Origin of the sequence: Gemella haemolysans (assembly GCF_028308085.1) — a bacterium.
Lineage (GTDB): Bacteria > Bacillota > Bacilli > Staphylococcales > Gemellaceae > Gemella > Gemella haemolysans_D.
This window is the reverse complement of record NZ_JAQMFS010000057.1, coordinates 1-57,671: the sequence shown is the minus strand read 5'-3', so window position 1 is coordinate 57,671 and position 57,671 is coordinate 1. Positions and strand designations below refer to the sequence as shown.

Here is a 57,671-nt window from a genome sequence, read left to right as displayed (position 1 = left end):
ATACACCAGCTACTAGTGCATCATATGCTCAAAAAGATTTAGTTTCTAAAGTAGAGAAGAATAAATATGCTGATGAATTAAACATTACTTTAGCTGATGGATTTAAAGCAGAAGATGTTCTTAAAAATACTAAAGAAGTTGTTATCAATGGAAAAACTTTCAACAAATCACTGTTTAGTAAAAACTATAATGATCAAATCGTTACTTTCGATGATGGTGGAGAAAGTCTTAAAGCATTTAAAGCTTGGAACTTCGATGGAGATAATACAATTGTATTTAAAGCAAATGACGGTAGCGAAAGTAAAGCTTATACAACTGGAAACAAGGTAGTTGAAGAAAAACCAACACCAGAAAAAACTCCTGAAAAACAAGAAGAAAAAACTTATTCTCTTACTGATAAATTAGAAGATGGTGAATATACTTTAGGATTTAACGCTTTATACGCTGATGGAAGACAAGGTACTTCTATGCTAGAAGGATTCTTTGACAAAAATGTAAAATTAGTAGTTAAAGATGGGAAAATGAGTATAACAATGTTAAATACTTTATTTGCTCACGGATTATATGATTTTGCTATTCAAAATAAAGGTAAATGGGAATCAGGTGTAAAAGAAAACTTTGGTGAGAAGAACTCTGCGGGACAATATGACAGAGCGTTATTTACACTTCCGGTTGAAGATCTAGACCAAGTACACTTAGGTGGTGTTATAGTTTCTTATATGGGATCTCTAGAGAGTGATAAAGGAAACTTCGACAAATATACTACTGTTAAACTAAAATTCAAACCTGAGATCAAAAAAGGATGGAATGGATTTGAGTTAGTAGAAAAAAATAGTGAAGAACGTAAAAAAAGCGATGATCTTCTTCAGAAAAAATTAATTGCCAATGGGATAGATACTAACAAAGACGGCAAAGTAACAGAAGATGAATTAAAAAACTTCACTGGTGATATCAACATTGGATCATTAGAGATCGATGGAAAAGTTGATAAAGGTGCTATTTACAACTTAGATTTACTAAAACACATGGGTCCTGGAGTTAAATCATTCTCTTCAGATAGTAATAACTTCGGTGAATTACCAGAAGACTTATTCAAAAATGCAGTTAATATTGAGCGTATTAACTTAGGAGGAAACGGGGTTACTAAACTTCCTGAAAATCTATTTGCTAATAACAAAAAATTAAAAACTGTGAACTTATCTTCTAATAACTTAGGTAATATCCCAGAAAACTTGTTTGCAAATAATCCTGAATTAGATTCAGTTGAATTCAGTCAATCATGGTTATCAACATTACCAGCAAATGTTTTTGCTAATAATAAGAAGCTAAAAACTGTAAGTTTATCTAACAATAAAATAGTATCACTTCCAAATGATTTATTTAAAAACAATACAGGATTAACATTCTTATCTGTAACTGATAATGAACTTACTAAACTTCCAGATAGTATAGCTAATTTATCTTCTTTAACACAGTTATATGCAGCTAACAACAAATTAACATCACTTCCAGAAAATGGAGTTAATTTAACAAAATTAAATACTCTAGCTTTAAATAATAACCATATCTCTAGCTTATCTGATGAATTATGGAAAACACTTGCTAAAAATAAAGCAACTGTAAGACTGGTTAACAACCAAATAAGTAATATACCGTTAGACTTAATTAAAGCAAATGGTAGTCTACACATTCTTGATATTGCTAATAACAATTTACCAGCAACATTACCGTATAATGATTCTGATACAAAACTATTAGGAATTTCTCCTGAAGTTACACAAGGTTATTATCCACAAAAACAAGCTATTGAATTAAATGTTGTAGCAAAAGATAATAAGATTACAATTCAACCTAAAGATGAAAAATTAACAATTCTTAATCTTCTACACTGGTATAGAGGTCGTTCTGAATTTTATGGCGGAGAAGGTATCTTACAAGGTTTAGAAAAATATAAAGAATTCCTAAGTAAACAAACAAAACCTATGGCAGAACTACTTAAGAGTGACGATTATGGACGTAACTGGTATATTGTTACTAAGGTAGAACGTATCCGCGGTAATGAAGTTAAAGAACTTAGTTCAACAAGTGTTTCTAACGAAGATGATAAAAAAATAGAAATTACTGATAATGATATGAAAGCAGGAGATAAATATAGAATTACTAAAACTCTATTCGAGAAAAATGCTACTAATATCGATGATAAATTAGTTGAACTTATAACAACAGTTGATGCTGATGTTAAAAAAGAAGAACCGAAAGTAGAAGATAAAAAAGAGGAAAAACCTGCCGAGCAACCTAAGGTTGAAGAAAAACCTCAAGTAACTCCAGCACAACCTAAACCAGAAGAAAAACCTCAGGTAACACCTGAACAGCCTAAATCAGAGGAAAATACTCAAACACCAGCAATTCAACAACCAAGTAATCCTACAAATGATGATAATCATGATGCTAAACTTAGCAATCTAAAAGATACACTTGTTGCTAAATTACCTGGAGATGAAGAAGTAACTGTAAAATTCAAGGCTAAAGATGTTACTGGTATTCACTTTGTTGCTCAAAATTCTAATGAACAAAAAGTAAACGAAGTAAAAGAATTAGTTAAGGATCTTGATGAGAATTTAAATGTTGTGAAAACTTTAGATTTATTCTTCACAGATGATAATGGTAATGTAATAAATAAAGACGGAGAAACTAGAGCAGTTACAGTAGCTGTTCTTGCTAAAGACAATGAAACATTAGAAGTTTATTATGTAAATGGTAATAAATTAGAAAAAGTCCCAAGTACATATTCAGATGGAAAATTAACATTCTATACAGATCACTTCAGTACATATACTATTGTTTCAAGAACAAATAACAATGGATCACATAACCGAGATTCTAATACAAATGCTACATTATCTACTCAAAATAACAATACTAATGTTGGAAACAATACAATTTCACAAAGATTCAATAACATATTACCTAAAACAGGATTAACTGAAAATAGTGTTGGAGCATTATTAGTAGGTATATTAGGTATTGGATTAGCTGCATTAGGCTTCAGAAGAAAAAGATAATTTAAAAATTTAATAATAATAATTACATAAGATATAAATAACGGATGTACTTAACAATCGTAAAGTACATCCGTTATTATTTGTTATTTAAGATATTACATTAATTATTTCATAAATAATATATCCTGAAAGAAGTATTAAAATGAAATTCATATACAATCTAAGTTTTTCTTTTAAAATTATAGAAATAATATTGATAATTATTACTCCTATGCAGGCTCCTAAAGTATTATCTATCAAGTCTGTTATATCAGGGAACCCAATAGTCAAGATATATTGAGTAGATTCATATATTAAGCTTAATATAAACCCTAAAATTATAGCTCTTAAACCAGATGATTTAGGATATAGCATTTTGATATAAAAGCTAAAAGGTATAAAGAAAATTATATTAAGTAAAACTTCAACAATGTCAAAATTTCCAAATCTGTATGGTACTAGATTGATTGTTCTCCAAGATACGCCAGGATAGAGTAATACACGAGGATTATGTATCCAAGAAAAATTACTACTGAGTAGTAAGTTCCAATCCATTTTAGCTACTATTACCCATGTAAGTATAAATAAATATACAAAAAATAGAAATACTGTTAATTTTCTACTGTTTAGAAAAGATTTCAAAACATTCTCCTTTCTTTAATTACACTTATGATAATGTTAGCAAAACTTATTAAAATTTACTTAAATTTATTTTTTAATTATTAATTGAACTTGTTCTGTAATAATTCCCGCTTCGCTTTTTAAATATAAAGTAAAATTAGTTTCACTAAAATCAAATTTATTGTCTTTATCAAACATAACTTCATAGTAAGAAGGATAATGAACAGTACCTATGTTTGTAGAAAGTTCTTTATCATATTTATCCCATTTAATATTTTTGTCTTCCTTAGAAACAATTAAAATTCTATATTTATCATATACTTGACAATGACACCCATTAACGTTATCTGAATATGGACTATTTCCATCTAAATAGTCAATAATAATATCATATGCACTAGTGTCCTTACTTTCAAATTTTTTATAAATATAATTCACAGCTGAATCAGTAAATGTAATTTTCATACTAGAATCTCCTTATATCGTATTTATAATATATTTTAACACATAACATTGAATACAAATAATAATTGATTTTATTAACTGATGATTTTAAATTGCTAAAAATATACAGGGTTCTAGATTATATAATACTATAAGTATATTTTTCATATTATAAGTAGCACGTAATCTAATAAATTACTGTTTCTTAGTGTATTAATAGTGTTTAAAATTGCTTATTTTGGGATTTTATAGTATAATAATTGAGTTAAGAAAACATTTAGGAGAAAATAAAAATAAATGAATTTAGAAAAATACATTTCAATCGTAGAAAATTGGCCAAAAGAAGGAATTAGTTTTAAAGATATTACTACATTAATGGCAGATGGTGAGGCATATAAATATGCTACTGATCAAATCGTTAACTATGCAAAAGAAAAACAAGTTGATGTTGTAGTTGGACCAGAAGCACGTGGTTTTATTATTGGATGTCCTGTATCTTATTCATTAGGTATTGGATTCGTTCCTGTTAGAAAACCTAATAAATTACCTCGTGAAGTTATTTCTTACCAATATGATTTAGAATATGGTAGTAACACTTTAACAATGCACAAAGATGCTATTAAACCTGGTCAACGTGTTCTTATCACTGACGATTTACTAGCTACTGGTGGAACAATTGAAGCAACTATTAAATTAGTAGAAGAATTAGGAGGAATCGTAGTAGGTATTGCATTCTTAATCGAACTAGATGGTCTAAATGGAATGGACAAACTACAAGGTTATGATGTTCTTACATTACTAAAAATGTAATCTACTATGAAATAATTAAATAATATGACATTTGAACTTATAGAAAAGAAATATCTAAAAAATATTAATACAAATGCTTATCTTTATGAGCATACTAAAACTCGTGCTAGATTAGTTTTCTTTGAAAATGACGACATAAATAAAAGTTTTAGCATAAGTTTTAAAACTATCCCTTATAATGATAATGGTATTTTTCATATTTTAGAACATTCTGTTTTATGTGGTTCAGCGAAATATCCAGTAAAAGAACCTTTTGTAGAACTACTTAAAGGTTCTTTTAATACATTTTTAAATGCAATGACATTTCCTGATAAAACTATGTATCCAGTATCATCTAAAAATGAAAAAGATTTAGAAATATTAATGGACATCTATTTAGATGCTGTATTTAATCCAAATTTAAAAGATAATGAGAATATATTAGCACAAGAAGGTTGGCATTACCATTTAGAAAATAAAGAGGATGAACTTATATACAAAGGTGTAGTTTATAATGAAATGAAAGGTGCATACTCATCAGTAGATGAAGTCCTTGATCAATATGTTAGTGAACACTTATTCAGTGATACACCATATAAATATTCTTCAGGAGGGAAACCGGAGGCTATTCCTTCAATAACACAAGAAGAATTTTTAGAAACGTATAATTATAATTATCACCCAAGTAACAGTTATATCTTCTTATATGGTAATCTAAATGTAGACCAATATTTGAAACATATCGATAGTTATTTAAATAACTATGATTATAAAGATTATAGTGACTATAACTTATCACGTCAAAATCATTTTTCAAAAGAAATTGTTAAGCGAACTTATTTTAACGAAGAGCTTAGTAACAAGGCATATGTTGCATATAATTACATTCTTGGTGATAGTAATGAATTCAGTAGAATCGAAAATATTGATATTATAGATGATATACTTCTAGGAAGTAGTAATACTGAATTTAGAAAATATTTCATAGAAAATGATTTTTGTGAAGATGTTTATAGTTATGTTCAAAAAGATAGAAAAGAAACTGTCTATTCAGTCATCTTCAAATATGTAAAAGATGATAAATTAGATAAACTTGATACTGAATACAAAAAACTTCTTAAATCAATCATTGAAAAAGGTTTTGATTATGAGCAAGTACAAGCTTCAATCAATAAGAAAAATTTCTCAATTAAAGAAGAAATTAACAAAACTTCTGCACCAAAAGGTGTTTCTTACGCAATAAGATTATTAAGAACTTGGCTTTACAGTGAAGAAGACATACTGTCTTCATTTGATTTAGATAAAGTTATAGCTGATTTACAAGAAAATTGTAAAGATAAAAAATATGAAAGTCTTGCAAAAGAGTTCCTAATTAATAATGAGAAACAAGCTGTTTTACAGTTAATTCCAACTTTAGAAAAAGAGCAAAAAGAGAAAAATCTAGTTGAATACAAAGCTTCATTATCCGAAAATGAACTACAAGATATAGTTGAAAATAATATCTCTTTACAAAACTGGCAAAATAGTATAGATAAGAAAGAAGATCTTGAAAAAATTAAATGTGTTGATGCTAAAGAAGTTGAATTAAAAAATCCTTTTGAAGAAACATTATTTGAAACATATAAAGATTTAAAATTCTCTCATTATAATGCAGTAACAAATGGAATTTCTTATACTAAATTACTTTTTGATATTAGCGATTTTGAGCTAGAACAGCTTCAATACGCTTCAATTTTATCATATTTATTATTTAACTTTAACACAAAAAATAAAACCGAGGCAGAAGTTATTAAAGAAATAGGAGCAAATCTTGGTGGAGTTAGTTCTTATATAGATGTCTTTAGAAAACATAAGAGTGATGAATGTGAAGTTAAATTTATAATTAGCGCGAAAAATCTTGTTGAAAAATCAAAAGAATTAGCTAATATAATAGAGGAAACAACACTTAATGTTGATTTTGAAGATAAAGAAGCATTATACAACGTCCTTTTAGAAGTTAAATTAATGCTAGAAAACAAATTCAAGAATTCAGGACATGCGTTTGTAGCACGTAGAATTAGTGGATTCTATAATCCACAAAGTAAGTTAGCATCATACCATGGTGAATATGACTTCTACTTATTCATCAATAAATTACTAGATAATTATAAATCTGACAACGAAAGTATAAAAGAAAATCTTTATAATGTTGCTAAATTAATTTTCAATAAATCTAGATTATTAACAAACTTTGTTGGAAATAAAGAAGAATATAATGATTTTAAAGAAGTTTTTACTAGCTTCTTAGAAAAATATCCAAAAGATACAAATAGACAAAAAGGATTTGAAATAAAATTAGAAGAAAACGGTTATTCTGAAGGATTTTACTTTGATTCTCTTGTGCAGTATGTGGGTGTTGGATACAATATTAAAGATTATACCGGAACTCATCTAGTACTAAGACATATCCTAAGTTTAGATTATTTGTGGAATAATGTTCGTGTGAAAAATGGTGCTTACGGTTCTGGAGCAATATTTAATAACTTTGGTGATTTTAACTTATGGTCTTATCGTGATCCTAATTTAGTTGAAACTCTAGATATATATTACAATATTGATAACTATGTCCGAAACTTTGTCGCTGATGAGAATGATTTAAATAAATACATTATCGGTACACTGAATACATTAGATGTATTGATGTCACCAAGTGCGTTAGCAACATATTCACTTAATAAATATTTAACAAATTCACCATTTAATATTTATGATGAACTTGTAAATGAAATTAAAAATACCACAGTTGAAGATATACAAAAATTAGCAACTGTATTTGAAAATATGAAGTCTAGAGCCTATACTTGTGTACTAGGTTCAAAAGAAAAAGTATTAGAAAATAAAGATTTATTCAATGAAACAATTGAATTAAAATAGAAAGGTGCATGAATGAGAGTTCGAAATAGAGCAGACGCAAGAGAGCGTTTAGAAAATAGTCCCGTTGTATTTTTACAACCTAAGGATAATAAAGGGAAATGGAAAGAAATATTTGGAAATAAAAATCCAATTCATCTTGAAATAGGGAGTGGAAAAGGTAAGTTTATTCATACATTAGCAGAAAAACATCCAAATATAAACTTTATCGCAATGGAGGCTCAACCTACTGTATTAACGTTTCTATTAGATAAAGTAGAAGAAACTCACAGAGAAAATCTAAAACTTATTTCTGGAAATGCTGAAGATTTACTTGAGTATTTTTCTGAAGGTGAGGTTGATCAACTTTATCTAAACTTCTCTGATCCATGGCCAAAAACAAGACATGAGAAAAGACGACTTACATTCCACACATTTTTATCTCGTTATGAGAATATTCTTAGTGGTGATAAGACTATCATTCAAAAAACAGATAATCAAGGTTTGTTTGAGTATAGTTTAATGAGTTATGCAAAGTATGGATTTACATTCAATAGATTATCATTAGACCTAACAAACAGCGTCTATGAAGAAGATAATGTTCATACGGAATATGAAGATAAGTTCATTAAAAAAGGTAATAGAATATACATGGTAGAAGCTGTAATAGTAAAATAACTACGTTTAGTTTACATAATATATTTTATGTAAACTAAACGCTTGAAATATACAATGTTTATAGTATTTTACATTAAAATTAATCGTTTTTACCTTGATTTTAAAAAAATTTTTATTTATAATAATATTAGTACAATTTAAAGGAGAAATACAATAATGATATCAGTTAATGATTTTAAAACTGGAGTTACTATCGAAGTTGATGGAAACATTTGGAAAGTAATGGAATTCCAACACGTTAAACCTGGTAAAGGAGCTGCTTTCGTACGTTCTAAATTAAGAAATATGCGTACAGGTGCAGTTAATGATAAAACATTCAGAGCTGGTGAGAAAGTAGCAAAAGCTCAAATCAATAACCAAAAAATGTCATATCTTTACTCAACAGGTGAAGCTTATGTATTTATGGATAACGCTACTTACGAGCAAATCGAAGTACCTGAAGCACAATTAGAATACGAATTAAACTTCTTAAAAGAAAACATGGAAGTTTCAATCTTAATGTTTGGTGATGAAATCTTAGGTATTGACTTACCAACAACAGTAGAACTTACTGTAACTGAAACTGAACCTGGTGTTAAAGGTGATACTGCACAAGGAGCTACTAAAGCTGCTACAGTAGAAACTGGATACACATTACAAGTACCTCTATTCGTTAAAGAAGGAGATGTATTAGTAATCAATACAGCAGAAGGTTCTTACGTATCAAGAGCATAATTTAAGTATAATTATAAAACTCTCTATTATTTCGATGATAGAGAGCTTTTTTATAAAAGGAGAAAATAATGAAATATGTACTTTTACTTCGTGGAATCAATGTTGGTGGCAGAAATAAGGTTTCTATGGCTGATTTGAAAGATGCGATTACTGGTTTAGGATATGAAAATATTATTACATATATTAACAGCGGCAATATTATATTCTATACCACTGACAACATAGATATCGTTAATGAAAAGATATCACAGATATTGAATTCATATCCTTTCAAAATTAATAAAGTAATACTGACAAAACAAGAATACATAGAAGAACTTAAAAATTTGCCTAGTTGGTGGAATGATGATTTTTATAGAAAAGATGTACTATTTTATAGTGAGGATACAGATTTCTCTAGTATAAAAGAACGAATAAATAGTATGCCTTTAAACGAAGAAAATGTTTATTTTGGAAAAAGAGCTGTTTTTTGGGGGAAATTTAATGAAAAGAACTATTTAAAAACGGCATATCATAAATATTTAATTAAAGAATCTTTCTATAAAGCTGTTACTATTAGAAACGGAAGAACTTTTATGAAAATCGCTGAGTTACTAGATAAAGAACACTAATTCTATAGTAAGCGTATATCTTTACTTGATATAGCTAGTAATGATATAATTACCTAATGAAAAATTAAGGAGAATATAATGAAATTAGATAAAATATTAATCGGCTTAGGATTAATTATATATTCAATCCTAGCTTATTTTTTAGGAATTCACTCTTATAAATTGTTATTAGTTTTCTTAGGGATTAGCGTACTAATATTTTTAATAACAAAATTACATTTCGAACCCTTTTTATCAATACTTATAGTAGCAATTATTCTAGGTTTATTTTTAGGTTTATCCCCTAGTTCAATAATTGATTCAGTAGAGAAGGGGACAGGATCTCTTCTAGGTCATTTATCTTTAATCTTAGGATTAGGAGCTATGTTTGGAAGAATATTAGAAGAATTAGGAGCAGTAGAAATTACTGCAAAAAAAATGATTAGTTTATTTGGAATTAAGAGGATTCAATTAGGTCTTCTTATTGCTGGAATGTGTATCAGTTTTTCTTTATTCTTTGATGTAGCTTTTATTTTAGTAATACCAATTATATTGGCAGTAGCAAAAGAACTAAAATTAGATAAAATTTACTTAGCTTTACCAGCAAGTATAGGAGTACTAACCATCCATGCACTGTTTCCACCACACCCTAGTCCAAGTATTATTACTAAGACTTTTCATCTTAATATGGCAGAAGTTTTCTTCTATGGTTTAATAGTAGCAATACCAACAGCAATAATAGGTGGTTTATTATTAACCAATTCAAAGATGGTACAAACTAAACCTATCGTACAAACAGAACAAAAAAATATTAGTGTTTTAAAAATAGAAAAACAGCTGATAAGTTCTAGTTTTGCTATTATATTAATGTTATTACCTGTAATTTTAATTACAATTCCTACTATAGCATTAGGTATAAAAAATTTACCATCTAGTTTAAAAGATATATTAACAATTATAAGTAATCCAGTTACAGCATTAATTATAAGCTTATTAATAGCCATCTGGAAATTAATGACTGTAAAACATTTACGAATTAGTGGTATTGCACCATTATTAAGTCAATCTATTAAAACAATAGCAGTCGTATTACTTATTAATGGTGCTGCTGGAGGTTTGAAACAAGTATTGGTAGATTCAAAGGTAACAGATGAGATAGTTCAAATAACTAGTGGTATGAACATATCACCAATACTTATTAGTTTCTTTGTTGCTGCTATCCTAAGAATATCATTAGGTAGTGCAACTATTGCAGCAATTACAACGTTAGCAATAGTAGAACCTTTAGTTCCAACTATCAGTTATTCACCGGTATTTATAATGTTAAGTATTACTGCAGGAAGTATGTTTTGTTCACATGTAAATGATCCTGGTTTCTGGTTATTTAAACAATATTTAAACTTAGATTTTAAAACAACATTTAAAACTTGGACATTAGGTACAACTATAGCTTCTATAGTAGCATTTATTATAATACTGATAATGACTTCGATTACATAAAATATTTTTAAAATAAGTAATGTTTTTACTTGATATTTATGTTAAGGTATGTTATATTATTATTGTGTATGTAGTAAATGTTATGAATAAACTATTTCCAAAAGGAGGATTAATTCATGGCAAAAGTTTGTTACGTTACTGGACGTAAAGCTCGTTCAGGAAATACTCGTTCACACGCAATGAACGCAAATAAAAGAAAATTCAAAGCTAATCTACAAAAAGTAACAATTTTAGTAGACGGACAACCTAAAAAAGTTTGGGTTTCTGCTAGAGCTTTAAAATCTGGAAAAGTTGAGCGTGTATAATTAAGCGATAAACTTTAAGCTATCTAAGGAAACTTAGATAGCTTTTTACATTATATTAATAAATATATATAGAAATCAGATAAAATATGTACTAAATTAGGTGAGAATGTCAAATTAGGCATTTAAATCAATTTTAAGAGGTTATATGTCATTTTGGAGTAATTGTATTAAAAATTTTTTTTCGACGCTTATATGGCGTTTAAATAGGTCATTTTTTCAAAGATTTTAAAATACAGATTACATTACAAATATAGTCAATAATTCTTTATAATATTCGGTAGAAATGATATATAAAGATAATTTAAAAATAGAAAAAATCAATTTTCAATAATATATCGAAATAAGGGGATTGAACTGTATTGAAAGAAACTTATAAATATGATATAATATATTTGTTCGTATAATACATATTATATGTATAATTAATAAACTTAAGGAGAATCTAGTAATACCAATGAATCAACGTGATTATTATAAACAAAAAATAAATAAAATACTTCCTGAATTCCCAGATTATATAGAAGACTTCATCGACACGTATTATGATAATTTATCACCACTTACTTTACATAGATATTTAGAAACCTATAAGAACTTTCTAAATTGGACTATTAGAGAAACAATTTCAGATGCAGAAAATATAAAAGAAGTTGAACTATCTACTTTAGAAAATATATCTAAAAAAGAAATGGAAAGTTATTTTAAATCTCTTTCTCGTGAACAAGTTAATGGAAAATATCGAAGTCAAACGACTGTTAACAATTATAAGGCTGCTATGAGGTCTTTATATAAGTTCCTTACTGTTACAAGTGAAAATGAACAAGGACGAGCTTATTTTGAGCGAAATGTAATGCTTAAGATACCTATTAATCGTGTGAAAGAGACTTTATCATCAAGATCAAAGAAAATTTCTGAAAAGATTTTTTTAGACTCTCAGGACGAAGAATTCTTGCAGTATGTTGAATTTGAGTATGAGAAAACTTTATCAAATCATGGAAAAACGTTCTTTTTACGTGATAAAGCACGAGATCTTGCGATATTAACGCTATTTTTAAAAAGTGGTATTCGTGTCAATGAACTTGCTAATTTAAAGGTTAAAGATATAGATTTTCTAAATAGTGAGATAAACGTTATTAGAAAAGGTAATAAAGTAGACACAGTTATAATAACTAAATCCGCCTTAGACAGGATTAATGAGTATATTACTTCCCTACCTTTTAAACTTAATAGAGAAGACTTTGTTTTCATCAGTAGAAACAGAACTGGATTATCAATAAGAGCCATTCAAAAACTGGTTATGAAATACACCGATGCATTTAACGTTCCAATGTCACCACATAAACTAAGACATAGTTACGGTACTAAATTAGCATTAAAAACAAACGGTAATATACCAATCATTATGACTCAAATGGGACACTCTAACAGTGATACTTCAATGCTATACATTAACGAATCTAAAAAAATAATTAAACAATCTATTGATAAATTAGATGATTAGTATTGCAATATATCTCCAATTAAGTTAAAATATAAAAGTTATTATATATTATGGAGGTAAAAAATGGGGATTATTGTACAAGTTTTAGGATCACTCTTGATTCTTATAGGCTTTGTATTTAGTCAATTAGGAAAACTTAAAACTACATCACTTAGTTATTTATTACTAAATGCTATCGGAGCATTAATTCTTGGTATTGATGCCTTTATAGGTAAACAATGGGGATTTGTTTTACTAGAAGGTGTTTGGTCAATAGTTGCTATTCACGGATTATATAATTATTTCAATAAAAAAGAAGTAAAATAGAGAATACAGTTTACATAAAATTATTTATGTAAACTGTATTCTCTTATAATATTATCTATAAATTCTGTTTTACCTTCAGTATATCTTTCTCTATCAAATTTATATTCTTTTTCTAGTTTTAACTTTAAAGCCTCATATTTCTTTGCAACTTCTGGATATTCTAATAATATATTTTTGAATTCTACTTCAGTAATATCGCCTTTTTTTCTTATATGAAGATGAAATACTCTATCTAGAAAACCTTTCTCACCATATCCTTTAACTAAAAAAGCTCTATCGTCTTCATTCCAACGTAATTCCCATTCTTTAGAAAGAATTTTAACTATATTACCAAAATTTCTATCATCAATAGTTTCTATAAGTATATCAATTATATTTTTTGATTTTATATTTGGTATTGCAGAACTTCCAATATGATAAATATTTACTGGTATATCTTTAAGTAATTTTGATAATTTTACTTCCATTCCTTTATACCATTCTATCCATTTATTATTATGACATACTAAAATAATAGGATATCTTTTCTTAAAACACTCATCTTTCAGAATATTATCCAATATAATCACACCTTTCTAATTTTACCATAAAAAAATGTTAGGACAGGAAATCCTATCACTAACATTATTTAAATACATGTAAAGAATTTTTGAAATATTCCAATCCTGATAAAATAGTCAATATTACAGAAATCCATAATAGAATATAATCTAGTTCAAAGCCAATACTGTTAAATATCGGATTGCCTAATAAAATTAGAATAATAGCTAATAATTGGCTAATAGTTTTTAGTTTACCTAGAATTCCTGCGGGTATTACTTCCCCTTTTTCTACAGCCAGAAGTCTAAGTCCCGTAACTGCAAATTCTCTAGCAATTACAACCACTACCATCCAACTGTGCATTAATCCTAATTCAACCATTACAATAAAGGCACTTCCAACTAGAAGTTTATCTGCTAATGGATCTAAGAATTTACCCATATTAGTCACTAAATTATATTTTCTAGCAAGATATCCATCAATAAAATCTGTGAATGATGCAAACATAAAAATTAATGCTGCTATGAAAATATTAAGGGTTATATTTCGACCACCTAGGATAGAAATACTACCTCCCATATTATATAATAAAAATACTATAAATATAGGTATTAATATTGTTCTAAATAATGTTATTTTATTTGGTAGATTCATTATTATTACTTACCCTTCTTGCATAAATTTAAATTCATTATAATTATAACATATTCTGTAATATGCTACAATAACAAAAACAGGATAATGTTGTATATTATCCTGTTTTTAAAAATTTATTCACTTGTTCCTGTTGTTTCACTAACTGCTGGTGTAGTTGGTGTTACTGGTGCAGGTGGTGTAACAGTAGCACTTGAATCAGAGTTTCTAGAAGGGGCTGTTGGACTATTTTGCACTCTTGGAGGAGTATAAGTAGTCGTTCCTCGTGATCTTTGAGGAGTTGGTACTTCAACTACCTGAGTATGTTGAGCCTGTTCAGTAGTTGTATTACTATTATTTGTTGTTGTAGCTGTTTGTGTTACTTCAGTAGTTGCAAGATTTGTTTTAATTAGTTGAGAAATATCATTGTAGTCCTCATCTTTTTCAAAAATTGATTCTTTTTCTTTATCTACTAAAGTTTGTAGTTCAGTAAGCTCTTTTTTAACATTAGTAATTTTTTCAGTATTAGTTTTATCTTCATTAGTAACTGTTAGAGAACTAATTTTATCTTTTAAACTATTTTTAATTTTTTCTCTCATCTCTTTGACTTGAGAATTAAATTGTTCGTTAAGTTTATCTTTATTCTCTTTACTTATTTCATCTTTATAAGTTAATAGATTTTTTAGTATATCAATTTTCTTACTTAATTCATTTTCTTTATTAAAGTTACTAGAACTTTCTTTTATTATTTTTTCAAATTTAGAATCTTCTTTCTTAGTTTCTGTAACTTTTGGTTTAACATTATTTAAAGCTTTTTGTTTTTGATAAGCATAAGCAGATAGTCCGATAACCGCTAAAAGTACGATTATCAATAATCCAACTAGTACTTTATTATTTTTTCTCAATTTAATTTACCTCTCTTAATATTATCATTCGTAGTTTACATAATATTATTTATGTAAACTTTTTTATTCGTAATCTTCTGCAAACTCCTTCTCTAAAAATACTTTTCTAGGCTTACTCCCATCAACTGGACCAATATAACCGTCTTCTTCAAGCATATCTATTATTCTAGCTGCTCTATTGTATCCAATTTTAAATCTACGTTGTAAAAGTGAAGCTGAAGCTTTTTGTGTTTTTGCTATAAATAGTAATACTTCTTTATACAGTGGATCTATGTCATCTGCTGATGAACTACCACTACCTTGTGAAGTTACTTCACTTGGTGTCATATTTGGATCATATTGGGCCTCTGACTGGCTCTTAACATAATCTACTACTTTTTCTACTTCCTCATCTGAAAGAAAGGCTCCTTGGATACGTACAGGTTTACTTGAATCAGCTGATAAGTAAAGCATATCACCTTTACCAAGTAAGGTTTCAGCTCCTGACTTATCTAGAATTGTTCTTGAATCAATACTTGAACTTACTGCAAATGCTATTCTTGAAGGTATATTTGTTTTAATTACTCCTGTTATAACATCTACAGACGGTCTTTGAGTAGCTATAATCATATGAATTCCTGCAGCACGTGCTTTCTGGGCTATTCGTGCAATCGATTCTTCTACTTCTTTAGATGACACCATCATCAAGTCAGCCAATTCATCAATAATAACTACTATATACGGTAGTTCTTTATAATCTGGATCTTTTGCTGCTATTTTATTATAGCCTTCCATATTTCTAACTCGTGCTCTAGCAAACTCTCGATATCTATTTTCCATTTCTAAAACTACTTTATGAAGTACATCAGCAGCTTTTATTGGATCAGTTACAACTGATGTTAATAGATGCGGAATTCCATCATATATTGATAATTCTACCATTTTTGGGTCTATCATTATTAATTTTACTTTATCTGGTTTATTTTTTAGTAATATACTTGTAATTATCGTGTTAACACATACTGATTTACCACTACCTGTTGAACCTGCAATTAATAAGTGCGGTGTTTTATCGATTCTTGTAAAAATTGATTCACCAGATACATCTTTCCCCAAGGCAACTGATAGAGGAGAGTTATCCTCATCATTTACAAATACTTCCTTCATTGTTACTAATTCATTTACTGTATTTGGAATTTCAATACCAATTAATGACTTACCAGGAATTGGTGCTTCAATACGTACATCTTTAGCTGCAAGATTCAGCGCAATATCATTGCTTAAATTTACAATTTTACTAACCTTTGTTCCCGGAGTTGGTAAAATTTGAAATTGTGTAATAGAAGGACCTACTATTGCTTTAACTATTTTCACCTCAATACCAAAGTTATTAAATGTACTTTGTAATATTTTAGATTTTTCAACTACATCACCCTTAGTTATTGTTTGTTTTTTAACTGGACTATTAAGTAATGTAATTGGAGGTAGTTGATAATTATCATATGATTCTTCAGATACTCCTTCATTTAAAGATTCCTCGACAACATCAACACTTTTAACTTCTTTTGACTTAGCTTGTTTTCTTGTAACTCTTTGTACAAGTTCTTCCCCAGGTTCTTCTTTAAACTCTCTAATATCTACTACTAAATCTTTGTCTTTGATATTATTATATCTTTGTTCATTAGAATTTTCTTTTTTTGTATCTACATAATTATAATCGTCTATTATTTCTTCATCAAATTCAAGACACTCGTCATGTTCTTCATCTACATACTCATTTTTGTCAAAAGCATCCACAATTTGATGCTTTAATCTTAAAACAAGAGTTCTATGATTTATATTAAAATATAAGAATATAGATGTAATAATTGCTGATATAACTACTAATAAAGATCCATAGTATGATAATAAGTATATTAAAAATTTAACTGGATAGTAAGATATTAGTCCACCGCCATAAGTTAATACTTTACCATTATATATCTCCGTAAAACTAATATAAGTACTTTCTGCATTGCCTACTAGTATTAACTGGAATAAGAAATCTATCAACACTAAAAGCGTTACTACAATAGCGGGTGTTTTGATTTTCTTATTCATTATATAATAAATTGGTGTAGCTACTATAATTATATATAATATGTAGCTAAAGCTACCAAATAGATATTTAAATAATGAATCGAAAAATCTACCTACAAATCCCATCTGAAGAACAGATAAAATTATAATAAGAACAGAAATTACAAAATACAATCCTCTGTATGTTTCTTTAGTTAAAACTGGAATTATATTTTTCTTAGGATTTTTCTTTGTAGCACCTTTTTTACCTTTGGAGTTAGTGGATTTTTTTGTTCCATTTGTTTTTTTGGATTTTTTTGTTTTTTTATTGCTCAATCTTCTCTCCTTTCTAGTCCTCTTCTACATAAACTGCCTCAGTAGGACAATTTACTTGTGCATCAAGAACCAAACTTCTATATTTTTCTGGAACTACTTCCGTCATATTATTTTCATCTATAATACAATACGCAATTCCATCTTCGTCATAATCATATATATCAGGACAGATAGCATTACAATTTCCACAAGCAATACAATCTTCACGAATAATTCTAGTTTTCATCACTTTCTTCTTTCAAATATTGAGAAAATTTTTCTAATGATTGTTTTCTATGACTAATACTATTTTTTTGTTCAGCACTTAACTCTGCAAAAGTTTTATCTAAAGATGGAACATAGAAGATTGGATCATATCCAAAACCATTTGTACCACGTTTTTCAAAAATAATTTCGCCATGGCACTCACCTCTAAAAGTTAATTCTGTTCCATCAGGTTTTACAAGAGCTATAACTGAAACAAATTTAGCTTTTGATTTTTGTCCATTTAACTCTAAAAGAACTTTTTCTATATTTTTTTCATCAGTTTGTTCTTTAGAATATCTTGCAGAATATACACCGGGTCTCCCATCAAGTAGGTCAACACTTAATCCACTGTCATCAGAAATAGCAGTTTTACCAGAGTATTTACATATTGTTCGAGCTTTAATTAATGCATTCTCTTCAAATGTAGAACCATCTTCTACTATTTCTTTTGTGTAGTTAATATCCTTAAGAGTTAAGATACTATAATCTTCTAATATACTTTTAATTTCTTCTACTTTGTGAGCATTATTAGATGCTAAAATTAATTCTTTCATTACTTTCTCCTATAAATCTACTACTTCTGCAATGATTTCTTTATTCAACCATTTCGAAGCTATATTATTAAAGTTATCACTATCTTCTGATATGAAAAATCTATGCTCTTTCTTATTAGATTTCTTCTGATGTAACTTTGTATACCCTAATACAGAGCTAACTTCTCGAGCAGCTTCTCTCCCTGAAGAAATAACCTTAATATTATTACCATAATATTCTTCAATATCTTTTTTTAAAATTGGATAATGCGTGCAACCTAAAACAACTGTATCTACTCCTAAATTACGTGTGTTCTCCAAAGTTTCATGTATAATCGTCTTTGTTGCATCTTTATCAACGTTACCTTCTGATTCAATAAAAGGTACAAAAGCAGGACAAGCTTTATCAACGACTTGAATATCAGAATTAATATTCTCAATTTCAATATCATAAACTTTTGATTTTGCAGTGAATTTAGTACCTAAAACAAGAACCTTATTATTCTCAGTAGCCTGGATTGCACGTCTTGCCCCAGGCTGTACTACTCCTATTATCGGTATGTCATATTTATCTTGAAGATAATTAAGTGCTGCTGCCGTTGCTGTATTACATGCTAATACAACCAATTTTACACCTTTATCAATTAAATATTTCACAGCTCTATCCGTATATTTAATTATCTCTTCCCTAGTTTTATCTCCGTACGGGCAATTTTTCACATCACCGAAATAATAAATAGTTTCATTAGGAAGTTGTCTCATTATTTCTCGAGCAACCGTTAATCCACCTACTCCACTATCGAATACTCCTATTGCATTATTCATACATAGCCTCTTTCTATTTAGAACCTAATACTTCTTCAAGTTCTAGTATTTTTTTATATGATTTCGTTTCAACTCCAATAAATTCTTTAAACAACATATTAAAAAATGAAAAGAGTCTAATTAAATCTTTATTTTCAATTTCTAAACTTTCCAAAAAATCGATATTTTTAATTGATAGATAGTATGTAAGTTTTACAAGGTGATCATTCAATCCATAGACACTGTAGTCCGTATTAAACTTATCAACAAAACTATTCTTCTGAAAACTATATCCTACATAATTATAATCAGTTTTTTGATATTTAAACATAAAACCTTGCTCTTTTAATATTTTCGCTAGAAAATAGCTCACAACTAGCTTTTCAGAAACATTACTTTCAATAGTATTTAAACAAAGTTTTAAAAGTTTATAAATATTAAAGGAGTTATCATTAACCAAATATGTATATTCCAACATATTTGAAACATAACTATTTTTAATAACATCATAAACAATATTGGTATATGTATTTTCAATTTCCAAATTTGTAATTTTATTCATACCATTTGTAGGGAAAAAGTTAATACTCACTTCGTATGGTGTACTAACCTTAATTTTCTTTTTACTTTTATGAACATTTTCATAAAAAAAACTCTCTATATGTCCTTGTTCAGTTAATACCTGTAAAATTTCATGATAATCTTTATAACGGATTTTTTTAATTATAATCCCCGTTATGAAATTTCTATTAGTCAAAGATATCATCCCTATAGCCTAAATCTCTAATTTGATTTGGTTTTGATCTCCAATTATCAATAACTTTTACCCATAATTCTAGGAATATTTTTTCGCCAAGAAGAACTTCAATATCTTTTCTTGCTCTAGAACCAATTTCTTTTATCATTTTACCTTGTTTACCGATAATCATACCCTTTTGAGATTTTCTCTCAACAACGATAGTTGCAATGATATTTTTCTTTTTACCAGGTTGTTTTTCAATTCGATCAATAACAACAGCAATAGAATGTGGAATTTCTTGTTCTGTTAATTGTAAAACTTTTTCTCTAATAAATTCAGAAATCACAAAATACTCAGGTGAGTCTGTAATTACATCATCGGGATACATTTTAAAACTAGGTTGCAAGTATTTTTTTGTTGTATTTAGTAGATTATCTACATTTATTGACTTAAGAGCAGAAATTGGAACTATTTCCACAAAATCATATAAATCTTTATAAAATTCTATGATTTGAATTAATTGCTCCGGTGAAATTAAATCTATTTTGTTAATTAATAAAAATGTTGGTACTTTTAATTCTTTAACTATATTTATTAAGTGTTGATCTCCAGGCCCAAATTTTTCACTTGCATTTATAATTAAATAAACTATCTCTGACTCTTGAATCGCACTACTTGCAAGTTTCATCATATAATCTCCAAGTCTATGCTTTGGCTTGTGGATTCCAGGAGTATCAATGAAAACGATTTGTGAATCATTGTCAGTATATACACCATTAATAATATTTCTCGTTGTTTGTGGTTTATCTGACATGATTGCAATTTTTTGTTGTAATATATTATTTAATAACGTAGATTTACCAGCATTAGGACGACCGATAATAGTGACAAATCCAGTTTTAATTTGTTCCTCAAACATGCTTATCTCCTTAAACCAAATTTTTCTAAAATTTCATCTTGTTTTCCAAACATTTCTTTTTCATCTTCTTCAGTCATGTGATCATAACCAAGTAGATGTAAGAATCCATGTACTGCCAAGAAACCAATCTCTCTATCGAAACTGTGTTCATATTCTTTTGCTTGTTCATGGGCAATATCTACACAGATAATAACATCACCAATAGAATTAATTTCATCTTCAAGTCCAATAATATCAATCTCGTCCTCTACTTCATCATTTAATGCAAAAGAAATAACATCAGTAGGAACATCTTTTCCTCTATAATCACGATTAATTTCTTGAATTTCTTCTTTACCTACAAAAGATAATGACATCTCAGTAATCTCAGTATCAACATTTTCATACTCTGCAGCACATTCTAACAATTTTAATAACATATCTTTGGTGCTATCTTCTACTAAGTTATTATCATCTATAATATCAACAAATGTCATGTTGTTCTCCTTTTATATTATTAATACGGAGGGAGTAAATTAAAATCAAGATTTTGAAGAATTCGATTTTGTCGATTACTCCCATAATATTTATTAGTTATCTAAAAAACTTTTATAAAAAATTTAGATATAAATAAACCTCTGTTCTTATTAGTTCTCTTTAATTTAGGACTTTTATGTTACAATCATATTACTGTAATTTATTAAAATTCTGTTGTCTCAGAGCTTCATAAATAATTAATGCAGCAGTATTTGATAAATTCAATGAACGAACATTTTCACTCATAGGTATACGTAATGCTTGCTCACTATATTTTTCTCGGAATTCTTTAGGCAATCCTTTAGTTTCTCTTCCAAAGATAAAATATATATCTTCATTTTCTTCATTAGAGAAATCAAAATCACAATAATTCTTTGAACCAAATTTAGTAATAAGATAATAATGTTTATCATTAGTCGCTTCAAGAAATTCATCAAAACTATCCCAAACAACTAAATCTAAATGTTCCCAATAATCTAAACCAGCACGTTTAACATGTTTATCATCAATAGAAAAACCTAAAGGTCTAATTAAATGCAATCTTGTATTGGTACCAACACATGTACGTGCGATATTACCTGTATTAGCTGGTATCTCTGGTTGAAATAAAACTATATTATTCATAATTTATTAAAATGGAAGTTTGCCACCAAACATTCTTCCTAGACCCTTTCTCTTAGATTTGTCATTCATAAGTCCACCAAACTGTTTCATCATTTTTCTCATTTCTTCGAATTGCTTAATTAACTTATGCACCTCATTAATTGGTCTACCGCTACCTTGTGCAATTCGTTTTCTTCGTGGTACATTAATTATATCTGGATTTTGTCTTTCTTCAATAGTCATAGATTTGATGATAGCTTCAATATAAACAAATTGCTTTTCATCAACAGCATCTAAATTCATATTTTTAAGTTTACCCATTCCAGGAATCATACCTAGTATATCTTTTAAACTACCAAGTTTTTTCACTTGTTCAAGTTGTGTCAAAAAGTCCTCGAAGGTAAAACTTTGATTAAGGATTTTTTCCTGCATTTTTTTAGCTTCATCTTCATCAATAGAAGCTTGAGCTTTTTCTATTAAAGTAAGCACATCACCCATACCTAAAATACGAGAAGCCATACGTTCTGGATGGAATATCTCTAGGTCATTCATCTTCTCACCCATACCAACTAACTTAATTGGCTTACCAGTGATAGATTTAATAGATAAAGCAGCACCACCACGTGTATCACCATCAAGTTTTGTTAGAACCAGTCCAGTAATATCTAATTGTTCATCAAATGAACTCGCAATATTAACAGCTTCTTGTCCAATCATTGCATCAATAACAAGTAGGATCTCATCTGGCGTTGTTGCTGCTTTAATATCTTTTAATTCATCCATTAGTAATTCATCGATGTGAAGACGCCCAGCAGTATCGATAATTACATAGTTAAAGTAATTTTCTTTAGCAAATGCTAATCCTTCTTTAACTATATCTACAGGATCTTTATCAACATAGAAAACTTCTATATCAAGTTGTTTTCCTAAAGTTTTTAATTGTTGAACCGCTGCTGGTCTGTAGACGTCAGCGGCAATAAGAAGCGGTTTTTTCTTCATAGTCTTCTTAACTTTAAGTGCTAACTTCCCTGCTGTAGTTGTTTTCCCAGCCCCTTGAAGACCAACCATCATTACTGTTGTAATTTTACCACCTTGATTTAATTCAACGTTAGAACCACCAAGTAATTCTACAAGTTCTTCATTTACTATTTTAACAATTTGTTGAGCAGGAGTTAATGATTTCATAACTTCAGTTCCAACTGCTCTTTCACTAATTTTCTTAACAAATTCTTTTACTACTTTAAAGTTAACATCGGCTTCTAGTAATGCCAACCTAACTTCTCTCATCATTTCTTTAACATCAGCTTCAGAAACTTTTCCTTTTCCTGTAAGCTTCGCTATTGTATTTTGTAATCTTTCCGATAGATTTTCAAATGCCATAAAAGATTCTCCTAGTTTTCTAATTTTATCAATTCATCAACATATGTTAGTACTTCTGTATCATTCGTTGATTTTTTTATTTCATTTAGTAAAAACAATCTTTGATTGTTTAATTTAATTAAATTTAACTTCTCTTCAAACTGTTCTAATTCTAACACTGTTCTTTTAATATTATTTGAAACAGCTTGTTTTGAAATATTGTAATTTTCCGATATCTCTGTTAATGATAAATCATTAAAATAATAATCATTTAAATATTGTTTTTGTTTATCACTAAGTAATTCAGAGTAAAAATCATAGAGTTGTGAAATTTTTATAACTTGTTCTATTTCCACAATCTTCCTCCAGTCATAAAATATAAATCTACATCCTTATATTATACGATAAAATCGCTATTTTTTCAAATTTTTATCGTATTTCTAAACAAATAAAATCAACTTGTAAAGCAATTTCTACAAGCTGATTAATTAAATATATTAAATTAATTTTTATATAAAATTACATAAAATCTAAAGCTGAATTATCTATAGTTATAGTTATCTTCTCTTTTGAAAAACTTTCTGCAAAATAATTATTTATATACTTCAAAAGTGGATGTAATTTACTGTATTCATCATCATTATACCTTATTACCAAATTATACTTGAACTCATTATTAATTTTATAGAATAAGCTTTTATTCGGACCAAGAATCGAAGTTCCACTAAGCTTTTTACTTATAAAGTTATAAATCATCTTAGCAACCTGTTCTGTTTTCACCTCATCATAACCTTTTATCGTGATAAATGAAATCTTACAGAACGGCGGATAATCAATAAGTTTACGTCGATTTAATTCGTACTTATAAAATCTCTCGTAGCTGTGTTCAATTGCATATTCCAATATATTACTCGCTATATTCGTTTGAAAGATTACTTCACCTTCTTTTTCACTTCTTCCAGCTCTCCCTGCTGTTTGAACTAATAATTGAAATAGCTTCTCATTCGCTTTAAAGCTAGGTATAGCTATCATACTATCAATAGATAGTACTCCAACTAAAGTAATATTAGGAAAATCCAAACCTTTTGATATCATCTGTGTTCCTAGTAGTATATCAGACTTATGATTTTTAAAATCAGTTAAGAGTTTTTCATATGCACCTTTTCGACTAGTCGTATCGGAATCCATTCTTGTAATTCTAACACCTGGAATGCTCTTGATTAAAAATTCTTCTACCTTTTGAATTCCATAGTTACCTGAAACCAACTCCGGATGTTCACAACATTTTTTTATATTGGAAATTTTTTTATGATATCCACAAAAATGACAACGTAATGAATTGTCGTGTTTATGATAATTTAAACTTATATCACAGTTCTCGCATTTATATAAATGACCACAAGTGAAACAGCGAATAAAGTTAGTATATCCTCTTTTATTCATTAACAATAATACCTGTTCTTTTTTGTCAATTTTTTCCTTAATCTTAATAAGCAATTCATCAGCTATAACTTTTTCTTTATCTTCTGTATGAACAATATTAATTTTTGGTAAATTATTGTTAAATCTATGCGTTAGAGTCAAAAGGTTACTTGAATTATTCTTTTCGAAATTATAATATAAATCAACCGATGGTGTTGCACTAGCATACACTACTGTACATTTGTTATACACACCACGTTTTTTTGCTATATCTTTAGCATCATATCTTGGAGATTCAGTTTGCTTATAACTATTTTCATGTTCTTCATCGATAATTATAATACCAAGATTTTCAAAAGGTGCAAAAATAGCCGATCTAGTCCCGAGACAGATTTTAACCTTACCATCTTTAATTTTTTTCCATTCATTATATTTCTCTTTAGTATTTAATCTAGAATGTATTACTGCAATATTCTCATTAAAAATTTTCTTGAATTTTCTCTCTATTTGCGGTGTTAAAATTATTTCTGGAACAAGAACAATAGCATCTTTTCCATTTTTTAATGTTTCTTCTACTAATTTAATATATATTTCAGTCTTTCCAGAACCTGTAACACCATGAAGGAGATATTCATTAAATTTTTCGGTGTTATAATTTTTTACAATTTTATCAAAGATTTCTTTCTGATATTTACTCAATTTTGTTTCATTTTGTAAAATAGTCGTGTCAATTTCAGGAATTACCTCTTCTTCAATGATAAAAATAACATTTTGCTCTAATAACTTCTTCGTTACTGAAGGGCCGATATTTAATATTTCTTTAACATCTGATTTCTTAATCTTCTTATTGTTACTAAGATAATCTACAATTATCTGTTGTTTCTTTGTTAATTTAACATTACTTATATCACCTAGAATATAAAATTCTTCCATAATGTTATTATTTATTTCTTTAACTTTACTTATAAGTTTGATTGCTTTTAGCGAGATTAAATATCCAATTTGTTCGATTGAAAAAATTTTTTCAAACTTTTTCTTTTCAACTAGGTTGTTCTTATCAAAATACTTAGCATAATCATATAGTAAAGTTTTATTCGCGTCTATCAACTCATAATACTCGATATATTTATTTTTTAATATTGTCGGAATTAGAGTCTCTATAGCCTGAATTCTAGTACAAAAAAGTTCATCTGCCATAACTTTTGATAAAAGAAGCATTTCTTTAGTTAAAATTGGAAAGTCATCTTTTAATTTTTTTATACTTTTAAAGTTATTTTTATCATATTCCCCGTTATATTTTTTACTAACACTAACAACATATCCTTGAACTACACGAGTACCAAAAGGTACTTCTACTCTATAACCTATAAGATTACGCTCCTTAAATTTTTCAGGAATCAAATAGTAAAAACTTTGATCGACACTATGATTATTTACATCGACAATTACTTCAGCATACATAATCTCACCTCACCTTCTTTAAATCTTTAAGCTTACTTAGTAATAGTATCTACAATTTCTTTAGCTATATTTGTCTTACTAGATTTATCGATTTTTGTAATATTATTAAATTTATCAATAATACACACCTCATTATTATCACTTCCAAAACCGATATCTTTTTGAGATATGTCGTTTGCCACAATATAATCTAAATTCTTCTTAACTATTTTTTCTCTTGCATAGGCAAGAAGATCGTTAGTTTCAGCTGCAAATCCTACAACAATCTGTTCTTCTGTTTTATTTTCACCAACATATTTTAATATATCTTGAGTTCTCTCAAACTCCATTGTAAGATTTCCATCTTGTTTTTTTACTTTTTTATCAAAGACAAGGACAGGAGTATAATCAGATACTGCAGCTGCCTTAACTATATAATCGCAGTCTTTAAAATTATTTTTTACCGCTTCAAACATATCCTTTGTACTTACAACATCTAATACCTTTATACCATTTAAAATAGTATCATTCTTCACACTAGATACTAAAATTACTTCAGCTCCTCTTTTCTTGAATTCATTAGCTATAGCAATTCCCATTTTACCAGTAGATGGATTCGTTAAACATCTAAATGGATCTATGAATTCTTTAGTCGGACCAGCAGTTACTAGAACTTTTTTTCCTTTTAAATCTAATTGCACCTCAGAAAAAATAGCTTTTTCAATTTTCTCTACTGTTGGAAATTTCCCTTTCCCAACATCGCCGCAAGCCAACAATCCACTATCAGGTTCAACAAAATTAAAACCTAGTTTCAAAAGCTTACTTATATTTTCTTTAATAATAGGATTGTTATACATAACTGTATTCATTGCAGGAACGATATATACTTTTGTTACATCCTGAACAGCTAACATAAGAGAAGTTGCTAAGTCATCAGCAATTCCACACGAAAATTTTGAAATTATATTTGCCGTAGCTGGTGCTACAATTATTTTATCTGCCCATTTAGTTAAATCAATATGTTGGATTTCATTTTCATTTAATTCATCGAAAGTACTAGTATACACTCTATTTTTAGTTAATATTTGAAATGGTAGTTCAGTCACAAAATTCTTTGCATTTTCTGTAAGAATAACCCTAACATCGTAACCTTTCTTCACTAGAGAACTAGATAAATCAATCGATTTATATGCCGCAATTCCGCCAGAAACTATCAGTAAAATATTCATGATATTCTCCTTATTTAATCTTTTATAATAATATATTAGTATAAATCATGATCTGTATGATTAGGACCAAAAACTGCTGTTTCAAGTTTAGATAATCTTTTCAATATATCTAAATTAGTAACCTGGACTGGTTTATCCTCACGACTAGCGTTTTTTATAGCCTCAATTTTAATTTTAAGATTTTGATTTTCAATTTCTAATTCTTTTAAATGAGTAAGTAGTTTATCAAGTTTCATATAGTCTTCAATTATTAAGTCCAAATAATCATTTACATCTTCTTCACTATAACCCTTTACTCTCGTTTTTTTAAATTCTTTCTCGTATATTTCTTTTGCTGTTAAATTTAATTCAATACTCATAGTTAAACTCCTTTACTTAAATTCACTAAAATAACTAACACAACTTACAAAGTACAGAGGGGCTGTCTCAGCTCTTAGTATCCTTTTTCCTAGGCCAATTACATCAAAATTACCATCTATTAAGTTATCGATTTCTTGTTCTGATAGCCCCCCTTCACTACCAAAAACTGCAATAACATCTTTATTGTTTAAATCAGAATTCAATAATCTCTTAAGATTAATATTATCTTCATTTATAGATTCTTTTTCATAAGCAACAACTTTATAATTGTAATTTTCACTAAATGAAACTAATTCTTTCAAACTATCGACATACGTTATATCAGGTATAATATTACGTTTTGATTGTTCAGCCGCTTCTTTTATAATCTTATTCCATCTATTTAATTTAGAATCCACTTTATCTTTCTTAATTTTCGCTATATTACGTTCAGAGTTAAATAAAACAATATTACTAACTCCTAGTTCAGTAAGTTTCTGAATTAAATACTCTATTTTATCATTCTTCAAAGGTGGAATAGCCACTGTTATTTTTGTTGGAAGTTCATTACTACCATCTACCTGTTTATATGGTGTTATTAGTACTTTATCTACATTATTATCTATAATATTACAAATGTACTTAACTTCATTATTAAAAACAACATATACCTTATCATTAATTTTTTTTCTCATAATTCTGACAATATGATTACTGTCATCTTTTGATAATTCATATGTTGATTCAACATTCAATTCTTCATTTAAAAAATACTGCTGCATAATTTCTCCTAAAATTTTATCTTATATCTAATTTTACCTTAATCTTGTTTTTTATTCAATAGTAGCTAATTACAAACATAAAAAGAGAACAGCCTAATCAATCAATATTTAAAGTGATTAATTAGACTATTCTCTAATATGTTAAATTAAAAATATTATTTGCTTTCCTAGCTTCCTGATGGAATATAGCCTTCAATATGTTCTTTAGCTAATTTTTCATGTTCTGGATATGTTTTTGAGAAATATGCTTTTCCATCTTTTGTTGCATGTAAGAAATAAACATAATCTGTATTTTCCGCATTATTTAACGCTTCAAATGATTCTGAACCAATTGAAGAAATTGGACCAGGTGGTAAACCGATATTAGTATAAGTATTATAAGGAGAGTTTAATGATAACTCTGCTTGCGTCGGTGCCCCTGTAAGTTTATCTGCAGCATAGTTTGCTGATGGATCAGTTTGTAATCTCATACCTTGTGCAAGTCTATTCAAGAATACACTAGCAATTAATCTGTTCTCATCTGATTTTGTAGACTCCTTCTCCAGGATACTAGCAAGCGTCATATATTGATGAATAGAAACTTGTTTATTTTGTCCACCAATGTTCCATGATTTATTATTCTTTTTGTAAAACGGTACTATTTTTTCATTAGATAATTTAACCATCTTAGTAATTAAACTCTCAACTGTTTCATCATCTTTTAACTCATAAATAGCTGGATATAAGTATCCTTCTAAAGCATATTTAATATCTTTACCGTAAATCTCATCTGTGATTAACTCAGGGAACTGAGCTTGTAATTTTTTAATGAATTCACCATCATTAACTTTAGCTAAAAATTCTTTAGGATCTAACTTTGTCTTTTCTAAATTCTTGGAAATTTTTAAAATACTGTCTCCTTCGATTAAAGCAAACGTATTTCCTGTTTTACCTTTATTCTTAGCTCCTAATTCTTGTATAATTTGAGATAAGCTCATGCTTTGTTTTAATTTAAAGCTACCAACATAAAATTTTGTGCTCGGTGTTAATCTAGAGTAAATTTTAAATACCTCTTCGTTTTTGATTAAACCTTTAACTTTTAATTCTTGAGCTATTCTAGCACTTCCATAATTCTCTTTTACTTCTACTGTAATGTCCTTGTTATTACTTTTATCGACTGGTGTTGTCATGTAATAAAATATTGATAGAACGGCTATACCTATAACAACAAATACTGTCAGTATTATAGGAATGATAGATTTTCTTTTTCTATTCTTCTTTCTAAGTTCTTTACTTCTTCTTATCTTATCTTCTCTCATTACTTACTCACTTTCGTCGTAATAAAAAGTATCTAAAACTTCAGAAATCATATCATATTCTTCATCTGTTTCTACTGGTTCAAAACGCACTGCATCTTCTCCATCTTCTATACATACCATTGGGAAAATACTAATTTCCTCTTCATCAATCGTTTCTTCCTCAGCGAAGATATAGTAAAGATTACCGTTTGTAGGGTTAGTAAATTCTAAAATTTTACGGTATTCTTTTTCTTCACCTTCTAAAGTACTAAGTGTATACACCTCTTCAGTATTATCAATACTAATGTTTTTTAAATCTTTTTCTTGCATTTTATTTTCCTCCTGAAATTTATATTAATTTAATTTATCTAAATATGTCTGTAATATTAATACTGCAGCCATTTTATCAATAACATCTTTTCTTTTCTTCCTTGAAACATTTGCTTCAAGAAGGACTCTTTCAGCACCCATAGTAGTTAAACGCTCATCTTGTAGAATTATTTCAACATTCTTAATTTTCTTTTTCAAAACTTCTACAAAATATAATGTCGCTTCACCTCTAAAACCTACAGAATTATCCATATTTTTAGGAAGGCCAACAACAATTTTTCCTACATTATGCTCTTGGACTAATTCTTTAATTCTTTTAATTTTAAAATCATTTATCTGCTCGTTGATATTAATAGTCTCAATACCTTGTGCAGTCAAGCCTAACAAATCACTAACGGCAACACCTATAGTTTTTGATCCGTAATCAAGGCCCATTATTCTCTTATCTAACATCTACGACTCCTGTATAAAAAAGTATAATAAGTACTCTAGTATATCATCCATATCTATTAATCTTATTTGCTCCCTTGCATGATTATCTCTAGGAATGTACACTGGATCAGCAGTTTTAATATATCCCATTAATTGATTAATAGGATCATATCCACGCTGTTTTATTGTTTCAACAACATTTTTTAATATGTTGTGAATATCATTTTTATCATAAAAATTGCTATCAAATAATCTTGTTTCATCGAAATTTGTCATAATCTTTACCTCCGATTATACTAACTCTACTAAGATACCTACTGCATTTTCTCCTGTATGTGTTGAAATAATTGGTGTTGTCGTAAATATTTCATCTTCTTTTACTTCATAACCAAATGTTTCTTTTAGTTCTGACTTAATTAAAGCTACATATTCATCAGCTAAAGAATTAGGTAAACTTATACTTTTTATCGTTTTACCTTGTTTATCTTCTTCAATATGTTTAATTAAGGTCTGAACTAATTTTTTCTTACCACGAACTTTATCTAAAGCAACTAATTCTGTTTCTTTTAACTGTGTTAAAACTTTTATATTTAAAAGACCTCCGATTAAAGCTTGTGACTTACTTAGTCTACCACCTTTTACCAAATTGTCAAGTTTATCGATTGTAACATACGTTAAAATATTTTTAGCTTTTTCTCTTAAGCTTTCTACAATCGTTTCAATAGCTACTTGTTCTTCCAATTGTTTTAGACATTCTTTTAGTAAAAATACCATTCCACGAGTTGTAGTTTTACTATCAACAACGTAAACACCTTCAAATTCAGAACTTGCAGTAACAGCAGTATTATATGTACCACTTAAGGCAGAAGAAAGAGTTAAAACAATAATTTTATATCCTTCTTTTGTCCATCTTTCATAAGCTTCTAAAAACTTACCAATTGCTGGTTGACTAGTTGAAAAAGTAGTAGCTGTTCTCATTCTTTCTATATACTCATCATTACTTATTGTACGGTAATCATACTCATTTCCATCAATATTAATTGTAAGTGGAATCACATCAACATTATATTTTTCTATTTCATCAAACGTTAAATCACTTGATGAATCAATAATAATTTTTACTTTTTCCATTTCCTACTCCTTCCTTTTTCTTATATAATGTAAAAATGAATAGTTAAATTCATTTTTATCATCTTTTTTAAATTCTTCTCGACTTAACAAGTCCCATTCATTTTCATCAAAATCAGGAAACTTCGTATCAGCATCTACTATTGTATCTACTTCAGTGATAAACATTTCATCACATTTATCAAAAAATTTACTATAAATCGTTCCACCACCAAATATATATGCCTTTTCAGTTTCGATATTTTCTAAAATTGAATCATCTGAATAGATTTCTATATTTGAATAATGATTTAAAGAATCTTTGTTCCGAGTCAAAACTCTATTTATACGATTAGGTAAAGCTTTTCCTATACTATCTAAAGTTTTACGCCCCATGATAATTGTTTGATTTGTAGTTAACTCTTTTACTCGCAACATATCACTCTTTAAACGCCAAGGAATAGTATTTTCTTGACCTATAGATTTATTCTTATCATATGCAACTATTAGTGATAACATATTACCCCTCCTATACAGCTATTGGTGCCTTAATAAATGGATGACTTTCATAATTAACAACTTTAACATCTTCAATCTTAAGATCAAAGATACTTTCAAAGTCATTTATCTTTAATTCAGGTAAAGAATATGGTGTTCTAGACATTTGTTCTTTTACTTGATCAAAATGATTTTTATAAATATGTGCATCACCAAGTGTATGAACAAATTCACCAACCTCAAGCCCACATTCTTTAGCTATTAAAATAGTAAGAAGTGAATAAGATGCAATATTAAATGGAACACCTAAGAAAACATCTCCGCTTCGTTGATATAATTGACAACTTAATTTACCATCATTCACATAAAATTGGAATAGTGAATGACATGGCGGTAAGGCCATAGTATCTACTTCCGCCGGATTCCATGATGAAACAATTAAACGTCGTGAAGACGGATTAGTTTTAATCTGTTCCACTACATTTTTAAGTTGATCTATACCGTTAAAGTTTCTCCATTGTTTTCCATAAACATTACCTAAATCACCATATTTTTCTGAAAAGCTCTCATCTGTAAGTACTCGTTCTTTAAATATTTCCATTTGTTCCTTGTATAGTTTAGAAAATTCCTCATCAACCAATGTTCTATGACCAAAATCCGTCATATCTGGACCAGTATATTCTTCACTTTCTACCCACTTTTTAAATGCCCATTCGTTCCATATGTTGTTTTTATTTTCTAATAAAAACTTGATATTTGTATCACCTTTTATAAACCACAGCAATTCTGACCAAACTAAATTAAAGTTCACTTTTTTAGTGGTTAATAATGGAAATCCTTCAGAAAGATCAAATTTCATCTGATAACCGAAGATACTTTTCGTACCTACACCAGTTCTATCTTCTTTTTCTATTCCATTATCTAGAATGTACTGACATAATTTTAAATACTCTTTATCTACCACAATTATTCTCCATTACGCTTTATAGTTGTTTTCTTTTAAATATTTCATTAAGTCTTTTATTTTTTCTAATGAACTTTTACCAAAATGATGTTCAATACCTTCAACTTCTTCATATATTTTATCTTCATCTACTCCAATAAGTCTAAGAAAATCTTCTAATAATTCATGACGAGTTAAGGCATATTCCCCCATTTTCTCACCTTGTTCAGTAAGTGCAATTCCTCTGTACTTTTCGTACACAATATATCCTTCGACATCAAGCTTTTTTAACATTTTAGTTACTGTAGAAGGATATACTTCTAATTTTTCTGCGATATCAGCACTTCTAGCATAACCTTTATTTTTTACTAATGAATATATCACTTCTATATAATCTTCCATCGTTGGTGTTGCTTTTGCCATAAATCGTTACCTCCTTTATAGTATTGTAAATGGTGATTTTTCAACTGTTGACTTAATTACCTCTATATTTAATTCTGAGATATAATCTAAAAGCAAGTCTTTTACAAGACTTTCAGTATAATGACCAATATCAATTATATTTTTTTTCATTTCTATTGCATCAAGTGCTACATGATAACCTACATCACCAGTTAAATATACATCCACTTCCGGTAATGTATAAATAAAATCAGCTCCACTTCCTCCTAATAATGCAACAGTAGAGATTTCCTTTTTATCTCCAATAACAGCCGCCACATTTTTTAATGAAAATTTATCTTTTAAATAAGTAATAAAGTCACTATACTTCAGTGGACTACTTAATTTTCCAATTCTTCCTAAACCAGCTGTTTTATCTAAATTATGTTCAAACAATACTTGAATATCTTCTAATTTAAGAAGTTTAGCTAAATAATCATTAAGACCTAATGTCGCAGAATCTAAATTTGTATGAAATGAAATAACTGAGATATCATTTTTTATCAAATCACGAATAATTCTCGATTTAAAATCAGAAGTAAAATCTAAAGATTTTAATGGTTTAAAGATAAGAGGATGATGTGAAACTATTAGATTAACATTATTAGCTATAGCTTCTTCTACGACGTCAGTAGTTACATCTAAACATACTAACACTTTATTTACCTCATTATTATTGTTTCCTAACAACAATCCAACATTATCCCAATTTTCTGCTAACTTGACATCAGCTAGTTTATTTAAGTGAATAAATACATCTTTTACCGTTCTCACAAGATCTACCTCCTTATCTTATTATCATTTTATTATAACATTTTATGAAAAATATTGCCATTATGAAACTTATTTTGTAACTAAAATAACATATTTATTCCATACAATATTTTTTCTTATCCTATAAAAATATAACTATACAAATTATTTTATCCTATAAGTCTATATATTCCCAATAATTTAGTTTAATTTTTACTCCCACCCTATGAATACTAGACATTTTCTTTATATTATATTATCATTGTTCTTATAAAGAAATTCGTAGGAGATTGTTATGCAAACTGTAGAAGGTTATCTAAATAAAATTATCTTTCATAATAAAGAAAATAATTATTATATTTTATCCATATTTTTAAATGATCAATATGATTTTGCTGAAGGAGATTATTTAAGCGTTGTAGGAACATTTAATGACTTCGACTTTGTTGAAGATGAATTATATTCATTCAAAGGCGAAATAGTCCAACATAGAAAATACGGAACTCAGCTATCCGCGATTGTAGTTGAACCTGTAATCGAAAAAGATAAAGAAGCTATTGTATCCTATTTATCAAGTTCCATTTTTCAAGGTGTTGGTAGAAAAACTGCCGAATTAATAGTAGAAAGTTTAGGAGTTGATGCACTAGATAAAATATATGAAGATAAGGATGCACTATTCGCAATAAAGGGTATCCCTACACAACGTAAAGATACTATTTATGCTACAATTGTCGCAAATAAGCAAACTCAAGATATTATTTTAAAGCTAAACGAATATAATCTTAGCAATAATTTAATTCTGAAAATCTATAACTTTTACAAGCATAACACGTTACGTACAATTACAGAAAATCCATACTCTCTTATTAAAGATATAAAAGGAATAAATTTTAAAACAGTAGATAAAATTGCAGAAACTAACGAAATTGCTGCGAATGATCAAGAAAGAATACTATACGGTTTTATTTACACTATAAATACATATTGTTTTTCTACTGGTAATACATATATTTCAAAGAATAACTTACTATACAATACTTTTAACATATTATATTCTTCTAGAAATATAGCTGTCGATAAAGAAGACATACTAAAAGCATATACTTATGCTCTAGATACTGCAAAGTTAATAGAAATTGAAGATAGAGTTTTCTTACCAGAAATATACTATTCAGAGTATTCTATCTATAGTGACATAAATAGAAGATTAGAAATGAAAAACACTGAAGATATTAGCGAAAAACTTCTAGATAAATATATAGAAGAAGTTGAAGATGAATTAGGAATAGAATACGATATAGTTCAGATTGCTGCGATAAAAAACTGTATACAAAATAAATTTTCTATTTTAACTGGTGGTCCCGGAACTGGTAAAACAACAATTATACTAGCAGTTATTAAACTCTTCCAAAAAATTAATAACTATAGTATTCATGACTTATTGGATGAAACTAGAAATATTATTACCTTATGTGCACCTACAGGGAAAGCGGCTAAAAGAATGTCAGAAAGTACAGGCTTTTATGCATCAACAATACATAAAGCTATTGGTTGGAGCACAGAAGATGAAAATATGGAAGAATTTGTTAGTGATAAGAGCATAAAATCTGAATTGGTAATAATAGATGAATCAAGTATGATTGACGTATTCTTAATGTATAACTTATTAAAGATTATTCATAAAGATGCGAAAATCATTCTAGTCGGTGACAATGATCAATTGCCATCAATCGCTCCTGGTAATGTTCTTAATGACTTGATTAATTCTAAAGCCATATCAACAGTTAAATTAAATAAAATTTTTAGGCAAAGCGAACACTCAAGTATCATTAATATTTCCCACTCTATTAAAAATGATATTCCATTCGATATATTAGAAAACTTTGATGATAAGGAATTCATTTCAGCTAATAAAAACGAAATGATCAATGTCATCTCAGCAGTATATGATGATTTACTTAAAAACACAAGTAAAGAAAATATCCAAATCCTTGCTCCAATCTATAAAGGAACTAGTGGTATAAATGAAATTAATACAGCTATTCAATCAAGATTTAACGATAACGAAGAACAAATTGAATATGGAGAACTGATATATAAGGTTGAAGATAGAGTTATGCAACTTGTTAATAGACCCGAAGATAATATATTTAATGGTGATATAGGTTATATTAAAGAAATTTATAAAGAAGGTAATAAATTAAAGATTGTCATAGATTATGATGATAATTTTGTTACTTATGAAAAACAAGAATTAAATCAAATTACCCTTTCATACGCATGTTCTATACACAAAGCACAAGGATCAGAATTTGAAAATGTTATAATTCCGTTTATTGATAATTATAACTTTATGCTTAATAAAAATTTAACTTATACTGCTATCACACGTGCAAAGAAAAAACTAATATTATGTGGAAATCATAATGTTTTTTATAAGTCAATCGAGCCTACAAATACTGTCAATAGACAGACTGCTCTAGAATGGTTCTTTACAACAGACAGAGAAGCGGATATTGAAGACATTGAAATCGATGAAGAGCTTAAAACATTTATATTAGATTTTCAAAATATAAATACTATTGACCCTATGATCGGTATGGAAAATATAAAACCTACAGATTTCCTGTAGTATCCTCAATTACATACATAAAACGACCTGGACATAGAAAATCTATATCCAGGTTTTATCTATTACATAGCTGCTAAATCACGAGCAATTTTATCTATATCATTAATATTTAAAAATGCTGCTGCTATTGCAGAACCATTTTTTGCTGCAACAGAACTATTTACTGCTGCAATCATATTTTTAGTTAGTGCATCTAAACGAACTAATTTAGCCTTAACTTCATCTAATTTTTCATACTCAATATTTTCATTATTTAGCGTTTTTAGAGTTGCTATCGAAGAATTTACTTTGTCAGTCATCTCTTTAAATTTCTCTACCTTATCGCCTAAAGGACGTCCCTTATCAAGATCTGTTTCAATAGTTCCTGCTAGTTCGTCAAAAGTGATTAATTCTTTTGAAAATGAACTTAGCTTATTCTTCATATATTCACTTGAATATTTTGTTTGCGAAATATTGTAATTCTTGTTAGCACTATCTTTTAAATTAAATGCAACTGAGTTTTTATTTTTAGTTACAATTTCAATATTGAAATCTTTATTATTAAACTCGTTTGAATTAATATTATCAATATTTAGAGTTTTCCCATTAAAATTATTAAGTTTTAATGATTTCAATAAAGATTCAAAACCTTCTTTGTTAATGACTTCATCATTAGTAGTAATTATCAACTTATTATCTTTTTTATCAAATTCAGTTTTTTCTAGCTGGTTTAGAGTAACAGAATTTGTAAGATTTTGCAATTGTTCTGTAGTTATATCCGACTTAGAACTACAACCTTGCAAAATTAGCAAGGTTGTTAGTAATATTATCAGCTTTTTCATTACTTATTAGAATAATTCTGGTGCTGAGATAATGTTTAAGTTTTCGTCAATTTCAAATACTAATGGAGTACCTGTTGGTAAGTTAAGATCTAAGATTTTTTCATCAGAGATGTTTAATAAGTATTTGATTAACGCTCTTAAACTGTTACCGTGAGCAGAAATAAGTACGTTTTTACCAGCTTTAATTTGTTTAGAAATATCGCTTTCCCAGTATGGTAATACACGATCAATTGTAAGTTTTAAGCTTTCTCCTGTTGGAATTTCATTTTCAGGAATTTCTTTATATCTATCGATATTTCCTGGGTACATGTCACTAGATTTATCTACTGCAGGAGGCGCTACATCGAAACTTCTTCTCCAAATGTGAACTTGTTCATCACCGTATTTTTTTGCTGTTTCAGCTTTGTTTAATCCTTGTAAAGCACCGTAGTGTCTTTCATTTAATCTCCAGCTTTTGTATACTGGAATCCATAATAAATCTAATTCTTCTAAGAATAAGTTTAAAGTTTTGATAGCACGTTTTTGGTAAGAAGTATACGCTACATCAAAAGTAAGACCTAATTCTTTAAGTGTTTGACCACCTTTGATAGCTTCTTGTCTTCCTTTATCTGTGATATCAACATCAACCCATCCTGTAAATCTGTTCTCTAGATTCCATTGGCTTTCACCGTGTCTAGTTAATACTAATTTCATTAAGAAATCCTCCTAGTTTTATTATTATATTTTAATTATACAATATTTTTTAGTATTAGTACATAGTTTTTATTATAAAAAACATATTGAAAACGTTATAGGTATGCTGATTTTGATAAATAACATATATTTTTCACTTTCTGATATATATTAAGAAAAATAAGACTAGCTGAATAATAATTTCCATCTAATCTTATAATAATAAATAATATTTTCTGTTCATAATGACTTTATAATGAATTTTGTATTTTTAAAATACTTTATGCTCCACTTTACCCCTTTTTACAATTTTTAACTTGTTAGTCTCAAAAAAAGTAAAGACTTTAGCTAATAAAACTAATATAACTATCCAATATATAAACATACTATTACCTTCTTTCATTTAATACGTAAAACTTAATTTTCTTTGTACTTATATAATAACATACGGAAAACCGAAAATCAAGAGAAAAATTCATATTTCTTAATTTTTTTATTATATACCCTTGATTTTATATACGGTTTCCTTTATAATCAATATATAGATAGAAAATAGATTGGAATGTAATATTATGACTACAACTTTTAGTATTAGATTTAAAAAATGTTTAAAAGAAAAAAATATAAAACAGGCTGAACTTGCTCGTTCAACAAAAATTACACCTTCATCAATTAGCGATTGGTCTAAAGGCAAATACACACCTAAAAGAGATAAATTACAAATTATAGCTGAATATTTATCAGTAAATCCTGCATGGCTTATGGGAGAAAGTGACACAATGGAAACAGAATCTTTAGATAGTAATTTAAATTCCAACAACAACTATTTAGATGATGTTTCTAAACTTCCTATTTTAGGAACAATCTGTGCGGGGGATGGTGTTTATATTGAAGAAGAATATGATGAACATATTTTTATCGATCAAGGTATGCATGCTGATTTTGCACTACGTGTAAAAGGAGATAGTATGATAGAAGCTGGTATATTCGATGGTGACCTAGTTTTCATTCGTCAACAAAGTTCTGTTAGAAACGGTAAAATTGCTGCTGTTAGATTAACTGAATGGAACGAAGCATCTCTAAAGAAAATTTTTGTTAAAAATGACAATGTAATTCTTTATCCATGTAATCCTGACTATGAACCTATAGTAACACGTAATGTTGAAATTATTGGTGAGTGCGTCGGTGTATATAGAGAACTATAATTTTATAAAATAAGAGTTTCTTAGATAAATCCCTAAGAAACTCTTATTTTTAAATTCTTACTAATATAGCCATCCTATCTCGGCCATTTATATCTTTATACACTTCAGCCTTAAATCCATTCTCATTGGCTAGTTTCAGTATCTTCTCTCTTTGATCATATCCTATTTCAAAAAATACTAGACCATCTTCTTCTAAATATTCTTTAGCGTTTTCTACTATTTCTCTATAGAAATACATACCATCTTCTTCTGCGAATAAAGCAAGATGTGGGTCGTAATTTAAAACATTTTCTTCCATTGTTACTTTATCATTATATGCTATATATGGAGGATTTGAAACTATGATATCAAATTTCTCATTTATATTTTCAAAAATATCAGATTGTATAAATTTAACCTCTGCCTCGTTCATTATTGCATTTTCTTTAGCAACTTTTAGAGCTTCTTCACTTATATCACTTGCGACCACCTCTATCGACTTAGATTCAAGTTCTTTTCGTAAAGTTATTCCGATAATACCACTACCTGTACATAAATCAAGAATTTTTATATTATTTTTATTAATAGATTTTATATACTCAATAACCTTATATATAAGTTCTTCTGTTTCCATTCTAGGCGATAATACATCTTTAGTGACTTTAAACTTTCTATCATAAAAATACTCAAATCCCGCAAGGTGACTTAATGGCATATTTTTCTCTATATGTTTATCAATTAAAGAAAAATACAATTCTTCTTTTTCTTTTGATAGTTGCTCAGAAATGTTATTTGTAAATTGTTGAGAATTTTCATCCAATATATACATTAATAAAAATCTTGCTAATGATTCTTCTTTTCCTTGTCTTCTTAAAAGAAGACAAGCTCTTGTTATAGCTTGCCTTCTGTTCATTATAGTTCTTCACCTTTATTCAGTTCTGCCATCTTCTCAGCTTGTTCAGCAATACGAAGCGCTTCTAATACTTCATCAAGTTTACCTTCCATAATTTGGTCTAATTTTTGAATAGTTAAACCAATTCTATGATCAGTAACACGGTTTTGAGGATAGTTATAAGTTCTAATACGTTCAGAACGATCCCCTGTTCCAACTTTAGATTTACGTTCAGCGTCGAATTTAGCTTGCTCTTCTTGTTGATATTTATCATAAACACGAGCACGTAAAACTTTCATAGCTTTTTCTTTGTTTTTAATCTGAGAACGTTCATCCTGCATAGATACAACAACACCTGTAGGAATGTGAGTTAAACGTACAGCTGACATCGTTGTATTAACCGATTGTCCTCCAGCACCACTAGATGCGAAAGTATCGACACGGATGTCATTTTCATTAATATCAATTTCGATCTCTTCTGCTTCAGGTAATACTACAACTGTTGCAGTAGATGTGTGAATACGTCCACTTGATTCTGTTGTAGGAACACGTTGAACTCGGTGTGCACCACTTTCAAATTTCATTTTAGAATACACATCTTCACCAGAAATAATAAAGATCGCTTCTTTAATACCACCTATACCAGTTTCAGAACGTTCTAAGACGTCAACTTTCCATCCTTGAGATTCAGCAAATCTAGTGTACATACGTAATAAATCACCAGCAAATAGTTGTGCTTCATCTCCACCAGCTGCTCCACGAACTTCAACAACAACGTTTTTCCCGTCGTTAGGATCTTTTGGTAATAATAAGATTTTTAATTCTTCTTCCATAGGTGCAAGAGATGGTTCTAATTCTTTGATTTCCTCTTGCATCATTTCTTTCATTTCTTTATCTTCTTCTATTTCAAGAAGTTCCTTAGTATCTTTAATTTGTTGAACTATATCTTTGTATTCTCTAAATACAGCTACAGTTTTTTCAATAGAACGTTGTTCTTTAGAATATTCCATAAGTTTTTTCGTATCACTTACAACATCTGGATCACTAAGTAATTCATTTAGCTTCTCATAACGTTCTTCAACTATCTCAAGTTGTCCAAAAATTTCCATTTCTTCCTCCTAATTTATCTTTTAATTTCATGACAATGACGACATCTAGCTTCATATGACTCACTAGCACCGATAACTACTATTGGATCATCATATCTAGCAGGTTCACCATCAATCAATCTTTGACTTCGACTAGCTTCTTTACCGCATTTATTACAAACAGCATGAAGCTTTGTTACCATTTCACTTACAGCCATTATTTCAGGCATCGGATGAAACGGTTCTGCTTTAAAATCCATGTCTAATCCTGCCACAATAACTCGTATTCCATCATCAGCAAGCTTATTAATAACTTCTACAATTTTTTCATCAAAGAACTGCACTTCGTCAATTCCTATGATATCATATTTTTTATCAATAATATAGTCATAAATCTGTTCAGCTTTATCAATATTTACAGACTCATAACTATTTCCATTATGTGTAGAGACCATATTCTCTTCGTATCTATTATCTATAGACGGTTTGAATAGAAGTACTTTTTGTTTGGCTATTACCCCTCGTTTTATACGTCTTAGTAATTCTTCTGATTTTCCAGAGAACATACTTCCGCAAATACATTCTATCCATCCGAATTTTCTATTTTCTATCATTATTAATCCCCTCGGGCTTATATTATACAATTACTAATAGAATAAAAACAGACAATCCAATAAAGAAATGTCTGTTTTATTTTTCTTACTTGATACCGTATTTTTTGTTGAAACGTTCGATACGTCCATCTGCTTGAGCGAATCTTTGACGCCCTGTGTAGAATGGGTGTGTATCTGAAGAGATCTCAACTTTTAATAATGGGTATGTATTCCCGTCTTCCCACTCGATAGTTTCTTTAGATGGTTTAGTTGAACCACTTAAAAATTTGAAACCACTTGTAGTATCCATGAATACAACTTTACGGTAATCTGGGTGAATTCCTTCTCTCATTATTATCGTCTCCTTCTGCCCTGAACGCTTTTAATACGAACAGAGTTATTTTTCAGTGAGTTAATCACATACCTTATTATTATAAATAATAATCTTAAAAAAATCAAGTACTTTTATTAATATTTGTAAACTTTTTTTGTTGACACCTTGCATTATATTTCCGCTATAAAATCTCTCTTTTATTATAGTTGAAAAATACAAGAGAGACAAACTATTATATTCACCTTTAATAGTTCATCTCCTAGTCTTAAGTTATTATTTGATCTCATCAGTAGCAACATCTTCTCCGAACCATTTATTTGATATTTCTTGAAATTTTCCTTCTTCATGTAATTTACTAAATGCTTCATTCACCTTATTAACAAGCGTAACATCCGCTTTTCTCGCTCCTACTGCAAATGCTTCACTATCAAATCCTGCATTTAAAATATCAAAATCTTGGAGTTTATTCTGTTGTTTTAAATAATAATTTGCATATACTTTATCAATTAATAATGCATCAATTCGATCATTTTCTAAATCAATTAACGCCTCATTAAAACTTTCATATTGAGTAGCATCGTTACTCTTCACAATATTTTTAAGAACTTCTGGTTTCTCATTAAAAGTATCATATCCTGACGAACCATTTTGAGCACCAAGTATCTTATCTTTTAGTTCAGATATATTTTTAATTTTTTTAGATTTTTTTACTACTACAACTTGCTCATTTATCATATATTGCTTTGTAAATTGAACAATACTTTCTCTTTCTTTAGTCTTTGAATATCCATTCCAAATTAAATCAATATTACCATTTTTCAACTCAGTTTCTTTTAAATCCCAGTTAATTGCTTGCCACTCAACTTTTATTCCATATTTTTCAAAAACTGAGTTTGCTAAATCTATATCAAATCCAACATTTTTACCACTCTTATCTTGGAATCCCATAGGCACAAACGTATTATCAAAACCTATAACAATCTTCTTGTCTTTTTGAAAAGCTTCCCAATTATCTTTTCTAGGTTTATCTTTTCCTCCAGAAGCACAACCACTAATTATTAAAACACTAATAAGAAGGGTAATAAGTAGTTTAAATTTTTTCATTATTATCACCTCTTACTTTGGTTCTACTTTCAGAATACTATCTGCAATATTTTCTGCAAATTGTAAATCGTGAGTTACAACAATCTGTGTAATACCTAATTCTCTATTTTTAAGAATAAGTTTCTCTACTTCTAATCTAAGCTCTGGATCTAATGCGCTAGTAGGTTCATCATAACCTATTATTTTAGGATCAATCATCATTGCTCTTGCTAAGGCAACACGTTGTTTTTGTCCACCTGATAATGAAATTGGATAACTGTTTACTTGCTTATCTAGACCAAGCTTATCCAATAAAGTAAGCGCCTTTTCTTCAGCATCATTTTTAGACATATTCATAGTCTTAATTGGAGAAAGTACTAAATTTTCAAGGACTGTAAGATGCGGAAACAATTGAAAATCCTGGAAAACAAATCCTAATAAATTTCTCTTTTCTAATTCATCAATTGGGAGTGATTCACCATTGTAAATAATTTCGCCAGAATCGATTTTTTCTAGTCCCGCTAACATTCTTAACAACGTAGTTTTCCCACCGCCAGAAGGCCCTACTATCGCTAAAATCTTATTCTCTTCTACAGTTAGATTAAAATTCTCAAGAATTTGTCTATCTTTAAATTTCTTACTTATATTTTTTAATTCTAACATGTGTTACCTCCTATCGTAGTTATAACGCTGTTCTACTCGTTTCGATATTATTGTTACAATACCAATAAGTAGTAAATAAATTGCTCCAGCAACAAACATCGGCAATAAACTTGCATCTCTATTAGCAGCTGTTCTACTAGCTAAAATCAAATCACTTATTCCTAATGCATATACTAAAGAAGTATCCTTAACTAAGCTCATGATTTCATTAAATACACTCGGTAATACAATCTTAATAACCTGCGGTAAAATAACAAATCTAATAGTTTGAAATTGAGTAAATTTTAATACTTTAGCAGCCTCATATTGACCTTTTGGAATCGAGTCAATACCACCTCTAAAAATTTCAGCAAAATACGCAGCATAGTTTAACGTAAATGCAATTATAGCAGCAGGTAGCCTATCAAATCGTATCCCTACTGAAGGTAGTACATAATATATAAAAATTAATTGTAATAACAACGGTGTTCCACGCATTATCCAAATATATATATTGATAAAATAATTCAATAGCTTTATATTAAATCTCATAATAAAAGCTATAATTACACCTAACGGAATAGATAAAATTAAAACTAGGAAAAATACTTCTAAAGTTATTAAAGCACCTTTAATTAAACTAGGCAATATTTCCATTAAATATTCCATATATTTCCTCCTTTTATATTTATTAACCACAATCGACAGCCATATAGTTGGTTGTTTTTGAATTTTAAATCTAATTATAACACAATTTTATAAAAACAAAAACCCCTTAATAATTAAGGGGCTAAATATTCATTATTTATTTAATTTTGAATCGTGGAATTTTTTCATAATTCCTTCTTTTGATAATAAACTTCTAACTGTGTCAGAAGGTTGAGCTCCATTACCTAACCATTTTAATGCTAACTCTTCATCGATTTTAACTTCTGCTGGTTCTTTAACAGCATTGTAAGTACCGATAGTTTCGATAGAACGTCCATCACGTGGAGATCTTGAATCAGCAACAACGATACGGTAGAAAGGTGATTTTTTAGCACCTAATCTTTTTAAACGGATTTTTACTGCCATGTTTGTACTCCTTATGTTTCAACTTTTTTATTAATTTTATGTGTGTGTGTTTATGAAGTGTTTTAATGAAAAAGTTGAATCTATAACGCTAAGTTTTCTAAGCTAGATATTATTCTAACATTAAAATAAAAGTATGTCAATACTTTTTGACGAAAAATGTCAACTTTTTTTGTTGACTCGTCTAATCCCTATTATATCAATTTTTCTATACTATGTAAAGATAAAATATTTATAAAAATTTCACTCCACTAACCTATTAACAATTAAAAATATAGAAGGGAGTGACTCAAAAATCGTGATTTCGAGAAATCGATTTTGTCGAGTCACCCTCGAACAGTTTATTAGATATCTAAAAAGCTTTTATAAAGCGAATTTAGATATCAATAAACCACTACGTCTATGAGTTTTCATATAAACTAGGACTTTTGGGTCAGCCCTTTCTATTTTAACTTTTAATCTTCTAATACTTTAGCTATTTCGTTTAGAACTTGTTCTTTACCTATTTTAGTAACAGAAGAGAACGGAATAATAGCCATATTATTAGTTAAATCTAATTCACGTTTAATTATTCCTGTATTCTTAGCAAGTTCATTTTTAGAAATTTTATCAATTTTAGTCATAACTATAACGAATGGAATTTCATAATAGTTTAAAAATTCATTCATCTCTATATCATCTTGAGATGGTTTATGTCTACTATCTACTAAATGTAGAACAAAACCTAAATTTTCACTATTAGTAAAATACTCAACAATCATATCATATAGTTTTTCTTTTTCTGGTTTTGATAATTTAGCATACCCATAACCTGGTACATCGACTAAAACTAACTTATTATCAACATCGAAGAAGTTTAATGTACGAGTTTTACCAGGTTTTGATGAAACACGCGCATAGTTTTTTCTTTCTAATATTGTATTAATAAAAGATGATTTACCAACATTTGAACGACCACACATCGCTACTTCTGGTTTATCATGTTCAGGATATTGTTTTTTTGAAACTGCACTTATAAGCAGATCAACATTATGTGTATTTAACTTTTTCATCTTTATTCTCCAAATACTATTTTAAATACTTCTTGAATACTGTCAACTGAATAGATAGTTAATTTCTCAAGTACTTCTTTCGGAATATCAATTAAATCTTTTTTATTCTTAGTCGGAATAATTATTGTATTTATATTCATTTTTTCAGAACTTAAAATCTTCTCTTTTACTCCACCTATTGGTAAAACTTTTCCATGTAAAGTCATTTCTCCAGTCATCGCTATGTTATTATCAACTGGTTTTTTAGTTAATGCAGAATACACCGAAGTAGTAATAGTTATACCAGCAGATGGTCCATCTTTTGGAACAGCACCTTCAGGAACGTGTAGATGTATGTCTATTTCTGAGAAATTAATATCCTCAAGATTAAGATTTTCAGCATTAGATCTCAAATAAGAAATCGCCATTTGTGCTGATTCTTTCATTACATCCCCTAATTTTCCTGTAAGAATAATCTTACCATTTCCTTTAGATACGCTTGTTTCAATTTCTAGAGTATCTCCACCAACAACAGTATAAGCTAGACCATTAACCAAACCAATCTCAGGTTTAATATTTTTATCTTTTAAACTATATTTTTCAGGTCCAGCAAAATCCTCAAGATTAGTAACGCCTACTTTGATTTTCGCTTCTCCTTGAAGAACTTTTAATGCTGCTTTCCTACAAATAGAACCAAATACTCTTTCTAAATTCCTTACTCCAGCCTCATAAGTATATCCATTTATTATCTTATTAATCGCCTGTTTACTAAAAGTAATTTGACCTTTTTTAAGACCATTTTCTTTAATTTGACGTGGTATTAAATATTTCGCAGCGATATTTTCTTTTTCTTTAATCGTATAAGACTCAAGTTCAATTACTTCCATCCTATCTCTAAGTGGTGCTGGAATTAAACTCAAATTGTTAGCTGTAGCAATGAATAATACTTTTGATAAATCAAATGGAATATCTAAATAATGGTCTACAAATTCATTATTTTGAGCGGGATCAATTACCTCTAGCATAGCTGCAGCAGGATCACCTTTTATATCAGAAGCCATTTTATCAATTTCATCTAATAAAATAACTGGATTCTTAGTTTTTATTTTCTTCAATGATTGAATAATTTTACCAGGTAAAGCACCAAGGTAAGTTCTTCTATGTCCACGAATCTCAGCTTCATCATGTACTCCACCTAAAGAAATACGAACAAAACTTCTTCCCATAGAAGCGGCAATCGATTTAGCCAATGAGCTTTTACCAACACCTGGAGGCCCTGATAAACATAAAATCGGAGATTTCATATCATCTCTTAGTTTTTTAACTGCTAAAAATTCTAAAATTCTCTCTTTAATTTTCTCTAAACCATAGTGATCTTCATTAAGAATTTTTTCTGCATTCTTTATATCTATTTCATCAGCTGTTAGTGTATTCCACGGAAGAGCAACAACAGTATCTAAATAAGTTCTAATGATAGAATGTTCAGGACTCATTACCGGTGTTTTTTCTAACCTATCTACTTCTTTTAATAACACCGCTTTATCCTCTTCAGATAATTCAATCTCATTAATAGCTTGACGAATCTTTTCAATATCGTCATCTTCTGGCGCTATTTGTTTCAACTCGTCTTGTACAACCTTCATCTGTTCACGTAAGAAGTATTCCTTTTGTTGAGTATCGATATTAGCTCGAACCTTCTCGTCAATTTCACGTTTAAAGCTATTTCCAACTAAGAAAGCTTCTAGACTTCTATTTAAGAAAATAGCCTTTTTCTCTAAATCTAACAAGAACAATACACGTTGTTTAAGCATTTTATCAATTGGGAAAAACTTAATGTTTTTATTGATAAATTTCTCTAAATCATCAGTTTTATAGTAATCAATATCGAAGTTTTCTCTCTTTAAATAATTTAGAAAATTTGTTCTGATACTGTTCAATAAACCTGTTTTATCAAAACCATTATCCACAACTTCTCTAATATTAATCTCAAGGTGTTCAACATGGTTATTGTTATAAACACCACTTTTCACCTCAGCAATACCATAACATTGATACTCATATTTTTTATTCTTTTTATCAATTGTTAATTGACCATATGTCCCAAAGAACACATTAAAACCATTACTATCAAATACATCTTCTTCAGAAAATGAATCATCATAACTATCAATTGGTTTTCGTTTATATGTTACAAAAACTGGAATTTTATCTTTCTTAATAGTTTTAATTGTTTTTAAAAATTTTTTGTCCGTTACATCTATTGTATAAGTATTAGACGGAAAGAATAAATCTCTATTCTCTAATAAATAATATTTTGTCAAAACGAACTCCTCTCTAACCTATTTATTTTAAAATTGGTTTTGTTTTATTAATTACGTTATCACGTGTTACTGTACAAGTTTTAATACCTTTTTTACTTGGTATTTCAAACATAACATCAAGTAGTAGTTCTTCAATAATAGAACGAAGTCCACGTGCACCTGTTTTTCTCTTGATAGATTCTTTAGCAATTTCTTCAAGCGCTTCTTCCTCGAAAATTAATTTAACACCATCAAGATCAAATAAATATTCATATTGTTTAACAATTGAATTTTTTGGTTCAGTTAATACTCTAACTAAATCTTTCTCATCAAGTTCTTCTAGATAACAAACTACCGGAATACGTCCAATAAATTCAGGAATCATACCGAACTTAACTAAATCTTCATGTTTTACTTTAGAAATAATATCCTCATCATCTTTTAGTTCATCACTCTTAGAAAAACCTATAACTTTTTCTCCTAGACGACGTTTGATTATTTCTTCTATACCTGAGAAAGCTCCCCCTATGATAAATAGAATATTTTTCGTATTGATTTTAATCATTTCTTCTCCAGGATGTTTTCTTCCACCTTGAGGAGGAACACTAGCAACAGTACCTTCTAAAATTTTAAGAAGAGCTTGTTGAACACCTTCACCTGATACATCACGAGTAATTGATACATTTTCACCCTTTTTGGCAATTTTATCAATTTCATCAATATATATAATTCCTTTTTCAGCTCTTTCAATATCATAATTAGCATTTTGAATTAATCTAAGTAAGATATTTTCAACATCTTCTCCTACATAACCTGCTTCTGTAAGCGTAGTTGCATCTGATATAGCAAAAGGGACATCTAGCATTTTAGCTAAAGTTTGAGCAATCAATGTTTTTCCTGATCCAGTACTTCCTATTAAGGCAATATTACTTTTCTGTAATTCTATATCATGATTTTCTGCAGCTTTTATTCTCTTATAATGATTATAAACAGCAACTGCAACAGATTTTTTCGCCTTATCTTGACTGATTACATATTCATTTAAATGCTCCATTATTTTTTGAGGTTCTAATAATTTAAATGCTGGTTTATTATTTGCATTTCTATATTCTATTTCTTCTTCGATTATATCTGAACATAAATCAACGCATTCATCACAGATAAACACGTCATTCCCAGCTATCATTTTAAAAACTTCGTTAGTATTTTTTCCACAAAAAGAACATCTTACTTCTTCTTTATTTTTTACCATAATTACACCTCACATTATTGAACTTTATCTTATATCTTATTATCTTTTTATTATCTAATCTATTTAAAGCCCAAAAAGATACACATTATTATACCATACAATACAATTTTTTTCTAGCAAAGACTATCATATAATATTTAATATTAAACCTTTTATAGTAAATCTTAGACTATAATAAATTTAAAATTTTAAATTTTTTCACCTATTATAATTCAATTCTTAAAATTTTATATGTTATTCAATTTCTTAATTATAATTCTCCCTTTTAGTAATGTCATATTAATGGTATAATAATTCTATATAGAAAATAGGAGGAATACTATGTCATTTTTTTCAAAACTTGGTGAAAATATAATTTTACCTCAAGACGTATTAATTCAATCAAAAGAAACAGCAGCTATTCCAGGTGCAATTAACGCCACAATTGGTATTGCTACATCTAATAAAAAAGCTATGGCTTTACCTTCAATAAATAAAGTAATAACAGAAATTAATAATTCAGAATACTTACCTTATTCTCCTACACCTGGATTACCAAAAATGCGAGAATTATGGAAAGAAAAAATCTTAGCTGATAACCCTAGTATTAATAAAGACTTTTTATCATTACCTATGGTTACAACAGGAATTACCCAAGGAATCGATATCGCAGCAAATCTATTTAGCGAAAGTGGCGATGCTCTTTTACTACCAAATCTTTTTTGGCAAAACTATGCTCAGATTTATACAATTAAGTTAGGAAATAAGATTTATAAATACAATCAATTTGACGAAAACAATGAGTTTAGTATTTCAAACTTTAAAGAAACTCTTTATAGTATCAATGAAGATAAAATTTCTCTAATTTTAAACTTCCCAAATAATCCAACTGGTTACACACCATCTGATGTTGAATTAAATTCACTAGTTGATGTAATAAGTACATATGCAAAAGAAAATAAAAATAAACAACTTATTATTGTCTCTGATGATGCTTATTTTGGACTATTCTTTGAAAACAATCACAAAACTCCAACATTAAGCGCTACGTACAAATTAGCAGAAAATGAAAACTGTTTAATAGTCAAACTAGATGGTATCACTAAAGAATTTTACAGTTGGGGACTTCGTGTAGGTTTTATTACATACTATACTAAAAATAATGAATTAAGAAAAATTCTATTAGAAAAAACACAAGGTTATTTGAGAAGTACTACATCATCTCCTTCTAACCTATCGCAACAAATTGCTGTGAGATTGTTAGATAATAAACAATCATTAGAAGAAAAAGAAATCAATGATAAAATAATTGAAGAACGTTATAACGAATTAAAACAAGCTATTTCCACAGAACAATTAGATCAACTTGTTAGAGTTCTTCCATTTAATTCAGGTTACTTCTTTACTATAAAATTACCATCTAATATAAATGCACATGAGTTCAGACTTAAATTCCTAAACGAATATAAGTACGGAGTTTACTCAATGGATGATGAACATATAAGAATCGCATTCTCATGTTTAGATAAAGAATTAATTCCAGAACTTATAAATAAATTCAAACAATGCATTAAACAATTTTAATAAAAAAATACGACTTAAAAGTTAGATTAATAATAATCATACTTTTAAGTCGTTTCTTTGTAATCTTTGAACATTAAATTTTATTTAATTGATTTTTTCAATAATTCAACCATATGTTTATTGGCATTTAATTCGATATCATTATTTAACTCAATAAAATCATATGTTCCATACTTATTATCTAATGCTGCTTTAATCAGATAATCTGTGACATTTGGATTTTTAGGTAAGATAGGCCCATGTAAATATGTCCCAATCAGATTATTGTATAAAATACCCTCTTTTTTATCTTCATCATTATTTCCATATCCTACTACTACATTTCCTAATGTTTCATAATTATGATATGTTCGTCCGCCGTGATTTTCAAAACCTACTATATTTCCAAATTTTTCGGATTCAACTAATATATTACCAATTAAGCGCGGTGCATCCTTTTTTGATTCTGTATAAAAGTCAAGAATATTTAAACCAGGTAATTTATCACCATCAACAGTCTTATAATATTCTCCTAAAAATTGATAACCTCCGCAGATTGTAAGAGCTGGTATCCCATCTTCAATTGCTGATTTAAATTCATGTTTAATTTTACTAAATTGTTCTGTCGCTATACATTGTTCCCTATCAGAACCACCACCGATGAAAAACATATCACAATCTGTAAGTTTTACACCATCAGTCGAAGTAATATTTTCAATTTCTAAATTGATACCTCTCCATTCACAACGTTTTTTTAGCGCAATAACATTTCCAATATCACCATATAAATTTAATTTATCTGGCATAAAATGATATAATTTCAAATCCATAGAATTACTTCTCCAATTCTTTTTGAGTTTCTACTAAAGCAGTATAATTCGGAATAGCAATTGCATATTTCTCTTTATAACTTTTTAGTTTTTCAACTGCTTCTGAAATACTTTCTAAAACAACTACATTAGCATTAATTCCTGTATACTTCAATCTCAGCGCTAATTCTTTTGCACGTTTACCGGAGCATACAATATTATTAATCTTTTGACCGTTCAGTATGTCAAAATCAGTATCCCAAATCCATGATATATCAATACCATCAGCACCATTATCATTCAATACTAATAGATAGTTAATTTCTTCTTTTATCGAATTAGCAATTGCTAAAGAAGCATTTAATCCAGCCGGATTTTTTGCTAAATTTAATAAAACTGTTGAACCACCAGCTAAAGAAATACTCTGCATACGTCCATTAGTTGCAGTATATGATTCTAAACCGTACTTTATCTTTTCATCTTGTAATCCAAGTTCTTTTAAAAGTGAATAAGCTGCAAGTAGATTATATATATTATAATCACCAGCTAGTTTTGTTTCAATCAAAGTATCTTCATTAATAGTCATATTAATAAATGGTTCTACAGTAGCATTAGTTACTTCATATTTAACATCTTGGTGTTTAAAATCACATTTAGAACAGTGGTAAAAACCAAGTTGACTATAGTGAACATGATCATAAATTAGTTCCATTCCACAATTAGGACAGAATTTAGATTCTGAAATACCAAAATCAGAAAATTTATAAGCATCTTTTGAAATACCAAAGTATATATTATCTTCACCATATTTTGAAAGCCTTGTAACGAAAGGATCATCACTGTTTAATATAAGTTGAATATTTTTTCCTTCTAGTTGTTCGCCTATTGTTGCTATTAAAGTATCAATTTCACCGAATCTATCAATCTGATCTCTAAAGAAATTATTTATAACAAACTTAGTAGGAGTAATATATTTCATTACCCTTCTAATTGAACCTTCATCAATCTCTATAATTGCTAACTTTGTATCATTTTTAGCTTGAATAGCAAAAGTTGAAATAATCCCATCCAACATATTTGCTCCTTCAAAGTTATTTATGAAATTTTCTCCAGCAGTTTTTAAGGTGTGTCCAATAAGATTTGATGTAGTTGTTTTACCATTAGTTCCGGTTACGAATACAATTTCATCAAAATCACTAGCCAGTTTTGTTAGTACATTGTCATTTACTTTTCTTAATACTTTACCCGGTAGGTCCGTTCCTTTTTTACCTGCAATTTTACTAGCAGTTCTAGTTAATTTCGCTAAATTTCTATAAAATCCTAGCATGTTTTCTCCTTTTATAGACTATTTTGTGATGTATCAAATTTATACCCTATTCCCCAAACAGTAACAATCATCTGAGCAACTTTTGGAGAAATTTTATCGAATTTTTTTCTTACACGCTTGATATGAGTATCTACAGTTCTTAAATCAGAATAAAAATCATAATCCCATACAGCGCGTAAAATTTCATTACGTTTAAAAGCTTTATCCGGAGATTTAGCTAAAAATAATAATAGATCAAATTCTTTAGGTGTTAATAAAACTTCACTATCCTCAACAATTACTTTATGTGAATTAACATCAATAATTAAACCAGGGAAAACTAACACATCCTTCGTATATAGCTCCGGAGTATAAAATACACTACGTTTTGTACGTTGAAGAATAGCATTAATCCTCAACATAAGCTCTCTTGGGCTAAATGGTTTAATTACATAATCATCTGCACCTAATTCAAAACCTTCAACCCTACTTTGTTCATCTGCTTGGGCAGACATTATAATTACAGGAGTAGCCTTAGTTTTTCTAAGTTCAGATAGAATAGACTTACCATTTAACATTGGTAATTGTACATCTAATAGTACACAAGAATAATCCATGTACTTTAGACGTTCTAAACCATCATGACCATTACTAGCTTCATCTACAATATATCCTTCTTTTTCTAGATACATTACTAATAATTTTCTAATTCTTTCCTCATCATCTACTATTAATATTCTTTCTGCCACAATACATCACTTCCTAATCTTACTTCTCACCATTCTTAGCTTTATTAATAAGTCTTTTAACCTCGTGAATCGTAAGGGTTCTATATTCACCTTTTTTCAAACCTTCTAATGTTAAGTCTTCAATAGATTCACGTTTAAGTTTCATAACTTCATATCCTAAAGCTTCAAACATTCTTCTAACTTGTCTATTTTTCCCCTCATGGATAGTTAATCTAACTAAAGTATTACCACTCTTATTTTTATTTTTTACGATATTCACCTCTGCCTTAGCAGTTTTATAATTATCGATTCTCACACCATTACGAAGAATTCTAAGGTGATTATCTTCTAATTTACCATTAATTTTCGCAACATATGTCTTTCTAATCTTATGCTTAGGGTGCGTTATTAAATTAATAAACTCCCCATCATTTGACATTATAAGTGCTCCTGAAGTATCGTAGTCTAGTCTTCCAACAGGCACAACACGTTCACTAACATCCTCAAAGAAGTCTTTTACACATGTTCTATCTTTTTCATCTGACATTGATGTAATAACCTTCTCAGGTTTATAAAATAGATAGTATCTCTTATTTTCTTTTAGTAAACGAACACCTTCTACGATAATAATATCACTTGGTTCTGCTTTTACACCTAGTTCTTTTACGACTTCACCATTAACACTTACTTTTCCATCAAGAATTAATTGTTCAGCCTTTCTTCTTGAAGTATATCCTGATGCAGCTATTAATTTTTGCAGTCTTTCTGCCATGTCATCCTCCTAATTTTGTAAAAATTTATTAATCTCTTCATTACTAACAATTTCCGATTTTGGCAATTGTTCTAAACTTTCTAAACCAAAAACATCTAAAAATATGTCTGTAGTCTCATATAACTTAGGCTTCCCAATAGTATCTAAAGTCTTATTCGATACTATAAGCTCCTTACTAACAAGAGAGTGTAATATAGAATCACTACTTACACCCCTTATCTTATCAATTTGAACTTTTGTAATTGGTTGATTATAAGCGATTATCGCTAATGTTTCTAGAGAAGCTTTAGATAACTTAACTAGATTTTTAGAAATAACAGCTTTTTTTATTACCTCTGTCATTTCATCCCTTAAGAGCATTTTATAAGTTGATCCAAACTTTTTAATAATCAACGAATTATTGATTTTATTATAATCTTCACAGAATACATTCAACATATTTTCTGCTTCGTGTTGTTCCACCTCCATAAAGGTAGAAAAATATTCAATATTAAGACCATCCTCTCCCTTCATAAAGAGTAAAGCCTCAATTATTTTCTTTGTTTCATCTAATAGCATATTAATTTTCCTTTAATTTATATTCTAAAATGATTTCACCATCTTTGTCAACACATAATAATTCTTGTTCTTTTATCATAGTTAAGATTCCCATAAACATCAAGACTATCTCATTTTTTTGAGAATATGTTTTTACAAGATTATAAAAGTGCATCTTCGGTCTATTTCTGAACTTATGTATAAGTTCCTCTTTTACCTGTTCAAAAGAGACTTCTCTACGATAACTAATTAAAGAAACTTCACTATCTTTTTCATCAAAAGATCTAAGAATATTCTCCATCGCCCTTAACAATTTAGTAGAAGGTATTCGAAGTGAATCGACACTACCTTCTACTTCTATATTAGCACTTTCTTTATCTAAAAATTGAGCTCTCATTCTTTGAAGATTATCTAGTTTTTCACTCAATTCTTTGTAATTTTTATAATCAAGAAGCTGTTGAACTAAATCCTCTTCATCACCAATATTTTCATCTTCAAACTTAGGAAGTAAATTCTTACTTTTTATATGAAGCAAAGTTGCTGCCATAACAATATATTCTTCTGCATTTTCTAAAGAAAATTCATCGTTATTATTTATATATTCCAGATAACTCTCTGTTAGACGCGCTATAGGAATATTATAAATATCAATTTCCATCTTTTCTATCAAATGTAAAAGTAAATCAAGTGGCCCTTGAAAAACCTCTAAGTTAACATTATACATTAATTTTATCCTTTATTAATTGTTTTTCTTGGATGATTAGTCATTGTTCTTTTAGATTTGTTCCCCTCTAAACTTGAGAAATACAATTTTAAGCTATGAATATTTTTCAGACCAAGTAGTTCTTGAACTTCTTCGGCTGGAACTTTATCTTCAAGCAAATGAATAGCTAAAGAATTTCTAAAATTCATAGTATTTAATTCTTTCGTCAAACCTAAATCCTGTTGACGTTTTTTAAATATTTTCCAAAAACCTTGGCGACTTATACCTTCACCATCATGATTTAAGAACAACTTACTATCGTCCTTAATATCAGGATATTCCTTTTTCAACTCTGCGATATAATTTTCAATCGCTTCAACTGATTCTCTATTTAATGCGACAGTTCTATACCCTTCTTTTTTTCTATATTTTAAGAAACCAATAGTAGTATTAACGTCTTTAAGTTCTAAGTTAATACACTCTGTAGGTTTTATACCTATAGAATAAGATAATTCAAATATCGCTTTATCTCTATAACCAATAAGATTATGTGTTTTCACGTCTAAAATTTTTGAAATTTCTTGTCTTGTAAAAATTACCAAATCTTGATGTTCTTCTTTATCAATATGTACATCGATATTTATTCTATTAGGAATAATTTTTTCCATCCATAAATATTCTACAAAAATATGGACAGTAGAAATCGTTCTTGATAATGTTGCTGACGAATACTCTTTTTCTCTTAAGTAATCAATATATCGAGCAATGAATTCCTCATTAAGCCATGAATAATCATCTGTTGAATATCCTTTTTCAGCTAAATATAAAAAGATTTTTTTCAAATCCCTATCGTATGAATTAATAGTATTTGTTGAAAACTCTTTTCTATTTATTAGATATTCATTAAAATTGTTTAATACTGTTTCACTCATATAAATACCCCCTTAGTATTAAAGCTACCCTATTTTTTGTATCTATATTGATTATAACATCTATAAAACTTTATGTAAATGCATTTATAACAATTTTTCTTGAAATATAAAGGTTGTATACTAAATCCGGGGCATGGAAAAATTCCAGCCCCGGATTTCAATTTTTATATACAAAAAGACAAATACCCAATATAATTAAAGTGTAG

General features: G+C 28.5%; 61 protein-coding genes (1 of these 61 running past the window's edge). 13 read left to right on the top strand and 48 right to left on the bottom strand.

All coding sequences use genetic code 11. The annotated features are described in order from the left end of the window. Positions 1–3,062, top strand: the 3' portion of a protein-coding gene (locus PNO30_RS04725; protein ID WP_271987333.1) for an NEAT domain-containing protein. The gene continues 1,171 nt to the left of window position 1, outside the view; the window shows 3,062 of its 4,233 coding nt (coding positions 1,172–4,233); the start codon falls outside the window, past its left edge; it ends in the stop codon at positions 3,060–3,062. 87 nt (positions 3,063–3,149) lie between these two features. Here the strand turns inward: PNO30_RS04725 and PNO30_RS04720 are convergent, their stop codons facing one another. Then, a complete protein-coding gene (locus PNO30_RS04720; protein WP_271965360.1) occupies positions 3,150–3,683 on the bottom strand; it encodes a VanZ family protein in 534 nt (177 codons plus the stop codon). A gap of 66 nt (positions 3,684–3,749) precedes the next feature. After that, on the bottom strand, positions 3,750–4,127 hold the full coding sequence (locus PNO30_RS04715; protein ID WP_271965359.1) for an iron-sulfur cluster biosynthesis family protein: 378 nt from the start codon (positions 4,125–4,127) through the stop codon (positions 3,750–3,752). A 276-nt stretch (positions 4,128–4,403) separates the two neighbouring features. On the opposite strand from PNO30_RS04715, the gene PNO30_RS04710 reads away from it, so the two are divergent. From PNO30_RS04710 to PNO30_RS04670, 9 genes are all read left to right on the top strand, one after another. Then, positions 4,404–4,916 (top strand): adenine phosphoribosyltransferase, encoded by a 513-nt coding sequence (locus tag PNO30_RS04710; RefSeq protein ID WP_102169808.1) that lies wholly within the window; start codon positions 4,404–4,406, stop codon positions 4,914–4,916. 24 nt (positions 4,917–4,940) lie between these two features. Next, positions 4,941–7,808: an insulinase family protein gene (locus tag PNO30_RS04705; protein ID WP_271987332.1), complete on the top strand. Its 2,868-nt coding sequence runs from the start codon at positions 4,941–4,943 to the stop codon at positions 7,806–7,808. 12 nt (positions 7,809–7,820) lie between these two features. Beyond that, entirely contained in the window at positions 7,821–8,462 is a 642-nt protein-coding gene (gene trmB, locus PNO30_RS04700) for a tRNA (guanosine(46)-N7)-methyltransferase TrmB (RefSeq protein WP_271987331.1), read from the top strand. A 156-nt stretch (positions 8,463–8,618) separates the two neighbouring features. Then, positions 8,619–9,176 (top strand): elongation factor P, encoded by a 558-nt coding sequence (gene efp / locus PNO30_RS04695; protein WP_003145634.1) that lies wholly within the window; start codon positions 8,619–8,621, stop codon positions 9,174–9,176. A 68-nt stretch (positions 9,177–9,244) separates the two neighbouring features. Further along, on the top strand, positions 9,245–9,787 hold the full coding sequence (locus PNO30_RS04690) for a DUF1697 domain-containing protein (RefSeq protein ID WP_271987330.1): 543 nt from the start codon (positions 9,245–9,247) through the stop codon (positions 9,785–9,787). 78 nt (positions 9,788–9,865) lie between these two features. Next, positions 9,866–11,266: a GntP family permease gene (locus PNO30_RS04685; RefSeq protein ID WP_271987329.1), complete on the top strand. Its 1,401-nt coding sequence runs from the start codon at positions 9,866–9,868 to the stop codon at positions 11,264–11,266. Positions 11,267–11,382: 116 nt separating this feature from the next. After that, on the top strand, positions 11,383–11,571 hold the full coding sequence (gene rpmB / locus PNO30_RS04680; RefSeq protein ID WP_003144993.1) for a 50S ribosomal protein L28: 189 nt from the start codon (positions 11,383–11,385) through the stop codon (positions 11,569–11,571). Between the two features lie 454 nt (positions 11,572–12,025). Further along, complete coding sequence (gene xerS, locus PNO30_RS04675) at positions 12,026–13,072, top strand: tyrosine recombinase XerS (protein ID WP_271987328.1); 1,047 nt, start codon at positions 12,026–12,028, stop codon at positions 13,070–13,072. Positions 13,073–13,135: 63 nt separating this feature from the next. Beyond that, positions 13,136–13,378, top strand: a complete 243-nt coding sequence (locus PNO30_RS04670) for a CBU_0592 family membrane protein (RefSeq protein WP_048802648.1) — start codon at positions 13,136–13,138, stop codon at positions 13,376–13,378. A gap of 20 nt (positions 13,379–13,398) precedes the next feature. On the opposite strand, the gene PNO30_RS04665 is transcribed toward PNO30_RS04670, so the two are convergent. The 26 genes from PNO30_RS04665 to PNO30_RS04540 form a co-directional block, all read right to left on the bottom strand. Then, positions 13,399–13,947 (bottom strand): GrpB family protein, encoded by a 549-nt coding sequence (locus PNO30_RS04665; RefSeq protein ID WP_271987327.1) that lies wholly within the window; start codon positions 13,945–13,947, stop codon positions 13,399–13,401. Between the two features lie 55 nt (positions 13,948–14,002). Continuing rightward, a complete protein-coding gene (pgsA, locus tag PNO30_RS04660; protein WP_271965352.1) occupies positions 14,003–14,572 on the bottom strand; it encodes a CDP-diacylglycerol--glycerol-3-phosphate 3-phosphatidyltransferase in 570 nt (189 codons plus the stop codon). A 116-nt stretch (positions 14,573–14,688) separates the two neighbouring features. Next, positions 14,689–15,456, bottom strand: coding sequence for a hypothetical protein (locus PNO30_RS04655; protein WP_271987326.1), 768 nt, complete (start codon positions 15,454–15,456; stop codon positions 14,689–14,691). A 63-nt stretch (positions 15,457–15,519) separates the two neighbouring features. Beyond that, positions 15,520–17,640: a DNA translocase FtsK gene (locus PNO30_RS04650; protein WP_420319626.1), complete on the bottom strand. Its 2,121-nt coding sequence runs from the start codon at positions 17,638–17,640 to the stop codon at positions 15,520–15,522. Between the two features lie 202 nt (positions 17,641–17,842). Further along, entirely contained in the window at positions 17,843–18,055 is a 213-nt protein-coding gene (locus PNO30_RS04645) for a ferredoxin (RefSeq protein WP_271987324.1), read from the bottom strand. Continuing rightward, positions 18,045–18,629 (bottom strand): XTP/dITP diphosphatase, encoded by a 585-nt coding sequence (locus tag PNO30_RS04640; RefSeq protein WP_271987323.1) that lies wholly within the window; start codon positions 18,627–18,629, stop codon positions 18,045–18,047. The genes PNO30_RS04645 and PNO30_RS04640 overlap by 11 nt, the downstream gene beginning before the upstream one ends. 9 nt (positions 18,630–18,638) lie before the next feature. Continuing rightward, the gene (racE, locus tag PNO30_RS04635) at positions 18,639–19,433 is read right to left on the bottom strand and encodes a glutamate racemase (RefSeq protein WP_271987322.1); all 795 of its coding nucleotides are present in this window, start codon (positions 19,431–19,433) and stop codon (positions 18,639–18,641) included. 13 nt (positions 19,434–19,446) lie between these two features. Beyond that, positions 19,447–20,178: a DNA repair protein RecO gene (gene recO, locus PNO30_RS04630; RefSeq protein ID WP_271987321.1), complete on the bottom strand. Its 732-nt coding sequence runs from the start codon at positions 20,176–20,178 to the stop codon at positions 19,447–19,449. Continuing rightward, positions 20,162–21,070: a GTPase Era gene (era, locus tag PNO30_RS04625; RefSeq protein ID WP_003146031.1), complete on the bottom strand. Its 909-nt coding sequence runs from the start codon at positions 21,068–21,070 to the stop codon at positions 20,162–20,164. Before era ends, recO begins: the two co-directional genes overlap by 17 nt. A gap of 2 nt (positions 21,071–21,072) precedes the next feature. Beyond that, on the bottom strand, positions 21,073–21,546 hold the full coding sequence (ybeY, locus tag PNO30_RS04620; protein WP_271987320.1) for an rRNA maturation RNase YbeY: 474 nt from the start codon (positions 21,544–21,546) through the stop codon (positions 21,073–21,075). A 190-nt stretch (positions 21,547–21,736) separates the two neighbouring features. Then, a complete protein-coding gene (gene trmL / locus PNO30_RS04615; protein ID WP_271965385.1) occupies positions 21,737–22,213 on the bottom strand; it encodes a tRNA (uridine(34)/cytosine(34)/5-carboxymethylaminomethyluridine(34)-2'-O)-methyltransferase TrmL in 477 nt (158 codons plus the stop codon). A gap of 3 nt (positions 22,214–22,216) precedes the next feature. Continuing rightward, complete coding sequence (gene ffh, locus PNO30_RS04610) at positions 22,217–23,569, bottom strand: signal recognition particle protein (protein WP_048802637.1); 1,353 nt, start codon at positions 23,567–23,569, stop codon at positions 22,217–22,219. 11 nt (positions 23,570–23,580) lie between these two features. Continuing rightward, entirely contained in the window at positions 23,581–23,904 is a 324-nt protein-coding gene (gene ylxM, locus PNO30_RS04605) for a YlxM family DNA-binding protein (RefSeq protein WP_003146027.1), read from the bottom strand. Positions 23,905–24,067: 163 nt separating this feature from the next. Continuing rightward, positions 24,068–26,431, bottom strand: a complete 2,364-nt coding sequence (priA, locus tag PNO30_RS04600) for a replication restart helicase PriA (RefSeq protein ID WP_271987319.1) — start codon at positions 26,429–26,431, stop codon at positions 24,068–24,070. A 32-nt stretch (positions 26,432–26,463) separates the two neighbouring features. Further along, positions 26,464–27,642 (bottom strand): bifunctional phosphopantothenoylcysteine decarboxylase/phosphopantothenate--cysteine ligase CoaBC, encoded by a 1,179-nt coding sequence (coaBC, locus tag PNO30_RS04595; RefSeq protein ID WP_271987369.1) that lies wholly within the window; start codon positions 27,640–27,642, stop codon positions 26,464–26,466. Positions 27,643–27,674: 32 nt separating this feature from the next. Continuing rightward, the gene (locus PNO30_RS04590) at positions 27,675–27,998 is read right to left on the bottom strand and encodes a DivIVA domain-containing protein (protein WP_271987318.1); all 324 of its coding nucleotides are present in this window, start codon (positions 27,996–27,998) and stop codon (positions 27,675–27,677) included. A 12-nt stretch (positions 27,999–28,010) separates the two neighbouring features. Then, positions 28,011–28,760: an RsmE family RNA methyltransferase gene (locus tag PNO30_RS04585; protein ID WP_271965339.1), complete on the bottom strand. Its 750-nt coding sequence runs from the start codon at positions 28,758–28,760 to the stop codon at positions 28,011–28,013. A 167-nt stretch (positions 28,761–28,927) separates the two neighbouring features. Next, complete coding sequence (gene mltG, locus PNO30_RS04580; protein ID WP_271987317.1) at positions 28,928–30,058, bottom strand: endolytic transglycosylase MltG; 1,131 nt, start codon at positions 30,056–30,058, stop codon at positions 28,928–28,930. Positions 30,059–30,061: 3 nt separating this feature from the next. Further along, complete coding sequence (locus PNO30_RS04575) at positions 30,062–30,367, bottom strand: DUF1292 domain-containing protein (RefSeq protein ID WP_003146018.1); 306 nt, start codon at positions 30,365–30,367, stop codon at positions 30,062–30,064. Positions 30,368–30,391: 24 nt separating this feature from the next. Beyond that, positions 30,392–30,820: a Holliday junction resolvase RuvX gene (gene ruvX, locus PNO30_RS04570; RefSeq protein ID WP_271987315.1), complete on the bottom strand. Its 429-nt coding sequence runs from the start codon at positions 30,818–30,820 to the stop codon at positions 30,392–30,394. Further along, a complete protein-coding gene (locus tag PNO30_RS04565; RefSeq protein WP_003146016.1) occupies positions 30,821–31,075 on the bottom strand; it encodes an IreB family regulatory phosphoprotein in 255 nt (84 codons plus the stop codon). A 15-nt stretch (positions 31,076–31,090) separates the two neighbouring features. Then, positions 31,091–31,930 carry a DegV family protein gene (locus PNO30_RS04560; RefSeq protein ID WP_271987314.1) on the bottom strand — a complete coding sequence of 280 codons (840 nt, stop codon included), beginning with the start codon at positions 31,928–31,930 and terminating at the stop codon, positions 31,091–31,093. 3 nt (positions 31,931–31,933) lie between these two features. Continuing rightward, positions 31,934–32,425, bottom strand: a complete 492-nt coding sequence (locus PNO30_RS04555) for a dihydrofolate reductase (RefSeq protein ID WP_271965335.1) — start codon at positions 32,423–32,425, stop codon at positions 31,934–31,936. Between the two features lie 10 nt (positions 32,426–32,435). After that, positions 32,436–33,368 carry a thymidylate synthase gene (locus tag PNO30_RS04550; RefSeq protein ID WP_271965334.1) on the bottom strand — a complete coding sequence of 311 codons (933 nt, stop codon included), beginning with the start codon at positions 33,366–33,368 and terminating at the stop codon, positions 32,436–32,438. Between the two features lie 12 nt (positions 33,369–33,380). Continuing rightward, positions 33,381–33,770, bottom strand: coding sequence for a transcriptional regulator MntR (gene mntR, locus PNO30_RS04545; protein ID WP_271965333.1), 390 nt, complete (start codon positions 33,768–33,770; stop codon positions 33,381–33,383). A 15-nt stretch (positions 33,771–33,785) separates the two neighbouring features. Beyond that, on the bottom strand, positions 33,786–34,562 hold the full coding sequence (locus tag PNO30_RS04540; protein ID WP_271987313.1) for a Nif3-like dinuclear metal center hexameric protein: 777 nt from the start codon (positions 34,560–34,562) through the stop codon (positions 33,786–33,788). A gap of 274 nt (positions 34,563–34,836) precedes the next feature. Between PNO30_RS04540 and PNO30_RS04535 the strand changes: the two genes are divergently transcribed. Further along, a complete protein-coding gene (locus PNO30_RS04535) occupies positions 34,837–37,173 on the top strand; it encodes an ATP-dependent RecD-like DNA helicase (protein WP_271987312.1) in 2,337 nt (778 codons plus the stop codon). A 62-nt stretch (positions 37,174–37,235) separates the two neighbouring features. Here the strand turns inward: PNO30_RS04535 and PNO30_RS04530 are convergent, their stop codons facing one another. Together PNO30_RS04530 and gpmA are read right to left on the bottom strand one after the other, a co-directional pair. After that, the gene (locus PNO30_RS04530; protein ID WP_271965329.1) at positions 37,236–37,994 is read right to left on the bottom strand and encodes a hypothetical protein; all 759 of its coding nucleotides are present in this window, start codon (positions 37,992–37,994) and stop codon (positions 37,236–37,238) included. Positions 37,995–38,000: 6 nt separating this feature from the next. Further along, positions 38,001–38,687 (bottom strand): 2,3-diphosphoglycerate-dependent phosphoglycerate mutase, encoded by a 687-nt coding sequence (gene gpmA, locus PNO30_RS04525; protein WP_048802621.1) that lies wholly within the window; start codon positions 38,685–38,687, stop codon positions 38,001–38,003. Between the two features lie 551 nt (positions 38,688–39,238). Here gpmA and PNO30_RS04520 point away from each other — a divergent pair. Continuing rightward, a complete protein-coding gene (locus PNO30_RS04520; RefSeq protein WP_271987311.1) occupies positions 39,239–39,871 on the top strand; it encodes a LexA family protein in 633 nt (210 codons plus the stop codon). 49 nt (positions 39,872–39,920) lie between these two features. On the opposite strand, the gene prmC is transcribed toward PNO30_RS04520, so the two are convergent. The 11 genes from prmC to clpX form a co-directional block, all read right to left on the bottom strand. Then, the gene (prmC, locus tag PNO30_RS04515) at positions 39,921–40,763 is read right to left on the bottom strand and encodes a peptide chain release factor N(5)-glutamine methyltransferase (protein WP_271987310.1); all 843 of its coding nucleotides are present in this window, start codon (positions 40,761–40,763) and stop codon (positions 39,921–39,923) included. Then, positions 40,763–41,851, bottom strand: coding sequence for a peptide chain release factor 1 (gene prfA, locus PNO30_RS04510; protein WP_271987309.1), 1,089 nt, complete (start codon positions 41,849–41,851; stop codon positions 40,763–40,765). The genes prmC and prfA overlap by 1 nt, the downstream gene beginning before the upstream one ends. 14 nt (positions 41,852–41,865) lie before the next feature. Next, positions 41,866–42,444 (bottom strand): thymidine kinase, encoded by a 579-nt coding sequence (locus PNO30_RS04505; protein ID WP_204644375.1) that lies wholly within the window; start codon positions 42,442–42,444, stop codon positions 41,866–41,868. An 85-nt stretch (positions 42,445–42,529) separates the two neighbouring features. Next, complete coding sequence (locus PNO30_RS04500; RefSeq protein WP_003145327.1) at positions 42,530–42,775, bottom strand: type B 50S ribosomal protein L31; 246 nt, start codon at positions 42,773–42,775, stop codon at positions 42,530–42,532. Positions 42,776–43,030: 255 nt separating this feature from the next. Then, positions 43,031–43,861 carry an amino acid ABC transporter substrate-binding protein gene (locus PNO30_RS04495; RefSeq protein WP_271987308.1) on the bottom strand — a complete coding sequence of 277 codons (831 nt, stop codon included), beginning with the start codon at positions 43,859–43,861 and terminating at the stop codon, positions 43,031–43,033. Between the two features lie 12 nt (positions 43,862–43,873). Continuing rightward, a complete protein-coding gene (locus PNO30_RS04490; protein ID WP_271965320.1) occupies positions 43,874–44,503 on the bottom strand; it encodes an amino acid ABC transporter ATP-binding protein in 630 nt (209 codons plus the stop codon). A 3-nt stretch (positions 44,504–44,506) separates the two neighbouring features. Further along, the gene (locus tag PNO30_RS04485) at positions 44,507–45,151 is read right to left on the bottom strand and encodes an amino acid ABC transporter permease (RefSeq protein ID WP_271965318.1); all 645 of its coding nucleotides are present in this window, start codon (positions 45,149–45,151) and stop codon (positions 44,507–44,509) included. A 132-nt stretch (positions 45,152–45,283) separates the two neighbouring features. After that, the gene (rpsP, locus tag PNO30_RS04480; protein ID WP_003145074.1) at positions 45,284–45,556 is read right to left on the bottom strand and encodes a 30S ribosomal protein S16; all 273 of its coding nucleotides are present in this window, start codon (positions 45,554–45,556) and stop codon (positions 45,284–45,286) included. Between the two features lie 452 nt (positions 45,557–46,008). Further along, a complete protein-coding gene (gene yihA, locus PNO30_RS04475) occupies positions 46,009–46,605 on the bottom strand; it encodes a ribosome biogenesis GTP-binding protein YihA/YsxC (protein WP_271965316.1) in 597 nt (198 codons plus the stop codon). A gap of 2 nt (positions 46,606–46,607) precedes the next feature. Next, positions 46,608–48,905, bottom strand: coding sequence for an endopeptidase La (gene lon / locus PNO30_RS04470; RefSeq protein WP_271965314.1), 2,298 nt, complete (start codon positions 48,903–48,905; stop codon positions 46,608–46,610). A 22-nt stretch (positions 48,906–48,927) separates the two neighbouring features. Then, a complete protein-coding gene (gene clpX / locus PNO30_RS04465) occupies positions 48,928–50,136 on the bottom strand; it encodes an ATP-dependent Clp protease ATP-binding subunit ClpX (protein ID WP_271987307.1) in 1,209 nt (402 codons plus the stop codon). 321 nt (positions 50,137–50,457) lie between these two features. Between clpX and PNO30_RS04460 the strand changes: the two genes are divergently transcribed. Further along, the gene (locus PNO30_RS04460; protein WP_271987306.1) at positions 50,458–51,699 is read left to right on the top strand and encodes an aminotransferase class I/II-fold pyridoxal phosphate-dependent enzyme; all 1,242 of its coding nucleotides are present in this window, start codon (positions 50,458–50,460) and stop codon (positions 51,697–51,699) included. 80 nt (positions 51,700–51,779) lie between these two features. Here PNO30_RS04460 and PNO30_RS04455 read toward each other — a convergent pair whose 3' ends face one another. The 7 genes from PNO30_RS04455 to PNO30_RS04425 are packed head-to-tail and all read right to left on the bottom strand — an operon-like array spanning position 51,780 to position 57,465. Then, positions 51,780–52,508: a type 1 glutamine amidotransferase gene (locus tag PNO30_RS04455; protein WP_204642257.1), complete on the bottom strand. Its 729-nt coding sequence runs from the start codon at positions 52,506–52,508 to the stop codon at positions 51,780–51,782. 4 nt (positions 52,509–52,512) lie between these two features. After that, the gene (locus PNO30_RS04450; RefSeq protein ID WP_271965306.1) at positions 52,513–53,814 is read right to left on the bottom strand and encodes a MurT ligase domain-containing protein; all 1,302 of its coding nucleotides are present in this window, start codon (positions 53,812–53,814) and stop codon (positions 52,513–52,515) included. 11 nt (positions 53,815–53,825) lie between these two features. Then, entirely contained in the window at positions 53,826–54,542 is a 717-nt protein-coding gene (locus PNO30_RS04445) for a response regulator transcription factor (RefSeq protein WP_003145978.1), read from the bottom strand. A 19-nt stretch (positions 54,543–54,561) separates the two neighbouring features. Continuing rightward, positions 54,562–55,293, bottom strand: a complete 732-nt coding sequence (locus tag PNO30_RS04440) for a pseudouridine synthase (protein ID WP_271987305.1) — start codon at positions 55,291–55,293, stop codon at positions 54,562–54,564. A gap of 9 nt (positions 55,294–55,302) precedes the next feature. Then, positions 55,303–55,851 carry an SMC-Scp complex subunit ScpB gene (scpB, locus tag PNO30_RS04435; RefSeq protein ID WP_271987304.1) on the bottom strand — a complete coding sequence of 183 codons (549 nt, stop codon included), beginning with the start codon at positions 55,849–55,851 and terminating at the stop codon, positions 55,303–55,305. Between the two features lies 1 nt (position 55,852). After that, positions 55,853–56,554, bottom strand: coding sequence for a segregation and condensation protein A (locus PNO30_RS04430; protein WP_271987303.1), 702 nt, complete (start codon positions 56,552–56,554; stop codon positions 55,853–55,855). A 5-nt stretch (positions 56,555–56,559) separates the two neighbouring features. Continuing rightward, the gene (locus tag PNO30_RS04425; protein ID WP_271987302.1) at positions 56,560–57,465 is read right to left on the bottom strand and encodes a tyrosine-type recombinase/integrase; all 906 of its coding nucleotides are present in this window, start codon (positions 57,463–57,465) and stop codon (positions 56,560–56,562) included. Positions 57,466–57,671: the final 206 nt, after the last annotated feature.

Bases quoted from the DNA above. Each gene is read 5' to 3' on its own strand.
- PNO30_RS04705 (WP_271987332.1), top strand. From the start codon at position 4,941: ATGACATTTGAACTTATAGAAAAGAAATATCTAAAAAATATTAATACA.
- efp (WP_003145634.1), top strand. From the start codon at position 8,619: ATGATATCAGTTAATGATTTTAAAACTGGAGTTACTATCGAAGTTGAT.
- PNO30_RS04450 (WP_271965306.1), bottom strand. From the start codon at position 53,814: ATGCTAGGATTTTATAGAAATTTAGCGAAATTAACTAGAACTGCTAGT.
- PNO30_RS04520 (WP_271987311.1), top strand. From the start codon at position 39,239: ATGACTACAACTTTTAGTATTAGATTTAAAAAATGTTTAAAAGAAAAA.
- PNO30_RS04560 (WP_271987314.1), bottom strand. From the start codon at position 31,930: ATGGAAAAAGTAAAAATTATTATTGATTCATCAAGTGATTTAACGTTT.
- ruvX (WP_271987315.1), bottom strand. From the start codon at position 30,820: ATGTTAGATAAGAGAATAATGGGCCTTGATTACGGATCAAAAACTATA.
- yihA (WP_271965316.1), bottom strand. From the start codon at position 46,605: ATGAAAAAGTTAAATACACATAATGTTGATCTGCTTATAAGTGCAGTT.
- PNO30_RS04485 (WP_271965318.1), bottom strand. From the start codon at position 45,151: ATGGAATATTTAATGGAAATATTGCCTAGTTTAATTAAAGGTGCTTTA.
- rpmB (WP_003144993.1), top strand. From the start codon at position 11,383: ATGGCAAAAGTTTGTTACGTTACTGGACGTAAAGCTCGTTCAGGAAAT.
- PNO30_RS04425 (WP_271987302.1), bottom strand. From the start codon at position 57,465: ATGAGTGAAACAGTATTAAACAATTTTAATGAATATCTAATAAATAGA.
- PNO30_RS04585 (WP_271965339.1), bottom strand. From the start codon at position 28,760: ATGCAGCAGTATTTTTTAAATGAAGAATTGAATGTTGAATCAACATAT.
- gpmA (WP_048802621.1), bottom strand. From the start codon at position 38,687: ATGAAATTAGTATTAACTAGACACGGTGAAAGCCAATGGAATCTAGAG.
- PNO30_RS04495 (WP_271987308.1), bottom strand. From the start codon at position 43,861: ATGAAAAAATTTAAACTACTTATTACCCTTCTTATTAGTGTTTTAATA.
- PNO30_RS04710 (WP_102169808.1), top strand. From the start codon at position 4,404: ATGAATTTAGAAAAATACATTTCAATCGTAGAAAATTGGCCAAAAGAA.
- scpB (WP_271987304.1), bottom strand. From the start codon at position 55,851: ATGCTATTAGATGAAACAAAGAAAATAATTGAGGCTTTACTCTTTATG.
- PNO30_RS04505 (WP_204644375.1), bottom strand. From the start codon at position 42,444: ATGATAGAAAATAGAAAATTCGGATGGATAGAATGTATTTGCGGAAGT.
- PNO30_RS04640 (WP_271987323.1), bottom strand. From the start codon at position 18,629: ATGAAAGAATTAATTTTAGCATCTAATAATGCTCACAAAGTAGAAGAA.
- mntR (WP_271965333.1), bottom strand. From the start codon at position 33,770: ATGGCAAAAGCAACACCAACGATGGAAGATTATATAGAAGTGATATAT.
- prmC (WP_271987310.1), bottom strand. From the start codon at position 40,763: ATGAACAGAAGGCAAGCTATAACAAGAGCTTGTCTTCTTTTAAGAAGA.
- trmB (WP_271987331.1), top strand. From the start codon at position 7,821: ATGAGAGTTCGAAATAGAGCAGACGCAAGAGAGCGTTTAGAAAATAGT.
- recO (WP_271987321.1), bottom strand. From the start codon at position 20,178: ATGATATCTTTGACTAATAGAAATTTCATAACGGGGATTATAATTAAA.
- priA (WP_271987319.1), bottom strand. From the start codon at position 26,431: ATGTATGCTGAAGTAATTGTCGATGTAAATAATCATAGTGTCGATCAA.
- era (WP_003146031.1), bottom strand. From the start codon at position 21,070: ATGTTTGAGGAACAAATTAAAACTGGATTTGTCACTATTATCGGTCGT.
- PNO30_RS04535 (WP_271987312.1), top strand. From the start codon at position 34,837: ATGCAAACTGTAGAAGGTTATCTAAATAAAATTATCTTTCATAATAAA.
- prfA (WP_271987309.1), bottom strand. From the start codon at position 41,851: ATGGAAATTTTTGGACAACTTGAGATAGTTGAAGAACGTTATGAGAAG.
- PNO30_RS04685 (WP_271987329.1), top strand. From the start codon at position 9,866: ATGAAATTAGATAAAATATTAATCGGCTTAGGATTAATTATATATTCA.
- rpsP (WP_003145074.1), bottom strand. From the start codon at position 45,556: ATGGCAGTAAAAATCCGTTTAAAAAGATTAGGTGCTAAAAAATCACCT.
- PNO30_RS04590 (WP_271987318.1), bottom strand. From the start codon at position 27,998: ATGAGTATTGAATTAAATTTAACAGCAAAAGAAATATACGAGAAAGAA.
- PNO30_RS04530 (WP_271965329.1), bottom strand. From the start codon at position 37,994: ATGAAAAAGCTGATAATATTACTAACAACCTTGCTAATTTTGCAAGGT.
- PNO30_RS04575 (WP_003146018.1), bottom strand. From the start codon at position 30,367: ATGCAAGAAAAAGATTTAAAAAACATTAGTATTGATAATACTGAAGAG.
- mltG (WP_271987317.1), bottom strand. From the start codon at position 30,058: ATGAGAGAAGATAAGATAAGAAGAAGTAAAGAACTTAGAAAGAAGAAT.
- clpX (WP_271987307.1), bottom strand. From the start codon at position 50,136: ATGGTAAAAAATAAAGAAGAAGTAAGATGTTCTTTTTGTGGAAAAAAT.
- ffh (WP_048802637.1), bottom strand. From the start codon at position 23,569: ATGGCATTTGAAAATCTATCGGAAAGATTACAAAATACAATAGCGAAG.
- racE (WP_271987322.1), bottom strand. From the start codon at position 19,433: ATGAATAATGCAATAGGAGTATTCGATAGTGGAGTAGGTGGATTAACG.
- PNO30_RS04500 (WP_003145327.1), bottom strand. From the start codon at position 42,775: ATGAGAGAAGGAATTCACCCAGATTACCGTAAAGTTGTATTCATGGAT.
- xerS (WP_271987328.1), top strand. From the start codon at position 12,026: ATGAATCAACGTGATTATTATAAACAAAAAATAAATAAAATACTTCCT.
- PNO30_RS04430 (WP_271987303.1), bottom strand. From the start codon at position 56,554: ATGTATAATGTTAACTTAGAGGTTTTTCAAGGGCCACTTGATTTACTT.
- pgsA (WP_271965352.1), bottom strand. From the start codon at position 14,572: ATGAATCTACCAAATAAAATAACATTATTTAGAACAATATTAATACCT.
- PNO30_RS04715 (WP_271965359.1), bottom strand. From the start codon at position 4,127: ATGAAAATTACATTTACTGATTCAGCTGTGAATTATATTTATAAAAAA.
- PNO30_RS04690 (WP_271987330.1), top strand. From the start codon at position 9,245: ATGAAATATGTACTTTTACTTCGTGGAATCAATGTTGGTGGCAGAAAT.
- PNO30_RS04555 (WP_271965335.1), bottom strand. From the start codon at position 32,425: ATGTTATCACTAATAGTTGCATATGATAAGAATAAATCTATAGGTCAA.
- PNO30_RS04490 (WP_271965320.1), bottom strand. From the start codon at position 44,503: ATGTTAGAATTAAAAAATATAAGTAAGAAATTTAAAGATAGACAAATT.
- PNO30_RS04645 (WP_271987324.1), bottom strand. From the start codon at position 18,055: ATGAAAACTAGAATTATTCGTGAAGATTGTATTGCTTGTGGAAATTGT.
- PNO30_RS04455 (WP_204642257.1), bottom strand. From the start codon at position 52,508: ATGGATTTGAAATTATATCATTTTATGCCAGATAAATTAAATTTATAT.
- PNO30_RS04670 (WP_048802648.1), top strand. From the start codon at position 13,136: ATGGGGATTATTGTACAAGTTTTAGGATCACTCTTGATTCTTATAGGC.
- PNO30_RS04565 (WP_003146016.1), bottom strand. From the start codon at position 31,075: ATGACAAATTTCGATGAAACAAGATTATTTGATAGCAATTTTTATGAT.
- PNO30_RS04650 (WP_420319626.1), bottom strand. From the start codon at position 17,640: ATGGGATTTGTAGGTAGATTTTTCGATTCATTATTTAAATATCTATTT.
- ybeY (WP_271987320.1), bottom strand. From the start codon at position 21,546: ATGACATTTGTTGATATTATAGATGATAATAACTTAGTAGAAGATAGC.
- PNO30_RS04440 (WP_271987305.1), bottom strand. From the start codon at position 55,293: ATGGCAGAAAGACTGCAAAAATTAATAGCTGCATCAGGATATACTTCA.
- PNO30_RS04460 (WP_271987306.1), top strand. From the start codon at position 50,458: ATGTCATTTTTTTCAAAACTTGGTGAAAATATAATTTTACCTCAAGAC.